The sequence below is a fragment of the Streptomyces sp. NPDC126497 genome, assembly GCF_040302425.1.
Taxonomy (GTDB): domain Bacteria; phylum Actinomycetota; class Actinomycetes; order Streptomycetales; family Streptomycetaceae; genus Streptomyces.
Genome location: NZ_JBEORT010000059.1, coordinates 1 through 43056 on the forward strand (window position 1 = coordinate 1; position 43056 = coordinate 43056).

Here is a 43056-nt window from a genome sequence, read left to right on the forward strand (position 1 = left end):
GGCTGTAAGACCTATGCGTTGTAGCGGGGGGGTTGGTTGGGGGTGTCGGCACCGGGGCGGGGGGTGTGGCGGGTGCGGCGGCGCTGGCCACCGGGCCCCGCCGGGGGGCGCTGGGTGCCCCCCGCTCCACTGCTACCTGTCCGGGACGCCCTTCAGTTTCTGGACGGGGCGATCCGAGGAACTCTGACCAGACCCAGCGAGAAGCCCCGGAGCCTCTACGGCCCGGGGCTTCGTCGTGTCCGCTCACCGCGTCAGGCGGTCGATCTTCCCGGCGAGGTCGCGCACCTGCGCCGCCAGGATCTTGCCGCGTTCGGAGTCGGCGTCCAGGGCGTCGGCGATGACCCGCCCGCGCAGCGCACGGTGGGCGCCGCGCAGCGCGGCCAGCCCCTGCTCCAGCCGGACGAGCGCGCGGGCCTGCTCCGGGGTGTGCTCGGCCGGCGGGTCGTCATCCGTGCGCGCGGCGCCGGGGCCGGCGGCCGGCTGCTCAGGGATGTAGTGCATCCGCACCGCCGCCGCCCGCAGCGCCGCCGCCGTGACCTTCTCCCCGGACTGTTTGACGGCTGCGACGACTTCGCGCACGGCCGTCTCGCCGTGGGCCTCGATGACCGGGGCCATGACGCGGGCCTGCGACTCCACCGGCGCCGTGTCGAAAATTTTCGACATGACGAGCATCGCCGGGGCGGCGTCGATGAGCTGATACGCGCGGGTGCGGTCCATGCCCCACCGGCCGACGATGTACTCCTCGAATGTGTCGTGCGTGACCTTGTAGAGTCCGCCGTCCTCGTCGCGGATCGCGCGCAGCGCCGTGCCGGCCTCCACGACGAACCGGGCGCGGGCCGCCTTGAGCGACGTGGCGGCCGTCTCCTTCGCCTCGTCGATGGCGGTCTCGAACGCGGCCAGGCGTTCCTCGGCCGTGCCGGTGACGGCGGCCGGGTCGAGTGGCTTCGGGGCGAACGGGTCCGGAGCTTCGGACGCGGCAGGCAACAGCGGGTTGACGGCCGGGGCGGCGACGCGGGAGCGGGCTCCGGTGAGCAGCGCGGCACGGTCGACACGGGAGCGTGCGGTGCTGCTCACCGGGTCACCTCGTCCAGCAACTCGTCGGCAAGCATCGCCATGGGGCTCCCCGGGTCTATGCGCGGCGTACGGCCGAACGCCTGCGCGTACCCGTCGCGGCCGTCGGAGCGTGGGACCTCAGTACGCATGACGGTGAAGCCTGCCGCCGTCAGATCCTCACGGGTCTCCTTGGCCGAGGATGCGGAGCGGTTGACCATCGTCATGAGCAGCAGCAGGCGGGGGACGGCCACACCGACAGCCTCCAACTGCTCCATGGCCTTGAGCACCGAGCCGGCGCGTTCCAGCTCTATCGGGGTGGGCTGTACGGCGAGGACGACCAGGTCCGAGGCTGCGAGGACGGCGAAGTGCCGGTTCCCTGACTTGCGCTCCCACGCTCCGGTATCGATGAGCCCGATGCCGTGTGCGGGTGTGAGACGCCGGACCTCGTCGGCGAGACGGGACGCGGCCGGCGCACGGTAGACGGGGCCGCCGAGATCGGCGATGTCCGACCAGGCATAGAGGCTGCCGTCTTCCTGCTCGCCGGGGTCGTCGGCGTCGATACCGACGGCGGGGGTGCCTTCGGCCGTCCAGTGGGCGAGCAGATGGCCGCAGGTGGTGGACTTTCCGCTGCCTCCTTTGCCGATGACGCCGATGCGCCGGCCGCCTGCTGGTAGTCGCGCCATGTCTGTCTCCCGGTTCCTCGGTCGGTGGTCCGGGACGAGCGTAGCGACCGCCGGCGCAGCCGTGCCGGAAGGGCCCGGGTATTGTCCCGCACGAGGAACTATGATTTAATTAAGTCATCGGGACGGACGACCGGACCGACAAACCGAGGAGTAAGGAACCGACCATGCAGATCTCCCGCCAGGACATCACCGTCGCCGCCGAGAACATCGACCTGTACGAGGACGACTACAGCATCCGCGAGTCGTACGCGGGGCGGTACGGCGTGACCGGCGCCGGCGTTGTTCTGGCCGGCAGCGACGTGACCCCGTTCATGGTCGCCCTCGCCGTGCACCTCGCCGAGGACGGCCGGGGCGAGGACGCGCTGAGCCTGGGGCGCAAGGCCCGCACCGACTCGATGGGCACCGGCACCATCGTCTACTGGGGCGGCGTCGAGATCGTCGCCTGACCGGCCGGGGCCGTTAGGTCCCGACCCGCTCCCGTGGGATAACGAAGTCCGCCGGACCGTACGGCCCGGAGGCGCCGGCTCACGACCGGCCGGGAGCACGCACCGCACCACGGACTGGGAGGGGACCCATGACCATCCGACAGATCCTCACGGGCGTGCTGGCCCCGGTGCTTCTCGGACACCTGGCCTTGGCCGCGATCGTGCTCCCCGGGGACGGTGAGCTGACCGGGGCCCGGCTGGCCACGGGCCTCGCCGCTCTCCTGGCGGTGTCCACGGCCGGGGGCTACGCCGCCGGACGGATGTCCGGGCGCAAGAGCTGACCGACGACACGCACCACCGACCAAGGAACGAGGAAACGGCCATGCGACAGACGACATGGACGAAGTGGGCCCCGGACGCCATGCGGGACGCGGCGGAGCTGGAGGGGTACGTGGGGCTGACCGCACTCAAGGTGCCCGAGCAGCGGGCGGTGGCGACGCTGCCATACTCCCGCGCATTCGACGACTACGCGGTCCACGTCACCGGCTGCACCGACTGCCGGCGCGACGAGCTGGCCGACTGCCCCGAGGGTGCGGCCCTGCTGGAGGTCGCGCGCGCGGGCCTGGAGATCCAGCAGCGCATGGCCTCGCAGAACTGACCGGAGAGGACAGAGCCAACGTGAAGACCGAGACGTACAAGGGCCGGAAGCTGAAGGTCGTCGCCGGCCGGGCCGGGACTTCGGCCGCACCCGCGCAGTCATCAACGGCATGGAGCAGGGCACGCATCTAGGCGACGAGGATGCCGCGCTGAAGTGGCTGCGCGGGACCATCGACCACGCGGACGAGGTCGGTGTGGGTAGTGGTCGGTACGGGCCCCACTGGTACACCCCGGGGACGCACGAAGTGTGCGAGAACGGCCATGCCAAGCCGCTGGACGGGCCGTGCGGCCACAGCTATTGCGTGGGACAGCAGGCGACCGTGGACGCACGTACCGAGGGTTTCTACGTGACCGTACGGGACAGGGCGAAGGTCGGGTTCCTGTTGGGGCCGTACGCGACGCACGACGAGGCGCGGGGCGAGGTGGGCCGGGCGCGGGACGAGGTGCTGAGCCGGGACCCGTTCGGCGCCTCGTTCTGGAGTTTCGGCACCGTGAAGGCGACCGCGAAGCCGGGCCGGGAGTTGAAGCCCGGCAAGCTCAACGACGTCATCGGCCTGACGGCCGGCGAATGACCAGGGAATGAGGAAGACATGACGACGCAGACGCAGGCGCCCGAGCAGGTGCCGGCCCGCTTCACCACCACGCACCGCGCGCTGTCCGACGCGCTGAAGACCGTAGCGCTCGGCATCGCAGACCGGCCCCTCGTCAAGGTGCTGGGCGGCGTGATGGCCGAGACGGCCGACGGCGCGCTCACCTTGCGCGGGTTCGACTACGAAACGTCCGTGACCGTCCGCGTGGACGGCGAGGCCGGACCCGACGGCCGCAGCCTGCTGGACCTCGGGGAGTTGAAGAACGTGCTGGCCGCCGCCGTCGCCGGGGAGAAGACGGCCGACGCGGCCCGTACGCCGGTCACCGTGGACGACGGGGTGCTGTCCACACCGGACCTGGCGGTGCCGCTGGGCACGCTGCCGCTGGAGGACTACCCGGCGTTCCCGCCGGACGTGCCTGCGCAGGTGACCGTGGACGGCGCGGAATGGTTCGGCCAGGTGGCCCGGGTGCTGCCCGCCGCCGGCAGGGACGACACGCTGCCCGTGATGACGTACGTCCACCTGCGCATCGCCGGCGGAGTGCTGCGCCTGACCGCCTCCGACCGCTACCGGGTCACCGTGGGCGAGGTGAAGGCGGTGGAGGGCGGCCGGGCGGAGACAGCCGCCCTCGTGCCCGCGTGGCTGCTGGAGAAGATGGCCAAGCTGCTGGGCAAGCACACCGGCCCCGTCGTCATCGGGGTGGACGGCGACTGGGCGACGCTCGCCGTCGGCGCGGTGACGGTCACCGTGCGCTGCACGGCCGACGTGAGCAAGTACCCGGACATCTGGGGCCTGATCCCGTCGGATGCGCTGCCGCTGGCCGTTCGGATGGACCGCGAGGCGCTGGCGCGGGCGGTCCGCAAGGCCCACGCCGTGTCCAAGGCGAAGCTGCCCAAGGAACCGCTCGTGCTGCTGGAGTTCGGCCCGGCCGGTGTGACCGTCTCGCCGGGCCTTCGGGATGAGACGGCGCAGGCGCGCGTGCGCGGCGTCGTCGTGGACGGCGAGACGCTGGCCGGCGCGGACCTGGGCGCCCCGATGGCTGTGGACGGTCTGTTCCTGCTGGACGCGCTCGGGACGTTCGCCGGCCCGACGGTGACCGTCCACGCGCGGACCCCGCTCAAGCCGTACGTGCTCACCGACGGGGACGCCGTCACCGGTGACGGCTTCGTGCACATGCTCATGCCGATGCGGGTCGAGCGCTGACCTCGTCTCGCTGAACAACACGGGCCTCGTGGGTTGTCCCTGCCGGGGCCGTATGATTTAATCAATTCATCGGGTCGGGCATACCGGCCACGACCGACCAAGGAAGAAGGAACCATGACGGACCCGCGCACACTGCTCATGCAGCCGGTCGACGAGCCCCTCTACGGCTCCGCCGCCCGAGCTGTCGCCGAGGCCCTGCGCCCGCCGGCCGACCAGCCGCTGTGGGGTGCCACCGCCCGGCGCGCCGCCGAGGCCCTGGCCGTTCGGCCCCGTCCGCGTTCCGTGGCGTAATGGCCCCGCCGCACAGCCGACCGAGGAAGGCAGGAAACATGGACACGCTCATCGTTCCGGGCACGGTCGGGGGCACGGCGCTGCGGCTGGACCTGTCGGACGGCTCGACGTCCCTGACCGTGGAGGGGCCGTTCGCCGGCGAACACACCACCGTGCTGCTGTCCGCCGACTGGCTGCTCCCGCTCGCGGCATGGTTCGCCGGCGAGGCGCAGCCGGCCGCGCTCGGGGCCCGGCCAGGCGCCCTCATCGTCCACGGGGACGAGTCGGCCGCCGTCTGGGACGCGCGCACCGGGGCCCGGCTGGAGTGCGTCTTGCCGTTCGGCTCCGCCCGGGTGACGATCGGCCCGCGCGGCAAGGTGTACGGGACGACTGCGATGCTCCCGCCCGAGGGCCGTCAGTCGGCTGCCGCATGGCTGCGCCGCACCGCCGCCGAGGACTGGGCGCGCCGACCGGCGGCCTGAACCGGCCGTTCGGCGATACGCGCACTCACCGGCACACTCCGTGCCGTTGCGTCGCCGGTCCGTCCCCCACCGGGCCGCGACCCGGCGCCCCGTCCGCCACCCCCAGGGCGGGGCGCCCGCACTATCGGACCAAGGAACAGGGGAGGCCCTCATGGGCACCATCACGATCACCCACACCCGCGCCGACGGCACCCTGCTGGAAGGCTCGTCCAAGGGCGACGGCGTCCTTGAACTCGTCCGGCCACACGGCTTCCGCTGGTTCCCGTCGCTGGGATGCCTCGGCATCACCCGCAGCCGGGACCGGGCCGCGCAGATGTGGCGCATCAACGGCGCCCAGGCGGCCCTGGAGGCGGCCGGCTGGAGCGTGGACGTCGTCATCGACGAGGACACCGCGCGGCCGTTCGCCGAGGCGGAGGCGGAGCGCGAGCAGCGCGCCGAAGACCGGGCGGACCGGCTGGCCGGCGCGGCCGGGCGGGCGCAGGCCGCGTCCGAGGCCGGGTACCGCCGGGCGCATGAGATCGCCGAGCACATCCCGCCGGGCCAGCCGGTCCTCGTCGGCCACCACTCCGAGGGCGCGCACCGCCGGGCGCTGTCGCGCATGGATTCCGGGATGCACAAGTTCATCGACGAGGGCGCGCGCTCGGAACGGCTGGCCGGGCGGGCGGAGTCGGCGGCGGCGTACAGCGAACGCCGCAACGACCCGGCCCGGACGCTGCGGCGCATCGAGAAGCTGGAGGCGGACCGGCGCCGAGTGGAGCGGTCGCTGTCCCGGTGCACGCCGGGAACCGACTACGCGGCCGAGCTGACGCGGCAGCTCGCCGAACTGGACGACCAGCTCGATCACTGGCGGGTGGTGGTCGAGCGGGCGAAGGCCGAGGGGTTCAAGGTGTGGTCCCGGGCCGACTTCCGGCGCGGGGACTTCGTGCGGTACCGGGGGACCTGGTACGAGGTGCTGCGGGTCAACCCGAAGTCGCTGACCATCCCGCACATCCACATCGGTGTCGGCCGGGACGTGGTGCGCAAGGGCGACGGCGGCCGGCTGAGCGAGTGGACGTGGACGGCCCGGTACGACGACGGGGTCACCGGGCGTATGAGCGCCGAGGAGATGGCCGCCCGCGAGCGCGGCGAGGACACGAACAAGGAAACGAGGAAGCCGTGACGACTGCCAATCTCCCCGCCCTGCGGCCGTCGTGCCGCGAGCACGACCCCATGACGCTGCGCCCTGGGTACACCCCGGAACAGCGGTGGTGTGGCACGTGGTACTCCTGCACGGCGCCGCGCTGCCGGAACTCCGCACTGCTGTCGTCGCCCGAGCTGCGGGCGCAGGAACGGGGCGACCGCCCCGTTTGATCCTTTGGCCAGAACCCATCGGTGGGTGACCGTCTGTTGACAGCCCCGTTCCGGACACCCGGGCGGGGCTGTCGCGCACCGCCCCAACTCCTGCTGACAATAAGTCAGTTGACGTGCGAGGCGTCCGTATCGTGGACGCTCCGTGAAGGCCGGCACCCCTGATCTGCGAGGACTCACAATCGGAGACGCGTCTCTCACTTAGGGTGAGGGTCGCATTTATCTGCGTGTGCGCTGTTCCAAACATGGGTGCGCACAGCAATAGTTCAGTCTGAAAGTGTCACTGCGTCCGAGGAGTCAGATGGTGATACCTGATGTGTCCGTGAGCGGATATGCCGCCTCGGAGGTGCGCTGGCAGGACGAGGCCCTGTGCAACGGGCAGCCGCTGGAGACGTTCGTCCCCGACAAGGAGGACCCCGAGGGCCTGGCACGCGCCCGGACTTTCTGCGACCTGTGCCCCGTCCGTGCGGTCTGCCTGCGCTACGCCCTGACGTATGGTCAACGGGGGTACTGGGGTGGAACCGACACGGCTGAGCGCCGGCGCCTGAAAGCGAAGAAGAACCGGGCCAAGTGCCCGTCCTGCGAATCGAGGAGGGTGGTCGACATGGAGGACAGCCACGACGCCCTCTGCCTGGCCTGCGGCATGTCCTGGCTGACGGAGGCCGCCGCACAGCCCCGGACGCGCACCACGCTGCGCCCGGCGGTCTGACGGCCTCCCCGGTGCCAGCGGGGAGGCCGTCAGTAGGAACAACGTAGTGGCCGGGCGGTTCACTCAGTGAGTGGCCGCCCGGCCTTATTGAGGCGAATTTGCCTTTCAGACAAGATTCCTTTTCACGCGGCGCACATCCGGGACGTCTTCTGCACCTCGTGCGCCCGCTCCCACGCCTCCGCCCACCGCCATGCGTTCGCCGACAACCGCAGGCCCTCGGCGACCGCCCGGCCCGCCTCGGCCCGCTCGGCGCGCAGCGCCGGGTTGTCCACCAGACGCCGCAGCTCCCGGTACCAACGGCGCGGCGTGTCGGCGAGGACGCCGGCGCCCCGCTCGTGCAGCCGGGCGTACTCCGCCCGGGGTGAGGCCACCCACGGGACGCCGAGCGCGCTCAGCTCCAACGGCTTGAGCCACGACTTGGCCCGGTTGAACGCGGTGTCGGCCAGCGGGGCGATGCCGATGCCGACGTCCCGCGCGACGGCGGCCGGCCAGCCGTGCACGTCCACGCCGGTGCGCCCCGGCGGGTCCGCCGTCAGTCCGAACGCCGCGCCCGTGCCGGTCGGGTCGCCGACGACGCGGAACGCCGCGCCCTCGGAGACAAGGCGCGCGACGGCGCCGCCGAGCACGGCCGGGTCGTCGGGGTGCGAGGCGAGCGAGGCCGGCCAGCCGACGACCCCGGAGTCCTCGTGCGCCGCGCCGAAGTAGCTGTCCGGCAGGTGGTTGTGGATGACGTGGCCGCGCCCGTGCCGGGCGTACCGGTCCAGCAGCGCCGGGGTGGACACGGTGACCAGCGTCGCCGCGCGGCAGGCGTCGGCCAGGTGCTGCCAGGAGTGCCGGCGGACCTGCCGGGTGCGCGGGTCGACGCGGCCGGCGAAGCGGGGGTGCATCGACTCGTACGCCGGATTGCGCGGGTGGACGGTGGTGAGGTCGTCGTCCACGTCCACCACGACGGCGATGCCCTTGGCGCGCAGCAGCGGCACCGCCGCCGCCATCCACTCATGGGTGAGGCGCTGGAAGACCAGGACGTCCACGCCGCCCACGTCCAGCACGTCCTCGACGCGGTCATCCGCGCCGATGCGCAGCTTCAGCCCCCGGTCCTCGGGCGGGCGGATCTCCACGTCGTGCCCGGCGGCGGCCAGCAGCTCCGCCGGCCAGATGAGCCGGAAGTACCCGCACCCGCCGGTGTCGGCCGGGTAGACGACGACACGCATTCCTCGGTCTCCGATCCCTGGTCCCCGGTCGTGCTACTGCCCGGCCCCGGCCGGTTCGCCCGCCGAACCCTTCGCCCGCGCTGTACGGCCCGCAGACGGCCGCTTCTGCTCCGTGGCGGACGCCTGGCCGCCGCCGTCCTCCACGGCCCGCAGACGGGCCTCCAGCGCCTCCAGGCGCTCGCTCAGCGGCTCCGTGGCCCGGCGTACCGCCTCGTCGATGATCTCGCGCGCCCGCGCCTCCTGCGACATGGCTCAGGACTCCTTCGCGGCCAGCTTGGCCAGCGCCCCGTCGATCCGGCGCACCCGGGTGACGAGGTCGCGGAACACGGTGCGGCCCGACCAGTAGTGGGCCCGGGACTTGGGGTCGTCGCTGTAGTCGGCGGCGTCCTCGGGCGCGTCGAACCGGTCGGCCGACAGCAGCCGGTCCACGACCGCGTCGGCCACCTTGGCTATGTCGGCGTCGCTCAGTGCCATGTCGTCCTCCGTGCGGGGTGTCCGGGCCGGCGTCCCGGGGCTCCAGGACGCGGGGTGCTTGAGCCGTTCGTTCACGTCGCGGCGGAACTGCTCGGGCGTGAAGCTGAACCGTCCGCGCGAGCCGTAGCCCTCGACCGGGCCGCGCGGGTCCACCTTGCCCTCGACGGACGTCTCCTTGTGGCAGCCGACGGAGTCCATCGACCAACCGTGGTGACGGCAGACGGCCGCGCAGATGCGCACCCAGGCGTCGTACTGCTCGCGCGGATAGACGTCCTCGCCGTCACCCAGGTTCTCCGTCTCCACGCCGTAGCTCACGTCGTTGCCGTCGATGGTGCCCGAGCTGCGCGCCGGCGCCGGGTGCGCCGACAGCTCGTCGCGGAACGCCCGGTAGGCGTTGACGGCCATCGGGCCGGCGTGGTTGGCGCGGCCGGCGGAGCACATGGTCGCCGTGCCGTTCTTGGCGAGGTGGACGTGCGCGAGCGGAGCGGGCAGGCCCGGGACGCCGTTCTTGGCGACGATGTCCCGGGAGTTCCGGCCGGCGGTGTGGTGGTTGAGGATCATCCGCACCGGCCCGAAGGCAAGACCGGTCGCGCTGTCACGGGACCGGGTGCGCCAGCCCGGGTACTCGGAGACCTTCACACCCTCGGCCTTGAGGACGCGTATCCAGGTGTCAGGTGTCATCGGGGTCGCCATCACACACGCTCCGGGAAGTGCCAGGTGCCGCCCTCGCGGCCGATCTCCGACTGCATGACACCCCGGTCGAAGAACAGGCCCGTGGGGTTGAGCACGGCCAGGCCGACCGGCACCGCGACGTTGTGCCGGGCGTGCTCGGGGATGTTCGACGGGTACCCACCGGCCTCGGTGATGACGGCCGCGCGACACTTCGCGGTGTACGCCTGGCTGCCGTCCTCGCGGACCGGCGTGCCGTGGCTGACGTAGTGGACGATCCGCCCGACGGAGGGAAGCTCCGGGCAGGGCGTGTCAGGTGCCGGTTGTGTCACGGCGCGCTCCCTTGATCTGTGTACGGCCGACGAGCCATGCCTGGTAGAACATCAGCGCTCCGAACAAGGTGGCGAGGACGCCGCGCACGATGCGCAGCGCCTCGATGTCGCCGCGCAGGGCGGTGACGCAGATGGAGATGGCCATGAACGCCGCGATGGCCAGCGCCTTGATGACGAGCAGCCGGCCGACCGGGTCGCGCCACCAGCGCGCCAGCAGGGTGTAGACGGCGACGAACGCCAGGCACCCGGCCAGGGCGATGGCACTGCCCCACAGGTTCACCGTCTCCCCTGTCGTCGTCATCGGAACTTGCCCCCAAGCGCGTCCTTGATCAGCGGGGCGAAGTGGTTGCGCTCACCCAGCCGCCGCAGGGTACGCGAAATCTCCGAAATCGCCGCCGTGCGCTCCCGGGCGCGGGCGAGGTCGTGGCGCAGGACGCGCAGCGCCTCCTCGGCGGCGCGAACGTCCTCGGCGGCCTGCTGGTCGGCGTGTTCACTCATCGGGCGTCTGGGCCAGCGCACGGCCGCTCCCCTCGCGGTTGGCGCGGGCCGCCTCGGAGACGGCGTCCAGTACGCGCTCGGTGGTCACGGCGGTACCCATGAGCAGGTCGAGCTGTGCCTGCTGGAGCCCGATCATCTCCTGCCGCCCCTCGGCCAGGGTGCGCCACACCTCGATCTGCCGGTCCTTGTCCTGCACCACCAGGTCCACGGTGGACCGGGGTACCAGCGCCCCGCGTATGACCATGAGGACCACCATCACGACGATGCCGCCGGCGCCGAGGGTCGGGGTGAGGAAAGTGGCGAATCCGTCCACGGCGGTCACAGCCCCGGAAATCCGGTGAGGTCGGCGGACCGAGCGGCTCCGCTCGCGGCCGTGAGGTCGTCGTCGGTCAGCACGCCCCGGTCCACCAGCACCCGGGCGAGACCGGCCAGCATCGCGTCGTGGCTGAGCAGGGTGGCCCGTTGGGCCGGGGTGAGGGTCTGGAGGTTCACGCCGAGCCCGGCCAGCAGTTCGCGGTGCGCGCCCCAGAACGTCTCCAGCACGCCCTTGGCGGCGTCGCCGGACCCGGCCTGGGCGAACACCGCGCGGGCGCCCGCCTCGTCGTCCCCCGGCCCCTTCCAGGGCGAGACGGGGCGCAGGCCTTCGGCGGCAAGCAGCGTCTCCGCCTCGCTCTGCGCCCCCGCGCGTCCGGTGGCCGTCAGCGGACGCGGACGCACGCCCTCACGTCCGGCCACGGCGTACCAGGTGCGGGTGTCGTGGTCACGGTAGACACGGGCGGTGATGTACCCGGCGGGCATGGTCGCCTCCTAGAACGGCATGACGTGCAGGCGTCTGGACAGGAAGGTGCCGGTGCCGCCGGCGACCCGGTATTTCATCGTGAAGGTGTTGGTGCCGGCGGTCAGGTCGGTGTGGAAGACGGCGTTCCCGGCGAGGATGCCGTTGGACGCGACACCGAAAGTGGCCAGGCCCCGGTTGTCGGACGCGGCCATGGTCGTGGCGCCGCTGATGTCGAACCCGACGCGCGCCGAGGACGCGCTGGAGTTCTGCAACGACGCGGAGAACAGCACGAGCGCGCAGTTGCTGGTCTCCACGGTGACCGACGGGCCGGGGCCGGTGTCCAGGTCGGTGAAAGACGTGGACGTGGTGGTGCCGGTGGACAGGTCCACACCGATCTTCGCGGTGCGCTCGACGATCTGGTTCGTGGCGGTGGTCGTGAAGTACCCGCCGGGTGTCGTGGCCTTGGCGGGTGCGACTTCGGCGAGGTTGTCGCGGATGAAGGTGTTGAACTGCGCCGCCGTGAAGACGGAGCCGGCCACGGCGGTCATGGGGGCGGTCCAGGCCATGGGTCACCACCTCAGAAGGGGAGGACGATGAGTTCGCGGGTGCCGAACGAGCCGGACCCGGAGCCGACGAGGTATTTCATCGTGAACGTGTTGATGCCGGGGGTCAGGGTGTCGAACAGGTGGGACGTGCCCATGCGCCACACGTTGCCGGCCGCCGCGCCGTCGCGGACCAGACGCCAGGCGGAGGACGCGGCGATGCTGGAGGCGCCCGAGACGGCCACGGACACGGTGGAGGCGCCGTTGCTCACCGTGTTGTTGAGGTCGGCGGAGAACATCACCAGGGCGCGGCTGCCGGTGGGGACGGTCACCCGGGGCCCGACGGTGGCCAGGTCGGTGAAGGTCGTGGACGTCGTGTTCTGACTGGTGGGGATGGAGTCCTGGGCGAGCTGGCGGGCGGCGACGGCGTTGGGCCCGGTGGAGACGAAGAACTGCGCGTCGGATGTCGCCTTGGCGGTCGGGCACTCCAGCAGGTTGTCGCGGACGAACTGGTTGAACTGCGACGCCGTGAACGTGGCACCGGCCACGGCGGTCATGGGTGCGCTCCAGGCCATCGTTCAGGCCACCTCCCGGACGGGCTTATCGAAACGGATTCGTTCCTGTACCGGCTGTACCGTGTGCTCCCCATTACGTATAGGAGGGTCAAATTTCACGGTTATAGGTGAGAGACGGTACAGGCGGTACAACCTCATGCACGGGGCTCTCATCTGCGGACTTTCAGGCTTAACCCTTATTGTGCCTAACGTTTCCGCGCGGTGTTCCCGGAACGGAACCGGATCTTCAGCGCACACCGTGTGCCTCGTTCTCCTCCACCAGATCCGCCACGCTCTGGCCGTGCGGCAGGCCGAAACGCAACGCCACCGGGTGGTCGGACGGGTACCAGTTGCGCGTGTTCGGCACCGGCCGCCGCGCCAGCACCGCCAGCAGCGCGTGCCGGTCGTCCGGCCACGAGACCGGCGCCTGCATCCCGCAGTACGAGCACAGGAAGAAGTCCACCTCCACATCCCTCGGGCCCCGCAGCCGGGACGGGCGGTACAGGAACTCGACGTTGCCGCAGCCCGCCCGTCCCGGCTCCGCCCCGGCACGCGGGCAGTCCGCCACCCACTCCCCGCCGTAGACGTACGCACGCGCCACCGGCGTCCGCTCCACAGGCACATCCATCCCCATCACGCTCTCCTCACGTCCCGAGCTTCCCGACGTCGAACTGACCCTGCACCGGGTCGTCGAACACGAACACCTCATCGGCCGCGTCCGCCACCGTCAGATCGAACACACCCTGGTCGAACCCCGCCCCGCGCTGGTCGAACGTGAACACGTTCTCCGGGACCAGCAGGTCGCGCTCACAGCCGAGGACCACCGAGTGCACCGGCGGCCGGCCGGCGGCGTTGAACCGCTGAATCGTGTGCGCCACCCGCTCCACGAAGAAGTCGGCGTCCAGCCCCATCTCCGCGTTCACGATGCGGATGCGGTCGGAGACGGTGCGCTGCACCACCTGCACGAAGTGCGCCGGGTCGGAGCTGGTGACACGGAGCTGCACCGTCGGACGGCGCCGCGCGTAGTGCAGCAGAACCATGTTGGCAATCGCCTCGGCGTCCGCCGGGCTCGCCCACGGCGCGGAATCCGGATAGGTCCGCTCCCCGTGCCGCCCCACCGACCCCGGATCGGACAGCGCCACCTTCACCGTGCGGCGCACCGCCAGCGGCCTCGCCCGGAGCTGGAGGTAGGAGACCTCCACCGGCCCGCCCACCGCGCGCACCGTCAGCGTCGCCGACGCACCCGAGCGCCGGTTGAGTTGAAGGGAGGGCACGCCGCCGCCCGAACTGAAGTAGGCCACGTCCGTGCCCAGCACCGGCAGCACCGCGCCCACGAACGGCTCGGAGGCGTTGACCACCAGGTCCACCGACTGCCCCGGCGCCAGGCTGTACGTCGACTCGTCGCTCCACACCACCTCAAGCGCGGACGCCGGCTCGCGCTCCTCCACATCGAACTCCACCCGGTTGACGATGTCCCGCCAGCCGTGGGAGTAGGTGAAGGGCTTGGTGAAGGAGTACCCGTCGGCCGGCCCGTCCGCCGCGCAGTCGCCCAACGCCCCGGCGGTGAACGTCGCCCGGGACGTCAGCGACGCCTGCCGCAGCATCCGGTGGTGCCGGTCCCGGAAGACGAACGTGCCGTCCGGCGCCACGTAGGCGACCGCCGGCGGCCCCTCACTCTTGACCAGGTCGTGCAGGGCGCTCAGCGCGTCGGTGCCCTCCAGCCACCAGTGCCGCACCACCGACGCGCCCGGGTCGATGTCCCGCCCGCCACTCCACCCCGCCAGGTCCAGCACGGTGTGGACGAGGTCGCCGGTGTGCCGCGAGGAGTAGACGGCCGTGGACAGCTTCACGCCCGCCAGGCCGCCGAGGCCGTCCAGGAACGTGAAGCCCGCCGTGCGGTCGCCGAAGTCGACGTGGACCTCGAAGTCGTCGGCCCTGCCGGTGAACAGCGAGTACGCCCGGCCGTTGAAGGTCACCGCCGCGCTCATCGCCCGCGCGGGGTCCAGGTCCCCGTGCAGCGGGCCACCCGCGTTCTCCGGGCTGTAGCGCCGGTGGGTGTTGTCCAAGGTGAAGCTCGCCGAGCCGACCGAGGACGGGCTGAACTGCCGCTCCTGGTCCCGGCCGTAGGAAAGGGCGACGTCGGAGACGATGTCCCCGGTCACGTCCTCGTCCGGCGCCGGGTAGAGCAGCACACCGCCGGTGGACTCGTCGACCAGGACAGCGCCCCAGGCGTAGAACACATCGGAGACGGCGGGCAGCGTGCTGCCGCCCTGCCGGAGTCGGATCCTCCCGCTGGCCGTCCCCGCCGGGGCCACGCCACCGGACGTGACCAGCGTCCACGTCCCCGCCGGGACGGCGATGGCCGTGGACGGCGCCGTGCCCGTCTGGACCCCGCTCGCGTCGTACCAGTCCAGCACGGCCCGCAGGTCGGACCATCCGGCCGGGGAGTAGAGCCAGGCGTACACACGGTACGTACGGCCGGGCACCATCGACCCGGACGGCAGGGGGTCCTTCTGGAAGGCGGAGATCACCGTGTTGCGGCCCGAGGGCGTCACACGCAAGGCGCGCACCCCGCCGGCGTCCGCCACGTCGAGCGTGCCACCGGAGACGTCCCACCCGGCGAGCCCGCCGTGGAAGTAGGGATTGGGGTTGAGCACCGACCCGGCAAGCCGTCCGGGGCCGTCGCCGGCCCAGTCGACGGTGAACATGTAGCGGGGCAGACCCGAGTCGCCGCACAGGTCCCAGCCACCCGGGTCGGCGACCACCGAGGCGTCGTAGGCGGTGGCCGCCACGGCGGCGGCGGGCGGCAGGGCGATGGCGGCCGGCGTGACCGGCTTCAGCGCGAGGGACCACATCGTCGACCCGCCCACGCACAGACCGTCCCCGCCGGTGGCGAACGTCGTACGGACGGCCTGCGCCCCGGGGACGAGGGTGGAGTCGGAGTCGTACAGCGCGGCGAACAGCTCGCCGAACCCGTCGGTGTCGTCGACCCGCTTGGTGTTGGTGCCGCCGGCGATGGTCGTGGACCGCGCACCCGCAGCGGCCCCCGTGCGCAGGCTCACCAGCCAGTCCCCGTCGGCCACGGTGGTGAGCTGCGGGTGGGCCTGCGCGGAGGCCGTGCCGGCCGTGCCGGTGGCCGCGAACTTCTCGATGGGCCCCGCCGGGTCCACCCCGGAGTACGCGACGCAGAAGCCCAGCACGTACGGGCTGCCCTCGGGCCACGGCGCTTTGGAGAAGACGAACGCGGCGGGCGCGGTCACGCCGGTGGCCACGCGGTAGTACATCCGGGTCTGGACCCGGGCGTAGAGGGAGCTGGACGACATGCGTCCCGCGCTGGCCTTGGACAGCAGCGTCCAGCCGGCCGGTTCGGACGTCGGGCCGGTGTTGGTGTCGTAGGCGAGGACGAGCAGCAGCAGGTCCCCGGCCGCGTGCCCGGCGGGCATGGTGACGAACTGCGTCGACCCGGCGGAGGAAAGGTCGGCCTTGAGACGGGCGCCGACGGAGCGGAAGGCGACGGGCATCAGGCGTTACCCCCCAGCGCGCGGGGCAGCCGGTTGCGCCGGCGGAGCTGGTCCAGCGAGGCCACCAGCCAATCCTCCGCCTCCCGCCGGGAGGCGATCACCCCGTGGTTCTCGACGGTCAGGTGGACCACGCCCCCGCCGCCGGCCGGCGAGGCCGCCTGGCGCATCGAGGCGCGGTGACTGCGGATCCGCGTCCCGGCCGGGAGCTTCATCAACTCCGGGCCCATCTCGCCGGTCCAGTGCCAGCCGGCCGAGGAGCCGTCGGTACCGAGCGCGTACCCGCCGGGCCGGTTGTAGGCCCGTGACAGGGAACCGTATGTGGCCAGCGCGTAGCGCATCGAGGCGTAGACGTTGGCCAGCGGGTTGATCGACGTGCCGTAGAGGAACGGGCCCGTCTTGCGGAACCGGCCGGCGTGGGATTGGAAAGTCGGGCGGATCACCTGCATGAGGCCGACCGACGGGTGACCTCGCTGCCAGTTGATGTCCCATTTGTTGACGGCGCGCGGGTTGCCGCCCGACTCCTGATTCATCCGGCGCAGCGTCGTCTGTACCAGGGACTGCGGCTGACCGACCAGCCCGAGGGCCTGGCGCACGACGCCCGCCCACCGCTGCACGCCGCGCCCGGGTATGGCGCCGAAGTGCCCGGTCACCTCTCCGCCGATGAGGCCTTCGGCCGCCTCGCGCACCGTGTCCACCAGGCCGTTCACGGCCATGCGCGGCAGCCTGGCGACCATGCGCACCCACGGCGAGGAGCCGAGACGGCCGATGCTGCTCAACGTGCCGAGCAGCATCTTCTTGGCCTTGCCGACCGGGTCCGAGAGGAAGTCGGCGATGCCGGTCACCGCGCCCTTGACCCCGCCGACGACCTTTCCCCCGAGGTTCTTGACGTCGCCGAGGATGCCGCCGTCCGCGTAGAAGTGCGCGCCGGCCGCCTCCCACAGCCCCCGAGCCCGTACGGCGTACTTGGGATCGGTCGGTATGACGTACTCCGGATACCTCGGGTTGCCCTCCCCGACGATGGCCGTGGGCCGGTTGAACACACCCGGCTGCGCCCGGCCGACGGTGCCGCCGGCCGCGAGCAGCTTGACCGCTTTCAGCTTGTTGTCCAGGCCGACCCAGTTGGTGATCTTTCCCCAGACCTTGACCAGGCCCCGGTTCCATATGTGGTCCAGCACCCAGTTCACAGGCGCCTTCGTCTTGCTGCGGATGCCGGACCAGATGGTGCCGATGCCGTCGCGCATCTGCCGGAAGTAGCCCTGCACCTTGTCGCGCAGGGTGCGCGCCCAGCCGGGAATGGTGGAGGTGAAGAACCGGCCGATCGGCGAGAACACGCGGCTGCGGATCGAGCCGTAGGCGTCGGCCAGACGATCACGCATCCCGTTGAAGTGGCCGACCACACGGCTGCGCACCGTGCCGGCCCATCCCGGAATCGTCTTGGTGAAGAACCCGCCGATCGGCGAGAACACGCGGTTGCGGATCGAGCCGTAGGTGTTGGCGAGACGGTCACGCATCCCGGTCCAGGCGCCCACCACACGGTCACGCAGGCCGGCCGCCCACCCGGGCACCGTCTTGGTGAAGAACCCGCCGATGGGGGAGAGGACACGGTCCTTGAGGCCGAGCCAGACGGCGAGCACGCTCGCCACCATCGTCCGCCAGGCCATCTCCACCTTCGTGCGCAGCGCCTCGGCCGCCCCGGGCAGCACCTGCGTGAAGAACCGGCCGATGGGGGAGAACACCTTGTCGCGCAGCCAGTCCCAGGCGCCGGTGAAGAAGTCGACGAAGGGTCCGGCGAACCACGCCCCGACGGCCCGCGCCGCGTCGGCGACGCCGCCGAGCGCTCCCTTGACGACGTTGCGGAAGGTCTCCGAGCGCTTCCACAGGACGACGAAGACGGCACCGAGAGCGACCAGCAGGGTGATCACGATACCGATGGGGTTGGACACCATCGCCACGGCGAGGGCGCGCATCGCACCCGCGGTGAACAGGGCCGCGACACGGGCGGCGCGCATCGTGACGGTGGCGATCCGGGTGGCGGTCGTCCAGGCCCATGTGGCGGCCGTCGCGGCCCCGGTGGCGACGGCGCTGGCAGCCCACTGGATCCGGAACAGGAGCAGGGCCGCCCGGCTGGTGGCGATGGCGCCGGTACTGGTCACAACCGAGGTACGGAAGGCCCATGTGGCGGCCGTCGCAGCCGCCTGGTAGACCGCATACAGCTTCATACCTGCGTTGACGGCGAGGATCGCCGGGACGAGCATCCGCAGAACCGGTGTGGGGACGGCCGCCACGATCTGCGCGAACAGTTGGAGCATGAGCAGGCCGAACCCGCCCATCGGCCCGGCGGCCGACGCGATGTCCCCCAGCGCCGAGGCGAACTCTTTGATGGCCGGGACGGCGTCGCGCGCACGCTCCATGAACGTGGCGAACCCCTCGGACTCGCCGAGCCCAGCACCGAAGTCGGCGAACCTCTGCGTCAGCTCCACCAGGCCGCCGGACACCTCGCTCTGTGCGGGCATGAAGGCGTTGACCATGCCGACGACGCCGACGGTGATGTTCTTGATCGACGTCAGGAAATTGCCGAGGGCCGACCCCGCATTGCCCTGGAGGTTCTGGCCGAACTCCCGGAACACTCGGCCCGCCTGACCCTCGCCGAGCGAGGACGTGAATTCCTTGATCTCCCGTGCGGCTATGCGCACGAACGGGGTCAGCCGGGGCAGGACGTCCCGCAGCTTCTCGATACCCGCCGTGAACAGCGGCATGGTGGTGGACGACAGGCTGTCCGACCACTTGTCGATGTCGTCTTTCAAGCCTTCGAACGCCCTGGCCGTCTTCCTGGTGGCCGGGGTCATCGCGGCCATCTTCTCGTCGTAGATGGCCTGCGATTTACGCGCTGCCTCGGTGGCAGTGGTGACACCGCTCAGCGCGCGGTTGTACTCCTGCGCCTTCTCCTTGGCCCCGGCCGACATCTTGGACGTGATCTCGATTTGCCGGCCGTACTTGACGCCGAGGTCCCGGGCCAGCTTCTGCGCATGAGCCTTGGCGATCGTGGCCTTTCCCTGCGCCTCCTCGGCCGATTCCAGTTTCTCACCGGCCTCGGTGATCTTCTGGAACTGCGGGATGACGGCCGCCGCGAAGGCACCGCCGGCCGCCCCGGCGGACGCCAGGGATGCCGTCAGCGCGCCGACACCCGCCGTCACGGCCGCCGTGACGGGGAGGATCGACGTCTGCAAGGCGCTCGCCCCGAGGGATCCGAGACTCTGAAGGGCCTTCATCGCCGGGGACGTGTCGGCGTCGACCCGGACGAACCCGGTCCCGAGCAGTGTTCCGGGCATCTACAGCACCACCCCTTGAGCCGCGAGGAACGCCTGGCTCGCATCCTCGTCGCCGTGCCACCAGTACGGCGCTCCGTCCTCGACCTCCACCGGGGCGGGCGCGTCCTGTCCGGGCACTCGCCACAGGCGGACCTCCAGGTCGGAGTCCAGCCGTTGCTGCGCGGCGTCCTCGGGCTCGTTCTCGCCCGGCTCGGCCCGCTGGCTCATCTCGTAGTAGACGACGTTCAGGAAACGGTCGATGGGGAGGCTGCGGAGATCAACACCTCTCCCGGTGTACTGGCCGTCAAGGAAGTGCCAGGTCCCGGGACGGAGCGCCCATCCGGCGAGGACGAGGGCGCTTCGGTAGGGCGGAGCCCGTACTGCTCCATCAGCCAGGTGACGACGTCCTCCACCTGGTCGATCTCGATGGGGTTCTCCCGGTCGCGCATCCGCGCGGTGAAGCGCTCCAGCGACTCGGGCAGCAGCACGACCTCCAGCATCGAGCGGAAGGCCTTGAGCTGCTGGTCGACGGTCGCCGAGGTGTCCATGCCGGCGAACTCGGTGGCGAAGTCCAGCAGCACCTCGGCCGGGACGCCGCGAGCCGCCTGGAACACGTCGTCGTCCACGCGGAAGGTGATGTCCTTCCGCTTCTTACTGAAGTCGCGCATCTCGGTCATGCGCGCACGGTAAGCCCACCACACACCATGATCGTTCCGGTGGCTGCGTCAGCCCATGCGCAGGGCCTTGGTCATGAACGGGTTCGGCTTCGTCCCCGGGTGGTTGACCACCCGGGCGAACACGACGCGTCCCTTGACGGTGAACCGCAGCACCTGCCGGTTGCGCGGGCGGATGACGTGGCGCCGGGTGCCGTTGTGGACGTACAGGGTCGCCGGGTGGTTCGACTCCACACGTACGTGCCGGCCGACGACCACGGCGCGCACCTGACGGCCCATCCGCCCCGGGGCCATGCGCCGGGCGTTGCGCTGCACCCGGCGGGCCTTGCGGATCAGCTCCTTCATGACCGGCGAGTCCGGCGCCAGCAACAGGCCGGTGACCCCGTCGGCACGGATCTCGATGCGCGCGGCGGGCACGTCAGCCCCGCACCAGGCAGACGCGCACGGTCAGGTTCACCCCGACGCAGCCGCCCTCCGGGCCGACCGGCTCCACCGGGGTCACCAGGTAGTCCAACACCTCGTCGCCCTCCTTGAGCCGGCACAGCAGCGTGGCGACGGCGCCCAGCATCTCGGTGGCGTCCTGGAGCAGCAGCCCGGCCGCCGCGTCCAGCTCGTCGGCCGCCGGCGCGGACTCGATGCCGTCCGGGTTGGGGGCGCAGCGCACCACGGCCACCGTGTACTGGCCCACCTCGTACGGCGGCTGACAGGCCCCGTTGACCGTCTCGGTCTCCTCGGGGAACGCATCGGAGAGGTACAGGCGGGACAGGGTGACGGCGAGCATCCCGCCGCAGTCGCACGAGTCCCAGGCGATCTCCCCGGGCACCAGGCCGACGCGGGACGGCTTGGACGACAGTCCGTCCCGCACAGCGGCCACGATGCGGCTGCCGACGGTGTACCAGCGCGCGGCCCCGGCGATCACAGCCGCCCCCGCAGGATCGCGTCCACGTCGCCGAGGCGCGCCCGGGAGCGCAGGCCCGTCGGGTTCTCCGAGGCGAGGAAGAGGTCCACCAGGTACAGGCCGGTACGGCCGTCCTTGAGCAGTTGCCCGACGTCCGGGTACTGGATCGTCACGCCCTGGCGCACGAGCTGCGTCACACCCGGCGGCAGGCGGCAGTCCACCCCGGACGCCGCCTTGGTGATCTCGCAGGCCAGCTCGCCCATGGCCAGACGCCCCGACTCGGGCACCGCCTCGCCGATGAGGGCCGTCACTGACCATGTGCCCGGCTCGTCGTCGGCGGCCGCGAGGTTGTTGCAGCGCGGCCAGGCAGCGCCGTCGGTACGCACCAGATCCCGCCCGGCGAGCCGCCAGGCACCGGTGGCCATCGGCGTGCCGTCCAGCCGCACCTCCACCACACGCTGCGTCCGCTCGGGCAGCCGGACGGTGGACAGGCGCGTGCACGAGCAGCCGGCCCCGCAGCCGCCCGCGCAGTACGGCAGCCGGTAGAAATCCCATGGCGGCATCGAGTAGCCGACCGTCCAGCCCCACAGCGGGACCTCGGCGAGGCCCGCGCAGTCGTCCGCGCACGGGCGCAACGTCACGGTGCACTGCCCGAAGCGGCGCCCGGACAGCGCCCACAGAATCCGCGAGGCGGCGGCCACGGCGTACCCGGTGACCTCCGGGGAGCGCGCGGATACATCGCACGTCCACTGCACCGGCCAGTCCTCACACAGCACGGCATCGGCCACGGCGGCGCCTCCCTACGCGCTGAAGCGGATGAGGCCGTTGTCCGACCACACGACGGTGAAATTCCCGCTCACCACGGACTGCGCGCCACCGAAGTAGAGGAAGGCCACGCCCTGGTCGGCGACGGTGCCGCCGGTGACCGTGTCGTCGTAGACGAGGCAGCCGTAGGCGTCGGTCAGCGTGACCGTGCCGGCGGCGGCGAGGTCGGCCGCGTCGAACATCACCGTGCCGGCGCCCGGCACGGTGACCGTCTTGGACGCCAGGGGGCGCCCGCCGGCGGGCCAGTTGGCCCCGCCGCTCGCCTCGCGCGCCGTCGTCCAGGTGCCGGTGTTGTAGCCGGTCGCCGACACGGCCGCGTCCGCGTCCGGGCTCACCGTGTTGTTGAACAGCGCCACCCGGATCACGTCGGAGTCCAGGCCGGTGTAGCCGGTCCCGGACGCCTGCATCATCGGGCCCCGGATCCACTCCCGGAACACCCGGCTCTCCGTCCACGCCATCGGCTCAGCTCCTTCTCACGTGCGCGGTCGGGGCGTACACCACGCGATCCTGGCCGTCGTCGCGCGTCACCGTCACGGCCATCACCGGGCGGCCGTCGCCGTCGTGGCGCACGTCCTCCCCGCCGACGTAGTCCTCGCGCAGCACAGCGCGGACCTCGCAGCGCACCCCGTCCAGCACCATCGGGGTGAGCAGCCCGGCCAGCCCCGTGCAGGCGTGGAAGCGGTCGCCCGGTCCACGCGTGACGGCGGTGGCCGTGCAGTTGGGGCACGACCACCGCCGTTCGGCGTCCAGGATCCGCGTCACGCCCGGCTCACAGCGTCAGCGGGTTGACCTGCGGGGTGGGCGGGGGCGTGGTGGTGATGTTCCACAGCCAGTGGTCCCCGGCCTTCACGGACTCTCCGGTCGGCAGCCAGGACGTGCTGCCCGGTCCGTCGCCCCAGCCGACTCCCGGCGCGACGGACGCGGCCTGCGTCTCCGACTGCACCTGGAGCGTGGACCGGCCGTTCTCCACCGTGTACGTGCCGATCCGGGAGGCGCCGACGTTGGGCCACGCGTTGTAGATGTAGCGCTGGGCACCGGAGGCGTCGCACGCCCCGGACCCGGCGACGCGCTGCCACACCTCCAGGCTGTACCGGTTGGACGGCGAGCCCTCGGCGAAGGCGAAGCCGGTTCCGGTCACCCCGGCGCCGTTGACGGTCAGCTCCCGCGCGCTGGCGAGGTAGGCCACGCCGGTGGTGTTGATCTCGCAGAAGTCGATGGTGAGCTGCATCCGCTTGAGGACCGGGTCGTCCTTCTGGTTGACGCACGGCGTGCCGTCCGCCGTCCTCTCGAAAAATTCTTCGCCGTCCTCGTACTGGGGTTCCATCTGAACCTGTACGAAGCCCTTGGTCACGACGACCAGAGAGCCGGTGCCGGTGACCGGGTTGCCGCAGGCGTCCACGCGGACGATCCTCGCGTGCGTGCCCTTGATGGCGGTTGCCGCGCTGGCGACCGTTGCTGGCATTGCTGTTCACCCCTTACGCGGGTACGCCGAGAGTCATGAGGGCGGCGAGATGCGCGCACTCCCACCCGAACAGGTAGGTCCGGCTGGCCATCTTGTGAATCGTGTTGGTGGCCCGGTCGAATGTGCCGGGGAAGTCCCGGACGGCGACGTCGCTGCGGAAGCCGAACAGGGCTCCGGTGGCGTACAGCCACACCGCCCCGGCCGCCGGGGCAGAGCCGTCCGGGCCCGTCCCGGAGTAGCCGGCCGCCGCGACGATCCGGTGCCCGCCCGGCGTGCGCAGCACTCCCGGCTCGTCGTCGTCCTTGCGGATCAGGCTGCGCGCCTTCAGCGTCGCCAGCGCGGCCACGGGAACATGCACCACACCCTCACCGCCGTACTGCTCGGCGAGCGCCTGGTCCAGCCGGCCGACGACCACGGCCGCGTCGTCGGCCGCACCGAGCACCGTGTCGGCCGCCGTCTGAAGCCGGATGCCCTGCGGGTCGTCCAGCGCGGAGTCGGCGGCCAGGTGCGGCCACACGGTCGCCTGCCCGCCGGCCTGTCCGGACCAGAAGGCGCGGGACACCTGGAACGCCTCGGAGCGCGCCAGTGCTTCGGCCGCCTGGTCCACGTCGGGCAGGCCGATGAGTGAGCAGTCGAACGCCGCGAACACGGTGAACGCGGTGGCGCCCCGGTCCACGCCGCCGGCGGCCGTGGGCTCCAGCGGCGGCGCGGCAGGTGCGGCGCCGCCTGTGCCGGTGACGGCTATGCACTCGTCCGCGTACGTCGTGTCCGCCCCGCCGCACCAGTCCGTCCAGGTCACACCCTGCTGCCAGTGCGGCCCCGACGGCGTCGGATGCTGCGCCGCGTCCCACAGCGTGTTGGGGAGCGCGACGAAGCCGGGCCCGTCGACTATGCCCCGGATTCCTGCCACGTCACGCTCCCCTCACGTCCTGCCCGGTCACCGATGACGGATCAGATCTGCGCCGCTGCGGCGAGTCCGGCGGTGCCGGCGCCGTTGACCTGGAAGCTCGCCCGGTACAGCCGCGACTCGTGGCCGACCTTGGCGACCAGGTGCGCCTCCTCGGCCCACAGCGCGGTGTAGTCGTTCTCCGCGTTGAGCACGCTGTCTCGGATGACGCCGAGGTCGAGCTGGAGGCCGTTGCCGTGCAGGAAGGTGCCCGCCGCGTAGAGCATGAAGTCGACGGACGTCGGCCAGGCCGTCATGTTCGCCGACGTCCGGCCGAACTGCCCGGTGCCGCGCACCTGCCAGTCGGAGACGAACTGCGGACGCACGTTGCGGTCGGTGAACCACGCGGTGATCTGCGCGTCCGACACGGACTCGCGCTCCACCGAGGTCCGCCAGGCCAGATCGGCCCGGATGACGGCGAGCGCCCAACGCGGCAGGACGATCTCCAGCACCGCGTCCTCGCGCATGGCGAACTTCGCGCGGTAGTCGATCGCCGCCAGCTCCACGGAGTTGAGCAGCGTCTGCGTCGCCGGGACGTTGCCGCCGAGGGTGATGGCGGAGGTGGACCGGGCGACCATGAGGGAGATCAGCCGCGCGTTGATGACGTGCGCGTACGCGGCGCGCAGCAGTCGGATGAAGTTCTGCGTCGCCTCCGGGTACGCGTCGTCGGTGAGGTTACCGGCGGTCAGGCTGATGCCGTACGCCTCCAGCCGGGCCTCGTCGAACGTCGGGCACGGCACCCGGAGGGTGGGCTTGTTGACCGAGCCGGTGACGGTGGCGATGTCGTCGGCCTCAGTCCACAGCCACGGGTCGGAGGCATTGGTGAACGGCACGGCGAACCCACCGAAGCCGGACGCCGGGTTGGATCCCGCGTTCTGGAAGAACACGTCACCGATGCTGGGACTCACCGGGAAGCGGATGCCGCCCCGGGAGACGCCGACGGTCGGCAGGTCGATGAGGCCCACCGGCGTGTCGGCGATGTTGAAGAAGTCGTAGCTGACCTCACTCGGCGCGCACCAGCCACCACCGGCCAGCAGGGCGTCGGCCTTGCCGCGCTCCTGCGTCATCGAGTGCCACAGCTCCTCGATGGTCGACGCGCTGGTCCGGTCGTCCACGGTGTGGTCGAAGCTGTTGCGCACGGAGGCGACGAGGTGACGCGGGGCGCCACGGTCGCCGTACTGCGTCGTCGGCACGGCCTTGGCCTTGGCGCGGAAGGCCTCGCCCAGCGCCTCCAGCGTCGGCATCGACTGCCCGGCCGCGACGCCCGGGATGTCCACGGACGCGGTGACGGCCATCGTCTGCGCGCCCGGCGCCTTGGCCTGCGGGGCCCGCTCGCGCACCTGCGACAGGGAGGCGATGCGCCGGGCGGCGATGTCTCCGTTGCCGTCGTAGATGACGGACGCCACACCCTTGGCGACAGCCTCGGCCACCGCGTCCATGTTGAAGGCGACACGGCCGCCGGCGGTGACGGGTGCGGTGCCCTCGCCTCCGTCACCGCCTTCGCCGCCCTCGCCGCCGTGGACGGACTGACGCAGGAGGGCCATCTGGCGGGCCCGTTCCTGCTGGGCTGTGAGCGCGGCCTCTTCCGCGCGGACCGCGCGCACACGCAGCTCGGCGCGGATGCGGTCCAGGTCGCGCGTCAGGCGCTCGCTGTACGTGATGTGCTCGGGGGTGAGGCTGTCGAGTCCGGCGATCCGGTCGAACTCGCCGACCGCCGACGTCTCCAGCTCGCGCAGTTCCGACTCCCCCACCAGAGAGAGGTCGTCGGGTGCGCTGAACAGCTCGGGCTCCGACACTGCGGACCTCCCGGGAAAGTGGTCTGATCAAGTCGGCGCGCACCGTACATACAAACGGCCGAATCGCCAAAAGCCACACAGGCTCAGACGATCCGGCCGTCCGCACTGGTCAGCCGCCGATGGGCTCCGGCTCGGGCGGCGGAGGCGGGGCGGGGCGGTTGCAGCCACACATGATGATCACCTCCCTTCGCTGGTGTGGACCTTGCGGGACAGGGACGCCAGGACGCGGCGGTAGGCCCACTGGTCCAGCTCGTCCTCGGTCAGCCCTTCGCGGAGCTGCGGGATACCGGCCGCGACGAGGGCGACCTGCTGGCCGGACGCGAGGTGCGTCTTCAGCTTGGGCACCGGGAAGCCGGGGACGTTGACGGCGAGCAGGCCCACCAGCCGCAGGTGACCGCCGATGCGGCGCCAGTCGCCCGACACCTGCCCGGCCGCGCGCAGTTCGTGGATGCGTTCCTCCGACGTGCCGGGCCGGACGGACCCGGCGACCCAGATTCCGTGCGCGTCGTTGCCCACGGCGACGTCGGCGACGGCCGCGCCGGTGTTGTCGTAGTGGTCGGCCGCCGCGCGGTGGCCGTACGACAGCGGGGCGTGCCCGGTGCCGACGGTGATCTGTCCGACGGACGCCACACCCCCATCTTCGGTCCACACGTTGCCGGTCAGGAAGTACGGGTGCGCCTCCTCGTGCGGGGGCGTGACGCACACGCCGGCCTGTCCGATGTGGCAGGTACCCCACAGCGCGGCGTGACCATAGACCCGGCCCTCCGGGGTGACGGTGATCCCGGTGGGCACCGACAGTTTCGGGTTGGTGAACCACGAGGCCGGCGGGCGCAGCGGCGTCTGCACGGTCAACGCCCGGGAGCGGGACACCCGCGTCTCGCGCACCGCGCCGATCGGCTCCCCACCGGCGACCACACCGCCGCTGTCGTCCAGCAGCGCGATGTAGGCCTCGGCGAACGCCGGGATATCGACGAGGGTCGCGGCCCGGATCCGGCCCCGGTTGAACACCACCTTCTCCGGGGACGCGAACAGCATGTCGAACGGGTCGGGGCCCTCGCCGTCGGTGTCCGGGTCGGTCGGCCAGACCAGCTCCATGTCGGCGTCCTTGATGGAGTCGACGTCCACCGACACCCCGCGCAGGAACTGGCCCCTGATCTTCCCGTGCACGGTGCGGCCGTCCTCGGTGGACAGGTCCAGCACACCCTCACCCATGATCAGGCCGCCGTCCTCGCGCCAGATCTTGTCGATGCGGCCGACGTTGACGGCGATGGTGCGCGGCTCCCCGCCGTGGGAGTCCTCCTTGTTCCACCTCAGCGGCAGCGGCAGGTCGGCCCAGGTGAGCGCCTCGGGCTTGAACTCGCGGCCATCGCCGGTCTCGATGCCTTCCACGGTCAGCGGGCCCCGCCACGGCGCGGTCTCACCGTCGGCGCCGATCTGCTCGGCAGGCTTGCCCGCCACCTGCTGCGCATCGGCCGCCGCGCCGTGGGCCAGCGCTTCGGCCTGCCCGGCCGCCTTCTGCTCACCGACCGGCACGCACTCGCCGCCGTCGTCCGGCTCCATGCCGGGTGGGCACTGCGTCTCACCGCCGGCTGCCGCCTGGTTCTCCTTCAGCCGCCTGTCCTTGCGGGTGCCGGGGTTCGGCTCGCCCCTGCCCAGGGCCTCCGCCCCTTCGGTCGTCTCGGTCGCGCTCGTCACGGTGCTGTCTCCCTCCGCCGCGTACAGCGCGGCCAGTTGGTCGTCGGCGTCGCCTTCGGTTGCGTGGCAGCCGGACACCGACCCGTCGGAGTCCTTGACCACGGCCCACGGCTTGCCATCCGGGCACCCGGAGTGGCCGTGGACCTTGTGCCAGGGCATGGCGGTCTCCTCTCCGCTCGCCGTGGTCGCGGGTGTCTGGTCCCGGACCTCCTGCCAGACGGCGACGATGAAACCCCGGCACGCGTTGCCGTACCGGGCCCCGGTGCAGTCCCGGTAACCCATGACCGGGTACTCCGCGACGGCCGCGTCCAGAGTGGTGAATGTGCGGCCGTCGATCACCTTGCAGGGGCCGCACGTGCGGGAGTCCAGAATCTCGCTCGCCACATAGCTGGACGCAGGGGGCGCGGCCTCCATCACCGCGTGCCGTCCCGCGTTCTGCGCGGCCGTCATCGCCTGCCCCACGGCGGCGCGCACCGACGTGTCGTCCACCGTGGCCAGCTCCCGGTCCACCTCGGCGGCGATCTGCTCCGACGGCCGGCTGGAGCGCAGCAGTCCGGACAGCTTGCGCTTGGCGGCCGTGAGCAGGGCCCCGGACATCAGGTCGCTGACCAGCTCGGATATGGAGGACAGCAGCCGCCGTCCGGCGAGCGCGGCGGTCACCGCGTCGCCCTCGTCGTCGGGCAGCGACCAGTCGGGCACCCGCACGCCCTGGGCCTCGGCCTCGCGCTGGCACGCACGCCCCGCCTTGACGGCGAACTCTTCCATGAGGTTCAGCAGGGTGACGGCCGCTGCCTGCCGGTCCAGCGACAGCCCGAGCAGCGCGTCGATGTCCTCGTCTGCGAGATCACGGGTGATCTGCTCGCGCAGGTCCAGGCGCCACGCGGCCGTCGTGGACTTCAGCGCCTTGAGCGCCCCGGACGTCGCAGCCTCCCACTCAGCGTGCACCGACGCGAAGTCGGCGCGGCTGGACAACTCCAGCTCCGTCGGCTCCCGGCGCAGCGGACCGGCGGCGGCCGTGATGGCCGGGCCGGTCAGCGGGACGTCGTGGTCCTCGTCGCCGAAGGACACGCGGAGCCGATCGAACGTGACCGGGCCCAGTCGCTGCTCCAGATCCGGGAGGAACGACGGATCCTCGCTGTACGCCGCGCAGATGTGCGCCACCCAGGGGTGATGCTGTTCGGGGACCAGCGGGGACGCGTCAGCCGTCAGCAACACATCGGCCGCCGTCTGCCGGTATTCCTCCAGAAGTTCCTCGCGGCCTTCCCCGAACGAGAGGTCTCCTACGGACCACACCCAGGAAGGACTGTCCGAGTCGCCGTTCCAGTGCGCCGCCCCGAATACCTTGGCGGTGACCGGTGGAAGGTGCGCGGCGTACGCGGTCAGCTCGTCCACGATCGACATACGTACGTCGCCGCCGTACGTGGCTGCGTCGTCGCCCAGGTAGTACAGCGTCAGGTGCAGTTCCTCGGCCGGCTCGCCGCCGGGTACGGCCAGGCGCGCGGCGTCCTCGGCCGTCGGCATGAGGGCAATCATGCAGCCCTGCGTGTGCGAGCCGTCGGCAGCGGCCGTCAGGACAGGCGGGTGCGGGTGGGAATTCCTGCGGACCACGGCCACGGCGTCCGGCGGGAGTTGCCCGCGCAGCAGGTCCCCGCCCTCGTTGACCTCTACCTCAGCGCGCTGCTCCATGACCGCTCACCGCCCTCGGCCGCAGGGATGTGGAGATCATCGCCGTGGTGTCCGCGTAGGGGCTGCGGCCGTCCAGCACCAGGCGGCCGAAGGCGTCCAGGTGGCACAGGTACGTCCCGGACGACCCGGGCCGCACCGACGGTGCCGCCGTGGCAACGGCGTGCGTGAACGGGCACGAGTACTCGTGCTCGCCGCACAGGGCCGGGTGCAGCAGGTCCCATCGGCCGGCCGCGCCGACGCGGATCATGTGCTGCGTGCGCGCCTGCTGGACGAGGCGCTGCGCCCGCTCGGCCGTCGCGGCCTGCGACGGGGGCCCGGTCTCGTCCTGCGTTGGCGGGGGTTCGTCGCCCTGCGGCTGCGCGCGGCCGGCCGGCTCCTGCGGTCCCTGCTGGTTCGCCGGCGGCGGGGTGTTCCCCTCCTGTACGGCCTCGGCGGTACCGGGGTCCTGCGGGGAGACGGGGACGATCTGCGGGACGTCCTCGCCGAGCAGTTGCGCGAGCGCGGACGCGGCGCCGGACGGCAACGTGCGGATGATGGTTTTCAGGGCCAGGTCCCGCAGCTCGTCGCCCTCCGGCTTGTCGGTCTCGCTGAAGCCGAGTTCCCGGCGGTACGCCTCGGACGACAGCTCCATGCGGTCGTACGCCAGCGTCGCGTTGCCGCTGCGGTCGGGACGCAGGGCCAGCTCGCTCATGTCGTACCAGACGACCCACGCGGCGGGGTCCTCGCCGGACGCCTCAAGGCGCGGCTGGAGGTAGCCGGTGGTCAGGGCGTCGCAGATCAGCTCCGCGACGGGCGCGATGTGGGTTTTCAGCGCGCCCTCTTCCAACTGCCAGGCGCCCCAGTGGTTGACGTCGCCCATGCCCAGCAGGATCTCGGCGGGCATGTCGAGCTTGGTGGCCAGGCGCTTGATCGCACTGTCCCGCTTCTCGATGATCTTCTCGTCGATCTTCAGCGTGAAGTCGATGTGCTTGACCTTGTCGATGGCTTCCGCCGGGCCGACCAGCGGGATGGGGACGACGGCGGACGCGGTGCCCGGGTTCTGGATCGCGGTCGCGCTGATCTCGACCCACTCAGCCATGAGCGGGTTGGGCTCGTCGGCGAACTCCTCGCGCACCGGGAACGTCAGCTCGTCGGGCAGCAGGACGAGGCCGGCGGACGCCAGGCGGGACAGATACTCGGACGTGATCTTCCGGTTGACCAGCTCCAGCTCACGCATGATGTCCCGGGCGCTGCGGGCCGGGGAGTCGGCGAGGTGGTAGTAGCGGTCGTGCGGACGCCAGACGCGGACGACGTGGTGCTCCGGGGCGAGGTCGCGCCAGTCCTGGCCGGCGGTCGCCGCCTCCTCGTCCATCACCTGGTACTTGCCCGACTGGACGCGGATCTCGTCCACGGAGCGCACCTGCCAGCGTTCGACCTTGCCGTCCTGTTCGCCGACCAGGTAGCCCTCACCGGGCAGGGAGAGCTGGACGGTGAGCCGGCGCATGAGCTGAGCCTGCCGGGTGACGCCACCGCCGAACAGCATCATGAGGTCAGCGGCCGTGCCGGACGTGACGATCTCCGGTTCGTCGCTGTCCGGCTGGAGCCTGGCGGCGCGCAGGCGGACCCGGGAGAGCATGTTGGACAGCCACCACACGCCGTAGTTGAACTCGCCGAGCGTCTCGTGGAAGCGCCAGACTTCCTCCTGCCACTTCTCCGTGCGGCGCAGGAACTTGGTCTCCGGGCCGGGCGGTTCGGCGGCGGCGGCCGTCAACGCATCGGGCGGGGGCGTCGGCAGCGGGGCGGGGTTGGTGACCCCTCGTCCCCGGAACACGTCGTACCACGGCACTGCGGACCTCCCCGGCTCGGATCGTGGGGCATGGTAGCCGCGATCACCCGAATGGCCGTTTTCACGGCAAACGGGCCCAGACCCGTGCGGGGCCCGCCGGCCACCACTCCGACGAGCCCCGCACCCCTGCGCACCCGCGACCCGAGGATGTCGTGGGAACTGCGCGCACCATACGCGCACCGGTAGATATCACCTACTCGCACGGGTAAGCCCCGGCCCTGTGGTGGCGGGCCGGGGCTTCGCGGTCTGGTCGGTCAGGCGAGCGCGCCGGCTCGGAGCAGCGTGCGGACGGCCTGCCGGAACTCGCCCTTCAGCTCACTGCCGGCCAGCGCGTCGCGCAGGAACTCGCGGGCCGTGGATCGGGTCTCCATCCGGCCGGCCGCCCAGCGGAGTTCGGTAGAGACTCCGTGCTCGCCCCGGGCGACCTCGGCGAGAATGTCCTTGGCGTCGGCGATGTGGCTGGCGTTCATGTCGGTTCCTTCTTCCCTGGTCTGTCGGCCCGGCGTCCCCGTCCCGATGAATTAATTAAACCATTAGTTGTCGGGGGACACAACCCCGGACGTCACAGCCGCGCGGCCACCCGCTCGCGCAGGTCGGTGACGGCTGGCGAGTCGGGGACCGACGGCAGCCGCGCGGCCACGGTCGCCAGGCCGTCGGAGATCTTCGTGGACTGCACGCCGGCGGAGCATGACAGGAAGTCGCCCCAGGTGGCCAGCGCCTGCGCGGTGTTGCCGCGCTTGAGCTGCACGTGCCCGAGGTCGGCGAGCACGATGGCCCGGGTGCGGCGGCGGTCCAGGCCGTGAATGTCCAGGGCCAGGCTCAGGTGCTCCTCGGCGGCGGCGAGATCGCCGAGCCGTGCGTGGATCATCCCCGAATCGTGGGCCCACCGGCCGTGGCTGTAGTGGCTCGCCCACGACTGCCCCGGCGCGGCCGGCGCGTGCTCCATCGCGCCCTGCGCGGCCGAGAGCATTCGGGCCGCCGTGGCGCGGTCCCCGTCGACCGCCTTCGCGCGGGCGAGCGTGTTGCGGTAGTAGGCCAGCGCCTTCGGGTTGTCCAGCCGCCGCCCCCGCTCCTCGCACGCCTCGGCCAGCCGCACGGCCGTCGGGACGTGCCCGAGGTCGATGGCCTGATCGGCGAGTCCCCGCAGCGCGGTCGCCGCCAGCTCGTTCTCCCCGGCCTCGGTGGCCAGGCGCACGGAGTGGACGAGGTAGCGCTGGCTGAGTCCCACGGCGCCCTCATCCCGGGCCATCCACCCGATCAGGTGCACCAGTTCGGCGGTCGCCGCGAACAGCTCCCGGCCGACGGCCTCGGTGTACCGCCCGTCCAGCCACCGGCGCACGTCCTCGGTGAGGTAGCGCACGGCCAGGTGCCGCGCGTGCCCGCCACCCAGTTCCGAGGCCGCGTCCCCGAGCGTGCCGGTCATGGTGCGCACCGCGTTCACCTCGCCCATGCCGACGGCGACGCGGCCGGGCCGGGTCACGCGCCGGGCGACGGCCTCGGCGTCGGCGAGGTCCAGGGCGGCCAGGCCGGCCCCGGCCGTCGCGGCGAGGAACGTCCTGCGGTTCACGTCGTCTCCCCCAAGGGTCATGACCGAGGTCACGGTGTCGTCCGGGCCCGCCGCGTCGTGGCCGGGCGCGGAAAGGTCGATGCGCAGCGCCTGCTCGATGTAGGGGAGCCAGTCGGTCGGCACGCGCCGGCCCGTCTCCCACCGGTACACCTGCTGCCGGTCGCAGTGCCCCCGCCGCCCCCAGCGCAGCTCCGATAACTCGTCCGCCAGGGCGGCCTGGCTGCACCGGGGACGGCGGGCCTCGCGGGCCGCGCGGATGCGTTCGCCGATTGTCGACATGTCTTCCTCGGTCTCTGGTCCATGGTCTGGCCTACGCCTGGCCTACAGTCTGGCAGCTACGCGCGGGCCCCGGCAGGGCGTTGACTGGTCATCACGCCGACGACCCCCGGAGGACATCATGCCCGCCGCACTCGCCCTTCCCACCCTCACCGGCACCGCCCGTCGCGCGGCGGAGATCCATGACGCGTGGACGGCCGACCCGGACATGCCCGAGATGGCAGGCTGCATGGCCGACGCCGTACGGGTCCTCGCCATCCGGGCCGCCGTGCACGAGGCCACCGGGGACGCCGGTGCCGCCGCCCTCGTCGCGCCGGTGGCGGTGGAGCTGTCCGCGCTGCTGCTGGAGCGCCAGTTCCCGGAGGTGGCCGGCGTCATGGCGCGCACCGGTCACCGGTTCATCGCCGGGCGCCGGGGGACTCACTGGCAGCCCGGCGGGTACCTGCACCGGGTGTACGGCGACGCCTTCGGGCAGGCAGGCGGCCGGCACTGGCCCGTGTGACGGCGCGGGTACCGCGAAGCCCCGGGACCTGTGGTGGAGTCCCGGGGCTTCGCCGCGTCTGGGGTCAGTGCGCGGCGGCCAGGGTCGCGCGGGCCGTGGCCAGGATGCCCGCGACGACCCGGCTGACCGACTCGCCCGCGCGCAGCGTGTTGCCACGCTCGGTGCAGAACACCCGCCGCTTCTGGAGGGTGGACCCGAACTCCACCGGACCGTATGCGGCCAGCCACTCGCGGGCCCGCTCGACCTCGGCGTCCCGCTCGCGCTGCGCGGCGGTGGCGCGGCGGGTGACCCACGCCGTCTTCCTGCCCACGGCCTTGCCGGCGCAGGAGGTGCCGTAGTAGACGGCCTCGCCGAACTCGTTGCCGTCCTCGTCCAGGGGCATGAGCGCCACGGCCCGCTTGATCCGGGTCCCGCAGCACTCGCAGGTGTCGGTCGCGTCGGTGATGCCCTTGATCGTGAACGTGGCGTTCATGGTCGGTCCCTCATTCCTTGGTCTGTCGGTCCGGCTCCCCGTCCCGATGACTTAATTAAATCATAGGGCTCCCGGGAAGACAACCCCGGGGCTCCTCCGATTGTGTGGACTTCCGGCGGATCGCCAACCCGCGCCAGAGCAGGCCGGGACAATCGACGCCATGCCCCGCCGCCGACACCCGGGCCACCGCAGCGATTCCGACGTGGCCATCGCAGACCTTCACGCGTCCGGTCCGCAGGACGACTCTGGACCCATGGCACAGACTCAGCAGGAGACGGAGCCCGGGTGCACCTGCACCGGCGGCCCCTATACCCACGGGCCGGAAGGTCTCCGTCAGGCCTTACAGACGACCCGCCCCGAACCGCAGCCCGACCCGCCGACGGAGGAAGACGACCATGACTGAACCGTTCGCGCTCCGCCATGCACGGCCGGCCGCACCCGACCCGGACGTGCCGTACACCTACGACCCCGAACTCCAGCTCAACGTCTTGCCGGACGGAACACCGGCCGCCGAGGACCACGAGGTACTGCGCGCCCTCGGCACCACCACGTCCACGGCCGGGACCAAGACGCACTTTGACGACTGACGCGACGAAGCCCCGGAGCCACGCCGGCCCGGGGCTTCGTCGTGCCTGCGGTCAGGCGGTCCGGCGGGCCTGGTGGCCGCTGTACTCGCACGGCGCGCAGCCGTCGCCGTTGCAGTCCTGGCAACGCTTGCTGATCTTCACCTGCTTGACGGACTTGGGGAGGTCCAGGTACGTCACGTCCTGCTCGGCGTTGCGGTACCAGACGGTCACGTGGCCCGTGCGCTTCCGCGTCGTCCTGGTGACGATGCCGAACGGCTCGTAGGTGGCGGGGTCGCGCAGCTCGTCGCCCTCGCGCAGTCCAGACGGGGCAACGCTCTGGATCTCGCTGGCGATCGTCGAACTGTTCATCGTCGGTTCCTTCTTTCCTTGGTCCGTCGGGCCGGACCCCTGCCCGATGACTTAATTAAACCATAGGTGCGGCCGGTGGACAACCCGGAGGTTGCCACGAAACCGTCGTCCCGCAGAATCGCTCCTGGCGAAGCGCAAAACGTGTGTTTTGCATCGGGCGATCTTGCGTCCCGGTAGGCTCATCGCGTCAGATCCGCCACCACCCGGAAGGAATACGATGACCGACCTGTACGCCGCGCTCGGCGGTTCGTCTCCCGAAAACAACGTGGGGGAGGACTACGCCCGCCTGGTCGACTACTTCGGCCGAATCGCCGGCGCAATGGGTGGCGGTAACCTCTACTACGCCTGGGACAAGGTCGACGGGCTGCGCAGTGCACTTGCCGCGTTCGAAGCCCGGCTGAGCGAAGAAGTTACCGAAGACGGGGAGACCTTCCGGAGATTCACCGGCCGGGATCTTGACGGGTCGAAGGTCTCCGCCGCAGCCGTCGTACACGCCCGTGCGCACAGTGTCGGGAAGTTGCTTCACTCCCCCGACCAGATCAAGGACGAGACTGTCCGCCAGGCTTTGCTTGACAGCGAAGAACGCGTACGCCAGTTCCATGAAGGTCTCGACTGATCTGTGACGATCACGACCACGGAACCCGGAGCGCTCGCCGTCGACGACCCGGCGCTGCGTACCGTCATGTCCCTGCGGGACCGGCTGGGCACCGTCGCGCCCCGCGACCCGAGGACGCGCCGGCTCGGCCCGCGCGTGCACCGCCTCGACCTGCTGCACGAGCTGTGCGAGCGCGAGACGTTCGGGCACGTGGCCGGGTGGCTGTCCTCCGAGCGGTTCACCTCCGACGGTACACGGCGGGAGTACGCGGACGACATCCGGCACTGGGCCCGCGCCGGCCGGGAGCTGGTCGGAACCGAGCCGTGGTACCTCGGGGCGATCACCCCGGACGTCATCCCGCACTGGCGCGCGTGGACCGACGACCTCAAGCTGGGGCCGCGCCGGGTCAACCGGCTGGCCTCGTCGCTGACGTCGCTCATCGAGTACACGAAGTTCCGCACCCGGCTGGACATCGTCAATCCGATCACCCGGTACGACCGGCCGGTCATCGACCAGCACGACGAGGCGGCGATGACGCCGGTGTTGGAGGTGGAGGAGTTCCAGGCCGTGATGGAGCAGGCGGCCACGGCGCGGCAGGCGTTCGTCCTGGTGCTCATCTACACGCTGGCCGGCCGCGTCTCGGAGTGCTGCGCCGCCGACCGGCGGGACATCCGGTCGGTCGGCGGCGAGTGCAAGCTGACCCTGCGACGCAAGGGCGGCAAGCCCCGGACGTTCACCTTGCCGCCGCTGCTGTGCGAGCTGGGCGCCCGGTGCTGGGACGACTCCGTGTCCGGGCCGCTGTTCCTGGACGACGACGGCCGGCCGATGGACCGGCACGCGGTGGACCGGCTGCTCAACCGCCTCGGCCGCGCGGCCGGCGTTCTACCTGGACGGGACCTCACCCCGCACGTGCTGCGCGCGAGCAAGCTGACCCACATGTACGACGAGGGGCAGAAGGCGCAGGACGGGAAACCGACACCGGACGACATCCGACGCTTCGCCGACCACAGCCACCTGTCCACGACGATGCGCTACATCCGGCGCCGCGACGACGAGGCGCTGAAGCGGACGCACGCGGCGGCGGCCGTCCGCGTCTACGAAGGCCTGGTGGACCGGTTCCTGTGACATGACGAAGCCCCGGGCCGTGACGGCTCCGGGGCTTCGCTGCGGCATGTATCAGGCAGGCACCCAGCCCTCGGCCATGTCGCTGGCGATACCCCGGACAACGGTCTGAACCCGCAGGTGGTTGTACGGCGGCGTCGGCCCCGGGTGGGACAGCCTTTCCAAGATTCGGTCCGAGACACGCTCGACCGTGGTCCGGAGGAACTGACCGCGCTCGGCCCGGTAGTGCGTGACGACGTACGCCACGCTGGCCGTGACTCCGGGATCGGCCCCGGCGGCATCCTCGATCCTGCGGACGAGTTCCGTGCGGTCCGGAGCGGTCCCGTCGGCGTAGTGGTGGTTCACCCAGTCGGCGATGTCGGAAAAGGTGGTGGTGGTCACGATGTCTCCTCGGTCTCGGTACGGTAGGACCGGTCAGAGTCGACCGTACGTTTCCTCGATGTCCGCCATGCACGGTTTGCACGTACTGTGCCCGAGCCCCCACGCCACATCGGCGAAGTCGTCCGGGTCGAGCCAGGTCATGCACGACCCGCACAGCTCCTGCCCAGGCGCGGGCACGGAGTGCAGCCGGTACCCGGTCCGACGCTCGGCGACCTTGTCGGTCAGGCCCGTCGGGTGCAGGGACGAGGCCTTCACCCACCGGTGTCCGCCGAGGCCGCGCAGGCCGCCGAACGGGTCCCAGACGTAGACGTCGTCCCCGTGCACGCGTTCCACGACGAACGGCCGGCACCGGGATCCGACGGAGGCCCGGCACGGCATGTAGGTCTGCCTCGGCTCCACCGTGAACGGCGCCGCCTCGCGGGCCCCCATGGTCAGGTCCGGGAGATGCGGGCGTAGGTGCCGGTGATCGCGTCACCGACGACCCACACTCCCTCGCGCTTGAAGCCGTGCGCGGCGAGGATGCGGTCCGCCTCGGTGAACGGCTGCTCGGGCTGCGCGGCGAAGAGGTGGTCCACGCCGTCGTCTTCCAGCGTGTACTGCTCGGACCAGGCCGGGTCCTTGCGGCCCCCGTACATCGTGACGCCCTCGTAGACCGCGAGGTTCGCCCTGTCGTCCGTGATCTGCTCGATGTACGCGCGAGTCTCGCCCATGTCCCGGCCCTCATTCCTTGGTCGCCGTTCCTTGATTTGATTAAATCACGGGTGTGCGCTCGGCACAACCCCTCGGACCGTCTAGGCCACGGTGCACCCGGCGGCCGTCAACGCCTCGCCGATGAGGCCCCGCTCATCGGGGGTCAGCGGACGCGTGCTGTCCCACTCGTTGCGTGGGTCCCAGCCGAACAGGACGATGGGGCCGCGTGTCTCGGGAGCGGCCCCGGCGGGGACGCCGGCGACGCGGGCCAGCGCGGCAGCGGCGTACGGGTTGGGCGCGTACACGTCAGGGAGGATCAGCGCGCAGTCGGACATGGCGATACGAAGGCGTGAGCCGTCGGTGAGGAAGGCCCGGCCGATGCCGTGCGGGCCCAATTGCTCGTTGGCTGCGGCGATCTCGTCACCCCACTCCGCGCGGCCGTCGGGGTGAATCAGGACGTACACAGGTTCCGTGGCGGTCATGGACCGTACGTTACCGGCACGCACGAGGACGCCGCGAGGTCACTCCGTGGAACTGACGGCCCCGAGGGACTGATGGGCCCGGCCCAGCGCGGCCTCCAGCGCGCGGGCGTGCCGGATGGCCCCGGCCACCGCGCCGTGGAACGCGAGCAGCCGCTGCGCCAGGTCGTCCGGGCCGTGCTCGCTGCGCAGCCGTCCGGCGTCCTCGTGCGCGCCGATGAACGACTCCACCTGTCCGAGGGCCTGCGGGAGTCGTTCGGCCAGGATCGCCAGGTTCGCCACGACGTTGCGTGCCTCGTCCGGGTACTGCCAGCCTGCGGCCGGCCGGGACAGAGTGGCGTGGGCCAGGGCGCGGACGGCTTCGGCGGCGGCGTCGGCGAGCTGGTCCGGGGTGCGGGGTTCCGTGGTCGTCATGGCCGACGAGCCTATCGTCAGGCCCACTCCCGCGAGGCGAGCAGCGCGGAAGCGCCCCACACCGCGCCCCACACGAGGACCGGCGCCGGCACGCCGACGGTGAGGGCGACGCCGGCCGTGATCGCGGCGGACAGCCAGCCGGACACGCACCACGGGCAGGAGATCAGCTCGGCCAGCCAGTGCGGCGACCACCGAGCCCGGCGCACGTAGCGGTTCAGCTCGCCGTCTATGACCATCAGCGTGCCGAGGGCCGGGTGACGGACGAACGTTTCCTCGCCCCGGGGCCGGCCCGGGGACCACTTCTCCTGTTCCGGTTCGGTCAGCGGACGCCACCCGCCGGCGAGGCGGTCGCGCAGCCACAGCACCGGCGGGAACGTGTCCTTCACGGCCAGGCGGGCGGCGCGGTAGCTGGCGAGGATCATGCAGGCGATGAGCAGCCAGGTGGGCACGGCGGGCGCTCCAGGGTCGTGGACGGGACGCCCTGTCGGGCGACGATCGGAGGTGGTCACCAGGCCGAACGCCCCGCCATAGGAGAGACGTTGCGCCTGGTGGCCCGGTTGCGTCAAGCGACGAGACGGCCCGGCGGGGAAACCTCGGGCGGCTGCGGCGCGGCGACGTTCGGCCGGGTGACGAACCACGCGACGAGCAGCATGATGGCGCCGACGACCTGCGCCTGGTCCTCCGCGCTCCACTCGAACGCGAAGTAGCTGACCAGCGACACGGCGGCCACGACGAGGCCGTTGACGGCCGCGATCACCCCGTCCCCCACCTGCACGGCGACGATGATGCCGAGGACGGCCGCGACGATGGCCGTGATGATGGATTGGAGCTGCGCACCGAACCCGAGGCCGAAGGCGGAGAGGATCTGCCACACCGCGCCGACGGCCGCCAGCCATACCGCCGGCTCCCGCCCGTACACCTTGCCCATGACTGCCTCCTAGGTGGGATCAATCCCGGGGCAGGGTAGGGCAGATCCGCCGATTCACCATCTCGGGCGCCGCCTCGTCGGTACGTTCAGGGGCATGCTTCTCTGCTGCCCCCAGTGCGGGACCACCGACGCGGTTCATCAGACCACCCGGACGATGACGACGCACCTGCGACAGGTGGGCGGTGAGTACCTGGATTGCAAGGGCTCAGGTGAACAGGCCGTGGCCAAGTATCCCGGCCAGAGCCGCGCACAGATGCGGACTAGGGTAGCTGCTTCCCTGCGCCGCTGGAGTCGATCCGACGGCGGCGGGGCTTCTACAGCAGACCGCCCGTCGGCACGGTGACCGTCTGCCGCGCTCGGGGCACCGGCGCCGCGTCGGGCGCGCACCAGGGGCACCGGGCCACGGGTGTCAGATGGTGCTCGGCGTGCACGGCCCGCTTGCACACGCACCGGTCCCGCCCAAGGACGCGGACGGCTGCGTCGGCAGCGGCGAGCACGGCGCGCGGGTCGTCCACGCCGTGCTCGCGCAGGGCCCCGGCCACGGCGGTCAGCAGGCGATCGTCTTCCATGCGGTGTACCTACCCAGTCTTCAGGGGACGGCGAAGCCCCGGGCCGGGGGAGGCTCCGGGGCTCCGATCGGTCAGAAACCGGGGCACTGGACGTGGTGCTGGCCGTCGCGGCCGTGGCACGTAGGACACATGATGCTCACCTCCCCACGGTGCGGTTCGCCTGCCACTGTTCCCGGCGGCGCTGCAACTCCGCCTTGGCCGACTCCAGCCACGCGACCTCCGCCTCGGCGCCGTCCAGGTCTTCGGTCAGCATGACCTGGCCGAAGACGCGGGTGTCCCGGAGCAGCGGCGGGACGCGGTCGGCCAGCGCCTCACGGGCGGCAGCCGCTTTGACCGGGTCGGGCCCGGTCGGCCGCAGCTCGGGCGCGCCGATGCCGGTGACGTCGCACGGCTCCAGCAACGGCACCGTCCCGTCGCCGATGCGGTCCCACCGGCCGGCGGACGGCCCGCCGGTGACATCCTCGTCCGCGATGAGCAGCGGCACGGCGTGCAGGCTCACCGGGTCCACGCTGTAGGCGACCAGGGTGTACCCCCCGATCTCGTCGGCGTAGCGGGTGCCGAGGGGCACGCGGTCGGCGAACCTGTGCGGGCCGTCCTCGGTGATGGGGCGGGGCGTGTCGGTCATCGGGACTCCTTCATCCGCAGCACGACCACGAACGAGGTGACCGGCTCGATGGAGAGGTCTCGGGCAGCGTCGACATACAGCGCCTCGTCCCGCAGGGACACGGTGTATGTATCGTCCCCGGTGCCGAAGGTGACGTCCACGCCTTTGCCCAGTGGGCGGCTCACGTCGGACATCTCGGCGAAGACGTCGGAGTCGTCAGGACCCGCCGTGAGCGCGGCCCGCGCCTCGTCCAGCGCGGCGCTGAGTGAAGCGATCCGCGAGTTGAGGTCGGAGATGTGGTCCCGCACCCACGCGGGTTGCTTGCGGATTCGGTCGTCCACAGCGGTGCCTTCCTTGGTCGGTGTTCCGTTGAATTAACTAAACCATATGTCGGGCGGCCGAACAACCCCGTCACCCAATCGAGCGCGCGGCCGAGGACAGGCCGCCGGACACGGCGATGCCGGTCATCGTCGCCTTCACGATCCGCTGGTGCCAGGCCGGCCAGACCATCGCGTCCAGCCGGTCCGGCGACCAGTCCAGCTCGTCGTACCAGGTGCACATCTGGTCCTCCAGCTCCGGGAAGTCGCCGGCCATGTGCCAACGGCCCTGCTCCGACAACGCGCTCACCGGCTCGGCGCGCACCTTCTTCCCCCGCGTCGCGCGCACCACCTTGATCGGGATGCGCACACCCATGGAGTCGGCCGCCGCACGGATCGTGTTGACGGCCATGTCCCCGCCGAAGTTGACCTCTACGCAGATGTCGTCCGCCTCGTGGTCGATGGCCGCTTGTACCGCGCGCCGGCCCCAGCCGTCCGGCGAGAGGTGGCAGGTGCGGTCGGCGATGACGAACCCGTGGGCGAGCTGCGCCGGGCGGCCGTCGGCCCGCACGTGCTCGCGCATCGCCTTGCCGACGACGACGATTCCCTGTTCGCCCCGACCGCCCGAGGGGTCCACGCCGACGGAGATCTTCGCCAGGTCGGGCAGGTCGGTCGGGCGCACCCGGTGCGCGTCGATCATCGCGCGGGTCCACAGCGCGTTCTCGTCCTGGTCAAGGATCTCGGCGTGGAGTTCCTGCCGGCCGATCTGCGTTCCCGCGTAGGCGTCCTCCAGGGCGTCGCGGATGTGTTGGGGTAGGTGGGGGTTGTCGTACATCGACGCCCGGGACAGGACGACGTTCTCCACCCCGCCGGACGCCAGTTTCTTGATCAGCGCCCGGGGCTTGGGGGTGGTGGAGGCGACCCAGTGCGGCCTCGGCCCCGTGCGCAGGCCGAACCGCATCTGGTCCCAGGTGTCGTCCAGGTACCGCCACGCGGCCAGCTCCTCCAGCCACGACAAGCACCGGTTACCGCCGGACCGCAGGCGTTCGACGCTCCCAGGGTTGTCCGCCCCGAACAGCTTCGCCTCGGATCCGTTGGGCCAGCGGATGACCGTACCGCCCTGGACGGTGGTCATCGTCGCCTCGGGGCTGTGCACCCGCAGGCCCGACGGCCCGGCGTAGCAGGACGTCGCCGCGTCGCCGAGGGTCGGGGCGATAATGCCGATCCAGTGCGGGACGGGGCCGGGCAGGCACGGCGGGCCCATGACGTGCTCGTGGACGTACCGCGCGCAGGCGTCGGTCTTCCCGGCGCCACGGCCCGCCATGAGCAGCCAGCCGTACCAGTCGCCGGGCGGCGGGACCTGGTGGGGCAGCGGGGTCCAGCGCGGCGCGGTCAGCGTCCGCGCGTGCATCAGCAGTTGCTCCGCCGCGCGGGTCCTCAGCCTCGGGTCCACCATGTCGACATTGTCGGCCGCCGGGCGGCGCGCGGTTTCCGGAGCGCGACGAAGCCCCGGAGCCGTGGTGGCTCCGGGGCTTCGTCGCGTCGGTCAGTGGTCGCCGGGGCGCTCGGGGTGGACCGGGCACGGGCCGTAGGCGCCGGGGTGGTTCGGGTCCTCCGGGTGGACGTGCGGGCGGCCGGACAGCGAGCACGCCGTCTTCGGGTCCTCGTCGCAGAACTCGATGCACGTACAGGCGTCGATCTCGTCAAGCAGTTCGCGGCCCATGGTCTACCTTCCTTGGTCAGCAATTCCTGATTTGATTAAACCACCCGTCCGGCGTCTGCGCAACCCCGTGCACGGTGAAGCCCCTCCCGGGCAGGGGTCGGGAGGGGCAACCAGTGGTGCCCTACGCCGCGTTGGGGATCCGCAGCACCTGACCCGGGAAGATCAGGTCCGGGTCGTAGACCTTGTCCCGGTTGGCCGCGTGCAGCACGCGCCAGTCGAGCCCGCGCGCATCGGCGATGGACGACAGGGTCTGTCCGGTGCGTACCGTGTGGCGGCCGGGGGCGGGTACGTTCACGTCGCCGGCAGTGCGCGGCCGGGCGGGGACTTCCGCACGTGGCGCCGGCGGGGCCGCCTCCCTGCGCGGCGCCTGCG

General features: G+C 71.5%; 57 protein-coding genes. 13 read left to right on the top strand and 44 right to left on the bottom strand.

Translation table 11 applies throughout. The features are described 5' to 3' along the window. Positions 1-243: 243 nt before the first annotated feature. Together ABTY20_RS22850 and ABTY20_RS22855 are read right to left on the bottom strand one after the other, a co-directional pair. Entirely contained in the window at positions 244-1074 is an 831-nt protein-coding gene (locus ABTY20_RS22850; protein WP_351998871.1) for a hypothetical protein, read from the bottom strand. Then, on the bottom strand, positions 1071-1736 hold the full coding sequence (locus ABTY20_RS22855) for a ParA family protein (RefSeq protein ID WP_351998872.1): 666 nt from the start codon (positions 1734-1736) through the stop codon (positions 1071-1073). Before ABTY20_RS22855 ends, ABTY20_RS22850 begins: the two co-directional genes overlap by 4 nt. Before the next feature lie 164 nt (positions 1737-1900). Here ABTY20_RS22855 and ABTY20_RS22860 point away from each other — a divergent pair, with 164 nt between their 5' ends. From ABTY20_RS22860 to ABTY20_RS22900, 9 genes are all read left to right on the top strand, one after another. Beyond that, entirely contained in the window at positions 1901-2182 is a 282-nt protein-coding gene (locus ABTY20_RS22860) for a hypothetical protein (protein WP_351998873.1), read from the top strand. 128 nt (positions 2183-2310) lie between these two features. Next, a complete protein-coding gene (locus ABTY20_RS22865) occupies positions 2311-2502 on the top strand; it encodes a hypothetical protein (RefSeq protein ID WP_351998874.1) in 192 nt (63 codons plus the stop codon). Between the two features lie 41 nt (positions 2503-2543). Further along, a complete protein-coding gene (locus ABTY20_RS22870; RefSeq protein WP_351998875.1) occupies positions 2544-2819 on the top strand; it encodes a hypothetical protein in 276 nt (91 codons plus the stop codon). 109 nt (positions 2820-2928) lie between these two features. Continuing rightward, complete coding sequence (locus ABTY20_RS22875; RefSeq protein WP_351998876.1) at positions 2929-3390, top strand: hypothetical protein; 462 nt, start codon at positions 2929-2931, stop codon at positions 3388-3390. 18 nt (positions 3391-3408) lie between these two features. After that, a complete protein-coding gene (locus ABTY20_RS22880) occupies positions 3409-4608 on the top strand; it encodes a DNA polymerase III subunit beta (RefSeq protein WP_351998877.1) in 1200 nt (399 codons plus the stop codon). 114 nt (positions 4609-4722) lie between these two features. Continuing rightward, the gene (locus ABTY20_RS22885; RefSeq protein ID WP_351998878.1) at positions 4723-4899 is read left to right on the top strand and encodes a hypothetical protein; all 177 of its coding nucleotides are present in this window, start codon (positions 4723-4725) and stop codon (positions 4897-4899) included. A 38-nt stretch (positions 4900-4937) separates the two neighbouring features. Further along, positions 4938-5360 carry a hypothetical protein gene (locus ABTY20_RS22890; protein WP_351998879.1) on the top strand — a complete coding sequence of 141 codons (423 nt, stop codon included), beginning with the start codon at positions 4938-4940 and terminating at the stop codon, positions 5358-5360. A gap of 151 nt (positions 5361-5511) precedes the next feature. Then, positions 5512-6519, top strand: a complete 1008-nt coding sequence (locus ABTY20_RS22895; protein WP_351998880.1) for a DUF3560 domain-containing protein — start codon at positions 5512-5514, stop codon at positions 6517-6519. A gap of 489 nt (positions 6520-7008) precedes the next feature. Next, positions 7009-7416: a WhiB family transcriptional regulator gene (locus ABTY20_RS22900; protein ID WP_351998881.1), complete on the top strand. Its 408-nt coding sequence runs from the start codon at positions 7009-7011 to the stop codon at positions 7414-7416. Between the two features lie 122 nt (positions 7417-7538). On the opposite strand, the gene ABTY20_RS22905 is transcribed toward ABTY20_RS22900, so the two are convergent. The 27 genes from ABTY20_RS22905 to ABTY20_RS23035 form a co-directional block, all read right to left on the bottom strand. After that, positions 7539-8627, bottom strand: a complete 1089-nt coding sequence (locus ABTY20_RS22905; RefSeq protein ID WP_351998882.1) for a glycosyltransferase family protein — start codon at positions 8625-8627, stop codon at positions 7539-7541. 33 nt (positions 8628-8660) lie between these two features. Further along, on the bottom strand, positions 8661-8876 hold the full coding sequence (locus tag ABTY20_RS22910) for a hypothetical protein (RefSeq protein ID WP_351998883.1): 216 nt from the start codon (positions 8874-8876) through the stop codon (positions 8661-8663). A 3-nt stretch (positions 8877-8879) separates the two neighbouring features. Then, the gene (locus ABTY20_RS22915; RefSeq protein ID WP_351998884.1) at positions 8880-9782 is read right to left on the bottom strand and encodes a peptidoglycan recognition protein family protein; all 903 of its coding nucleotides are present in this window, start codon (positions 9780-9782) and stop codon (positions 8880-8882) included. 11 nt (positions 9783-9793) lie between these two features. Then, positions 9794-10102: a hypothetical protein gene (locus tag ABTY20_RS22920; protein ID WP_351998885.1), complete on the bottom strand. Its 309-nt coding sequence runs from the start codon at positions 10100-10102 to the stop codon at positions 9794-9796. Beyond that, positions 10083-10403, bottom strand: a complete 321-nt coding sequence (locus ABTY20_RS22925) for a putative phage holin (RefSeq protein ID WP_351998886.1) — start codon at positions 10401-10403, stop codon at positions 10083-10085. The genes ABTY20_RS22920 and ABTY20_RS22925 overlap by 20 nt, the downstream gene beginning before the upstream one ends. Continuing rightward, entirely contained in the window at positions 10400-10600 is a 201-nt protein-coding gene (locus tag ABTY20_RS22930; RefSeq protein ID WP_351998887.1) for a DUF7620 family protein, read from the bottom strand. Before ABTY20_RS22930 ends, ABTY20_RS22925 begins: the two co-directional genes overlap by 4 nt. Next, positions 10593-10922, bottom strand: a complete 330-nt coding sequence (locus tag ABTY20_RS22935; RefSeq protein WP_351998888.1) for a hypothetical protein — start codon at positions 10920-10922, stop codon at positions 10593-10595. The genes ABTY20_RS22930 and ABTY20_RS22935 overlap by 8 nt, the downstream gene beginning before the upstream one ends. After that, positions 10919-11398 (bottom strand): hypothetical protein, encoded by a 480-nt coding sequence (locus tag ABTY20_RS22940; protein ID WP_351998889.1) that lies wholly within the window; start codon positions 11396-11398, stop codon positions 10919-10921. Before ABTY20_RS22940 ends, ABTY20_RS22935 begins: the two co-directional genes overlap by 4 nt. A gap of 9 nt (positions 11399-11407) precedes the next feature. Next, entirely contained in the window at positions 11408-11944 is a 537-nt protein-coding gene (locus tag ABTY20_RS22945) for a hypothetical protein (RefSeq protein ID WP_351998890.1), read from the bottom strand. A gap of 11 nt (positions 11945-11955) precedes the next feature. Then, complete coding sequence (locus ABTY20_RS22950; RefSeq protein ID WP_351998891.1) at positions 11956-12477, bottom strand: hypothetical protein; 522 nt, start codon at positions 12475-12477, stop codon at positions 11956-11958. Positions 12478-12721: 244 nt separating this feature from the next. Further along, positions 12722-13102 carry a hypothetical protein gene (locus ABTY20_RS22955; RefSeq protein ID WP_351998892.1) on the bottom strand — a complete coding sequence of 127 codons (381 nt, stop codon included), beginning with the start codon at positions 13100-13102 and terminating at the stop codon, positions 12722-12724. 16 nt (positions 13103-13118) lie between these two features. Next, the gene (locus tag ABTY20_RS22960) at positions 13119-15995 is read right to left on the bottom strand and encodes a hypothetical protein (protein ID WP_351998893.1); all 2877 of its coding nucleotides are present in this window, start codon (positions 15993-15995) and stop codon (positions 13119-13121) included. Further along, positions 15995-19324, bottom strand: coding sequence for a transglycosylase SLT domain-containing protein (locus tag ABTY20_RS22965; RefSeq protein ID WP_351998894.1), 3330 nt, complete (start codon positions 19322-19324; stop codon positions 15995-15997). Before ABTY20_RS22965 ends, ABTY20_RS22960 begins: the two co-directional genes overlap by 1 nt. Then, on the bottom strand, positions 19325-19531 hold the full coding sequence (locus ABTY20_RS22970; protein WP_351998895.1) for a hypothetical protein: 207 nt from the start codon (positions 19529-19531) through the stop codon (positions 19325-19327). A 17-nt stretch (positions 19532-19548) separates the two neighbouring features. Beyond that, positions 19549-19980 carry a hypothetical protein gene (locus ABTY20_RS22975; protein WP_351998896.1) on the bottom strand — a complete coding sequence of 144 codons (432 nt, stop codon included), beginning with the start codon at positions 19978-19980 and terminating at the stop codon, positions 19549-19551. A 48-nt stretch (positions 19981-20028) separates the two neighbouring features. Further along, the gene (locus tag ABTY20_RS22980) at positions 20029-20394 is read right to left on the bottom strand and encodes a hypothetical protein (RefSeq protein WP_351998897.1); all 366 of its coding nucleotides are present in this window, start codon (positions 20392-20394) and stop codon (positions 20029-20031) included. A 1-nt stretch (position 20395) separates the two neighbouring features. Then, on the bottom strand, positions 20396-20896 hold the full coding sequence (locus ABTY20_RS22985; protein ID WP_351998898.1) for a hypothetical protein: 501 nt from the start codon (positions 20894-20896) through the stop codon (positions 20396-20398). Next, entirely contained in the window at positions 20893-21663 is a 771-nt protein-coding gene (locus ABTY20_RS22990; protein WP_351998899.1) for a hypothetical protein, read from the bottom strand. Before ABTY20_RS22990 ends, ABTY20_RS22985 begins: the two co-directional genes overlap by 4 nt. Positions 21664-21675: 12 nt before the next feature. Further along, positions 21676-22158, bottom strand: a complete 483-nt coding sequence (locus tag ABTY20_RS22995) for a hypothetical protein (protein WP_351998900.1) — start codon at positions 22156-22158, stop codon at positions 21676-21678. Positions 22159-22162: 4 nt separating this feature from the next. Continuing rightward, positions 22163-22462 carry a hypothetical protein gene (locus ABTY20_RS23000; RefSeq protein WP_351998901.1) on the bottom strand — a complete coding sequence of 100 codons (300 nt, stop codon included), beginning with the start codon at positions 22460-22462 and terminating at the stop codon, positions 22163-22165. 7 nt (positions 22463-22469) lie between these two features. Further along, positions 22470-23162: a hypothetical protein gene (locus ABTY20_RS23005; protein ID WP_351998902.1), complete on the bottom strand. Its 693-nt coding sequence runs from the start codon at positions 23160-23162 to the stop codon at positions 22470-22472. A 13-nt stretch (positions 23163-23175) separates the two neighbouring features. Next, on the bottom strand, positions 23176-24072 hold the full coding sequence (locus ABTY20_RS23010) for a hypothetical protein (protein ID WP_351998903.1): 897 nt from the start codon (positions 24070-24072) through the stop codon (positions 23176-23178). A gap of 41 nt (positions 24073-24113) precedes the next feature. Beyond that, on the bottom strand, positions 24114-25904 hold the full coding sequence (locus ABTY20_RS23015) for a major capsid protein (RefSeq protein ID WP_351998904.1): 1791 nt from the start codon (positions 25902-25904) through the stop codon (positions 24114-24116). 177 nt (positions 25905-26081) lie between these two features. Further along, positions 26082-29285 (bottom strand): hypothetical protein, encoded by a 3204-nt coding sequence (locus tag ABTY20_RS23020; RefSeq protein ID WP_351998905.1) that lies wholly within the window; start codon positions 29283-29285, stop codon positions 26082-26084. Further along, on the bottom strand, positions 29269-31110 hold the full coding sequence (locus tag ABTY20_RS23025) for a proline-rich domain-containing protein (RefSeq protein WP_351998906.1): 1842 nt from the start codon (positions 31108-31110) through the stop codon (positions 29269-29271). The genes ABTY20_RS23020 and ABTY20_RS23025 overlap by 17 nt, the downstream gene beginning before the upstream one ends. A 254-nt stretch (positions 31111-31364) precedes the next feature. Further along, positions 31365-31580, bottom strand: coding sequence for a hypothetical protein (locus ABTY20_RS23030; protein WP_351998907.1), 216 nt, complete (start codon positions 31578-31580; stop codon positions 31365-31367). 92 nt (positions 31581-31672) lie between these two features. Continuing rightward, positions 31673-32956, bottom strand: coding sequence for an NsdA family TPR-like regulatory protein (locus ABTY20_RS23035; RefSeq protein WP_502991865.1), 1284 nt, complete (start codon positions 32954-32956; stop codon positions 31673-31675). 118 nt (positions 32957-33074) lie between these two features. On the opposite strand from ABTY20_RS23035, the gene ABTY20_RS23040 reads away from it, so the two are divergent. Next, positions 33075-33455: a hypothetical protein gene (locus ABTY20_RS23040; RefSeq protein WP_351998908.1), complete on the top strand. Its 381-nt coding sequence runs from the start codon at positions 33075-33077 to the stop codon at positions 33453-33455. Between the two features lie 64 nt (positions 33456-33519). On the opposite strand, the gene ABTY20_RS23045 is transcribed toward ABTY20_RS23040, so the two are convergent. After that, positions 33520-33927, bottom strand: coding sequence for a hypothetical protein (locus ABTY20_RS23045; protein ID WP_351998909.1), 408 nt, complete (start codon positions 33925-33927; stop codon positions 33520-33522). A 395-nt stretch (positions 33928-34322) separates the two neighbouring features. Between ABTY20_RS23045 and tgmA the strand changes: the two genes are divergently transcribed. Next, positions 34323-34514 carry a putative ATP-grasp-modified RiPP gene (gene tgmA / locus ABTY20_RS23050; protein WP_351998910.1) on the top strand — a complete coding sequence of 64 codons (192 nt, stop codon included), beginning with the start codon at positions 34323-34325 and terminating at the stop codon, positions 34512-34514. A 51-nt stretch (positions 34515-34565) separates the two neighbouring features. On the opposite strand, the gene ABTY20_RS23055 is transcribed toward tgmA, so the two are convergent. Beyond that, positions 34566-34862 carry a hypothetical protein gene (locus ABTY20_RS23055; protein ID WP_351998911.1) on the bottom strand — a complete coding sequence of 99 codons (297 nt, stop codon included), beginning with the start codon at positions 34860-34862 and terminating at the stop codon, positions 34566-34568. A 217-nt stretch (positions 34863-35079) separates the two neighbouring features. On the opposite strand from ABTY20_RS23055, the gene ABTY20_RS23060 reads away from it, so the two are divergent. Then, positions 35080-35478: a hypothetical protein gene (locus ABTY20_RS23060; protein WP_351998912.1), complete on the top strand. Its 399-nt coding sequence runs from the start codon at positions 35080-35082 to the stop codon at positions 35476-35478. Between the two features lie 3 nt (positions 35479-35481). Continuing rightward, complete coding sequence (locus tag ABTY20_RS23065; protein ID WP_351998913.1) at positions 35482-36582, top strand: tyrosine-type recombinase/integrase; 1101 nt, start codon at positions 35482-35484, stop codon at positions 36580-36582. 51 nt (positions 36583-36633) lie between these two features. On the opposite strand, the gene ABTY20_RS23070 is transcribed toward ABTY20_RS23065, so the two are convergent. The 13 genes from ABTY20_RS23070 to ABTY20_RS23130 form a co-directional block, all read right to left on the bottom strand. Continuing rightward, the gene (locus tag ABTY20_RS23070) at positions 36634-36960 is read right to left on the bottom strand and encodes a hypothetical protein (RefSeq protein ID WP_351998914.1); all 327 of its coding nucleotides are present in this window, start codon (positions 36958-36960) and stop codon (positions 36634-36636) included. A 33-nt stretch (positions 36961-36993) separates the two neighbouring features. After that, positions 36994-37389 (bottom strand): hypothetical protein, encoded by a 396-nt coding sequence (locus ABTY20_RS23075; RefSeq protein WP_351998915.1) that lies wholly within the window; start codon positions 37387-37389, stop codon positions 36994-36996. 2 nt (positions 37390-37391) lie between these two features. Continuing rightward, positions 37392-37670, bottom strand: coding sequence for a hypothetical protein (locus tag ABTY20_RS23080; protein ID WP_351998916.1), 279 nt, complete (start codon positions 37668-37670; stop codon positions 37392-37394). A gap of 81 nt (positions 37671-37751) precedes the next feature. Then, the gene (locus ABTY20_RS23085) at positions 37752-38132 is read right to left on the bottom strand and encodes a hypothetical protein (protein WP_351998917.1); all 381 of its coding nucleotides are present in this window, start codon (positions 38130-38132) and stop codon (positions 37752-37754) included. Positions 38133-38171: 39 nt separating this feature from the next. Continuing rightward, positions 38172-38543, bottom strand: a complete 372-nt coding sequence (locus ABTY20_RS23090; protein ID WP_351998918.1) for a hypothetical protein — start codon at positions 38541-38543, stop codon at positions 38172-38174. Between the two features lie 17 nt (positions 38544-38560). Further along, entirely contained in the window at positions 38561-38992 is a 432-nt protein-coding gene (locus ABTY20_RS23095) for a DUF1360 domain-containing protein (RefSeq protein WP_351998919.1), read from the bottom strand. 113 nt (positions 38993-39105) lie between these two features. Then, a complete protein-coding gene (locus ABTY20_RS23100; RefSeq protein ID WP_351998920.1) occupies positions 39106-39471 on the bottom strand; it encodes a hypothetical protein in 366 nt (121 codons plus the stop codon). Positions 39472-39785: 314 nt separating this feature from the next. Beyond that, positions 39786-40040: a hypothetical protein gene (locus ABTY20_RS23105; protein WP_351998921.1), complete on the bottom strand. Its 255-nt coding sequence runs from the start codon at positions 40038-40040 to the stop codon at positions 39786-39788. Between the two features lie 136 nt (positions 40041-40176). Continuing rightward, positions 40177-40665, bottom strand: a complete 489-nt coding sequence (locus tag ABTY20_RS23110; RefSeq protein ID WP_351998922.1) for a hypothetical protein — start codon at positions 40663-40665, stop codon at positions 40177-40179. Next, positions 40662-40985 carry a DUF7239 family protein gene (locus tag ABTY20_RS23115; protein WP_351998923.1) on the bottom strand — a complete coding sequence of 108 codons (324 nt, stop codon included), beginning with the start codon at positions 40983-40985 and terminating at the stop codon, positions 40662-40664. The genes ABTY20_RS23110 and ABTY20_RS23115 overlap by 4 nt, the downstream gene beginning before the upstream one ends. Before the next feature lie 70 nt (positions 40986-41055). After that, complete coding sequence (locus tag ABTY20_RS23120; RefSeq protein ID WP_351998924.1) at positions 41056-42417, bottom strand: terminase large subunit domain-containing protein; 1362 nt, start codon at positions 42415-42417, stop codon at positions 41056-41058. A 90-nt stretch (positions 42418-42507) separates the two neighbouring features. Beyond that, positions 42508-42684 carry a hypothetical protein gene (locus tag ABTY20_RS23125; protein WP_351998925.1) on the bottom strand — a complete coding sequence of 59 codons (177 nt, stop codon included), beginning with the start codon at positions 42682-42684 and terminating at the stop codon, positions 42508-42510. Between the two features lie 121 nt (positions 42685-42805). Beyond that, the coding region (locus tag ABTY20_RS23130) for a LysM peptidoglycan-binding domain-containing protein (protein WP_351998926.1) at positions 42806-43056 on the bottom strand (251 nt) is incomplete at its 5' end.

Coding starts and splice junctions, on each gene's coding strand:
- ABTY20_RS22855 (WP_351998872.1), bottom strand. CDS start 1,736: ATGGCGCGACTACCAGCAGGCGGCCGGCGCATCGGCGTCATCGGCAAA.
- ABTY20_RS22860 (WP_351998873.1), top strand. CDS start 1,901: ATGCAGATCTCCCGCCAGGACATCACCGTCGCCGCCGAGAACATCGAC.
- ABTY20_RS22865 (WP_351998874.1), top strand. CDS start 2,311: ATGACCATCCGACAGATCCTCACGGGCGTGCTGGCCCCGGTGCTTCTC.
- ABTY20_RS22870 (WP_351998875.1), top strand. CDS start 2,544: ATGCGACAGACGACATGGACGAAGTGGGCCCCGGACGCCATGCGGGAC.
- ABTY20_RS22875 (WP_351998876.1), top strand. CDS start 2,929: ATGGAGCAGGGCACGCATCTAGGCGACGAGGATGCCGCGCTGAAGTGG.
- ABTY20_RS22880 (WP_351998877.1), top strand. CDS start 3,409: ATGACGACGCAGACGCAGGCGCCCGAGCAGGTGCCGGCCCGCTTCACC.
- ABTY20_RS22885 (WP_351998878.1), top strand. CDS start 4,723: ATGACGGACCCGCGCACACTGCTCATGCAGCCGGTCGACGAGCCCCTC.
- ABTY20_RS22890 (WP_351998879.1), top strand. CDS start 4,938: ATGGACACGCTCATCGTTCCGGGCACGGTCGGGGGCACGGCGCTGCGG.
- ABTY20_RS22895 (WP_351998880.1), top strand. CDS start 5,512: ATGGGCACCATCACGATCACCCACACCCGCGCCGACGGCACCCTGCTG.
- ABTY20_RS22900 (WP_351998881.1), top strand. CDS start 7,009: ATGGTGATACCTGATGTGTCCGTGAGCGGATATGCCGCCTCGGAGGTG.
- ABTY20_RS22905 (WP_351998882.1), bottom strand. CDS start 8,627: ATGCGTGTCGTCGTCTACCCGGCCGACACCGGCGGGTGCGGGTACTTC.
- ABTY20_RS22910 (WP_351998883.1), bottom strand. CDS start 8,876: ATGTCGCAGGAGGCGCGGGCGCGCGAGATCATCGACGAGGCGGTACGC.
- ABTY20_RS22915 (WP_351998884.1), bottom strand. CDS start 9,782: ATGACACCTGACACCTGGATACGCGTCCTCAAGGCCGAGGGTGTGAAG.
- ABTY20_RS22925 (WP_351998886.1), bottom strand. CDS start 10,403: ATGACGACGACAGGGGAGACGGTGAACCTGTGGGGCAGTGCCATCGCC.
- ABTY20_RS22930 (WP_351998887.1), bottom strand. CDS start 10,600: ATGAGTGAACACGCCGACCAGCAGGCCGCCGAGGACGTTCGCGCCGCC.
- ABTY20_RS22940 (WP_351998889.1), bottom strand. CDS start 11,398: ATGCCCGCCGGGTACATCACCGCCCGTGTCTACCGTGACCACGACACC.
- ABTY20_RS22945 (WP_351998890.1), bottom strand. CDS start 11,944: ATGGCCTGGACCGCCCCCATGACCGCCGTGGCCGGCTCCGTCTTCACG.
- ABTY20_RS22950 (WP_351998891.1), bottom strand. CDS start 12,477: ATGACCGCCGTGGCCGGTGCCACGTTCACGGCGTCGCAGTTCAACCAG.
- ABTY20_RS22955 (WP_351998892.1), bottom strand. CDS start 13,102: ATGGATGTGCCTGTGGAGCGGACGCCGGTGGCGCGTGCGTACGTCTAC.
- ABTY20_RS22960 (WP_351998893.1), bottom strand. CDS start 15,995: ATGCCCGTCGCCTTCCGCTCCGTCGGCGCCCGTCTCAAGGCCGACCTT.
- ABTY20_RS22965 (WP_351998894.1), bottom strand. CDS start 19,324: ATGCCCGGAACACTGCTCGGGACCGGGTTCGTCCGGGTCGACGCCGAC.
- ABTY20_RS22970 (WP_351998895.1), bottom strand. CDS start 19,531: ATGAGCCAGCGGGCCGAGCCGGGCGAGAACGAGCCCGAGGACGCCGCG.
- ABTY20_RS22975 (WP_351998896.1), bottom strand. CDS start 19,980: ATGACCGAGATGCGCGACTTCAGTAAGAAGCGGAAGGACATCACCTTC.
- ABTY20_RS22995 (WP_351998900.1), bottom strand. CDS start 22,158: ATGGCGTGGACGGAGAGCCGGGTGTTCCGGGAGTGGATCCGGGGCCCG.
- ABTY20_RS23005 (WP_351998902.1), bottom strand. CDS start 23,162: ATGCCAGCAACGGTCGCCAGCGCGGCAACCGCCATCAAGGGCACGCAC.
- ABTY20_RS23020 (WP_351998905.1), bottom strand. CDS start 29,285: ATGGAGCAGCGCGCTGAGGTAGAGGTCAACGAGGGCGGGGACCTGCTG.
- ABTY20_RS23030 (WP_351998907.1), bottom strand. CDS start 31,580: ATGAACGCCAGCCACATCGCCGACGCCAAGGACATTCTCGCCGAGGTC.
- ABTY20_RS23035 (WP_502991865.1), bottom strand. CDS start 32,956: ATGTCGACAATCGGCGAACGCATCCGCGCGGCCCGCGAGGCCCGCCGT.
- ABTY20_RS23040 (WP_351998908.1), top strand. CDS start 33,075: ATGCCCGCCGCACTCGCCCTTCCCACCCTCACCGGCACCGCCCGTCGC.
- ABTY20_RS23045 (WP_351998909.1), bottom strand. CDS start 33,927: ATGAACGCCACGTTCACGATCAAGGGCATCACCGACGCGACCGACACC.
- tgmA (WP_351998910.1), top strand. CDS start 34,323: ATGACTGAACCGTTCGCGCTCCGCCATGCACGGCCGGCCGCACCCGAC.
- ABTY20_RS23055 (WP_351998911.1), bottom strand. CDS start 34,862: ATGAACAGTTCGACGATCGCCAGCGAGATCCAGAGCGTTGCCCCGTCT.
- ABTY20_RS23060 (WP_351998912.1), top strand. CDS start 35,080: ATGACCGACCTGTACGCCGCGCTCGGCGGTTCGTCTCCCGAAAACAAC.
- ABTY20_RS23075 (WP_351998915.1), bottom strand. CDS start 37,389: ATGGGGGCCCGCGAGGCGGCGCCGTTCACGGTGGAGCCGAGGCAGACC.
- ABTY20_RS23080 (WP_351998916.1), bottom strand. CDS start 37,670: ATGGGCGAGACTCGCGCGTACATCGAGCAGATCACGGACGACAGGGCG.
- ABTY20_RS23085 (WP_351998917.1), bottom strand. CDS start 38,132: ATGACCGCCACGGAACCTGTGTACGTCCTGATTCACCCCGACGGCCGC.
- ABTY20_RS23090 (WP_351998918.1), bottom strand. CDS start 38,543: ATGACGACCACGGAACCCCGCACCCCGGACCAGCTCGCCGACGCCGCC.
- ABTY20_RS23100 (WP_351998920.1), bottom strand. CDS start 39,471: ATGGGCAAGGTGTACGGGCGGGAGCCGGCGGTATGGCTGGCGGCCGTC.
- ABTY20_RS23105 (WP_351998921.1), bottom strand. CDS start 40,040: ATGGAAGACGATCGCCTGCTGACCGCCGTGGCCGGGGCCCTGCGCGAG.
- ABTY20_RS23110 (WP_351998922.1), bottom strand. CDS start 40,665: ATGACCGACACGCCCCGCCCCATCACCGAGGACGGCCCGCACAGGTTC.
- ABTY20_RS23120 (WP_351998924.1), bottom strand. CDS start 42,417: ATGGTGGACCCGAGGCTGAGGACCCGCGCGGCGGAGCAACTGCTGATG.
- ABTY20_RS23125 (WP_351998925.1), bottom strand. CDS start 42,684: ATGGGCCGCGAACTGCTTGACGAGATCGACGCCTGTACGTGCATCGAG.